50 protein-coding genes and 4 pseudogenes are annotated in these 46390 nt (G+C 71.6%); 37 read left to right on the top strand and 17 right to left on the bottom strand.

From position 1 onward, the window contains the following. Positions 1 to 180: 180 nt before the first annotated feature. Positions 181 to 309: pseudogene (locus tag ABZW03_RS04600) on the bottom strand (flavodoxin family protein); the annotation flags it as partial. Here ABZW03_RS04600 and ABZW03_RS04595 point away from each other — a divergent pair. Together ABZW03_RS04595 and ABZW03_RS04590 are read left to right on the top strand one after the other, a co-directional pair. Further along, on the top strand, positions 295 to 1125 hold the full coding sequence (locus ABZW03_RS04595) for an amidohydrolase family protein (RefSeq protein WP_355252134.1): 831 nt from the start codon (positions 295 to 297) through the stop codon (positions 1123 to 1125). The pseudogene ABZW03_RS04600 and the gene ABZW03_RS04595 overlap by 15 nt on opposite strands. A 238-nt stretch (positions 1126 to 1363) precedes the next feature. Further along, on the top strand, positions 1364 to 2311 hold the full coding sequence (locus tag ABZW03_RS04590) for a DUF5655 domain-containing protein (protein WP_355252131.1): 948 nt from the start codon (positions 1364 to 1366) through the stop codon (positions 2309 to 2311). A gap of 67 nt (positions 2312 to 2378) precedes the next feature. On the opposite strand, the gene ABZW03_RS04585 is transcribed toward ABZW03_RS04590, so the two are convergent. Next, positions 2379 to 3128, bottom strand: a complete 750-nt coding sequence (locus ABZW03_RS04585) for a site-specific DNA-methyltransferase (RefSeq protein WP_355252128.1) — start codon at positions 3126 to 3128, stop codon at positions 2379 to 2381. 574 nt (positions 3129 to 3702) lie between these two features. On the opposite strand from ABZW03_RS04585, the gene ABZW03_RS04580 reads away from it, so the two are divergent. The 7 genes from ABZW03_RS04580 (at position 3703) to ABZW03_RS04550 (ending at position 11123) form a co-directional block, all read left to right on the top strand. Next, the gene (locus ABZW03_RS04580) at positions 3703 to 4872 is read left to right on the top strand and encodes a C40 family peptidase (RefSeq protein WP_355252125.1); all 1170 of its coding nucleotides are present in this window, start codon (positions 3703 to 3705) and stop codon (positions 4870 to 4872) included. 71 nt (positions 4873 to 4943) lie between these two features. Beyond that, positions 4944 to 5252, top strand: coding sequence for a DUF6112 family protein (locus tag ABZW03_RS04575; protein WP_063346628.1), 309 nt, complete (start codon positions 4944 to 4946; stop codon positions 5250 to 5252). Between the two features lie 35 nt (positions 5253 to 5287). Beyond that, a complete protein-coding gene (locus tag ABZW03_RS04570) occupies positions 5288 to 5941 on the top strand; it encodes a hypothetical protein (protein ID WP_355252122.1) in 654 nt (217 codons plus the stop codon). A gap of 15 nt (positions 5942 to 5956) precedes the next feature. Further along, entirely contained in the window at positions 5957 to 7429 is a 1473-nt protein-coding gene (locus ABZW03_RS04565; protein WP_355252119.1) for an ATP-binding protein, read from the top strand. A gap of 146 nt (positions 7430 to 7575) precedes the next feature. Then, positions 7576 to 9048, top strand: a complete 1473-nt coding sequence (locus ABZW03_RS04560; protein ID WP_355252116.1) for an SCO6880 family protein — start codon at positions 7576 to 7578, stop codon at positions 9046 to 9048. 36 nt (positions 9049 to 9084) lie between these two features. Continuing rightward, positions 9085 to 9534, top strand: coding sequence for a DUF6238 family protein (locus ABZW03_RS04555; protein WP_355252113.1), 450 nt, complete (start codon positions 9085 to 9087; stop codon positions 9532 to 9534). A gap of 17 nt (positions 9535 to 9551) precedes the next feature. Beyond that, complete coding sequence (locus tag ABZW03_RS04550) at positions 9552 to 11123, top strand: ATP-binding protein (RefSeq protein WP_355252110.1); 1572 nt, start codon at positions 9552 to 9554, stop codon at positions 11121 to 11123. Here ABZW03_RS04550 and ABZW03_RS04545 read toward each other — a convergent pair. From ABZW03_RS04545 to ABZW03_RS04535, 3 genes are all read right to left on the bottom strand, one after another. Continuing rightward, positions 11079 to 12530 (bottom strand): hypothetical protein, encoded by a 1452-nt coding sequence (locus ABZW03_RS04545; RefSeq protein ID WP_355252107.1) that lies wholly within the window; start codon positions 12528 to 12530, stop codon positions 11079 to 11081. The genes ABZW03_RS04550 and ABZW03_RS04545 overlap by 45 nt on opposite strands. A gap of 353 nt (positions 12531 to 12883) precedes the next feature. Next, positions 12884 to 13210: a helix-turn-helix transcriptional regulator gene (locus ABZW03_RS04540; RefSeq protein WP_355252104.1), complete on the bottom strand. Its 327-nt coding sequence runs from the start codon at positions 13208 to 13210 to the stop codon at positions 12884 to 12886. Positions 13211 to 13214: 4 nt separating this feature from the next. Continuing rightward, a complete protein-coding gene (locus tag ABZW03_RS04535) occupies positions 13215 to 14291 on the bottom strand; it encodes a tyrosine-type recombinase/integrase (protein ID WP_355252101.1) in 1077 nt (358 codons plus the stop codon). A gap of 206 nt (positions 14292 to 14497) precedes the next feature. Between ABZW03_RS04535 and ABZW03_RS04530 the strand changes: the two genes are divergently transcribed. From ABZW03_RS04530 to ABZW03_RS04460, 15 genes and pseudogenes are all read left to right on the top strand, one after another. Further along, entirely contained in the window at positions 14498 to 15778 is a 1281-nt protein-coding gene (locus tag ABZW03_RS04530; RefSeq protein WP_355252098.1) for a hypothetical protein, read from the top strand. A gap of 225 nt (positions 15779 to 16003) precedes the next feature. Further along, a complete protein-coding gene (locus ABZW03_RS04525) occupies positions 16004 to 16753 on the top strand; it encodes a hypothetical protein (protein WP_355252095.1) in 750 nt (249 codons plus the stop codon). 37 nt (positions 16754 to 16790) lie between these two features. Continuing rightward, the gene (locus ABZW03_RS04520; protein ID WP_355252092.1) at positions 16791 to 17129 is read left to right on the top strand and encodes a hypothetical protein; all 339 of its coding nucleotides are present in this window, start codon (positions 16791 to 16793) and stop codon (positions 17127 to 17129) included. A 53-nt stretch (positions 17130 to 17182) separates the two neighbouring features. After that, positions 17183 to 17992, top strand: a complete 810-nt coding sequence (locus ABZW03_RS04515; protein WP_355252089.1) for a hypothetical protein — start codon at positions 17183 to 17185, stop codon at positions 17990 to 17992. Positions 17993 to 18102: 110 nt separating this feature from the next. Then, positions 18103 to 18600, top strand: a complete 498-nt coding sequence (locus ABZW03_RS04510) for a hypothetical protein (protein ID WP_355252086.1) — start codon at positions 18103 to 18105, stop codon at positions 18598 to 18600. A gap of 452 nt (positions 18601 to 19052) precedes the next feature. After that, complete coding sequence (locus tag ABZW03_RS04505; protein WP_355252083.1) at positions 19053 to 20099, top strand: hypothetical protein; 1047 nt, start codon at positions 19053 to 19055, stop codon at positions 20097 to 20099. Positions 20100 to 20118: 19 nt separating this feature from the next. Further along, positions 20119 to 20541, top strand: coding sequence for a hypothetical protein (locus ABZW03_RS04500; protein WP_355252080.1), 423 nt, complete (start codon positions 20119 to 20121; stop codon positions 20539 to 20541). Positions 20542 to 20643: 102 nt separating this feature from the next. Next, positions 20644 to 22425 (top strand): TraM recognition domain-containing protein, encoded by a 1782-nt coding sequence (locus ABZW03_RS04495; RefSeq protein WP_355252077.1) that lies wholly within the window; start codon positions 20644 to 20646, stop codon positions 22423 to 22425. Beyond that, positions 22422 to 22907, top strand: a complete 486-nt coding sequence (locus tag ABZW03_RS04490; RefSeq protein ID WP_355252074.1) for a hypothetical protein — start codon at positions 22422 to 22424, stop codon at positions 22905 to 22907. The genes ABZW03_RS04495 and ABZW03_RS04490 overlap by 4 nt, the downstream gene beginning before the upstream one ends. Positions 22908 to 22935: 28 nt before the next feature. After that, positions 22936 to 23166, top strand: coding sequence for a hypothetical protein (locus ABZW03_RS04485; protein WP_355252071.1), 231 nt, complete (start codon positions 22936 to 22938; stop codon positions 23164 to 23166). Beyond that, positions 23166 to 24344, top strand: a complete 1179-nt coding sequence (locus ABZW03_RS04480) for a DnaB-like helicase N-terminal domain-containing protein (protein ID WP_355252068.1) — start codon at positions 23166 to 23168, stop codon at positions 24342 to 24344. The genes ABZW03_RS04485 and ABZW03_RS04480 overlap by 1 nt, the downstream gene beginning before the upstream one ends. Then, complete coding sequence (locus ABZW03_RS04475) at positions 24341 to 24922, top strand: hypothetical protein (protein WP_355252065.1); 582 nt, start codon at positions 24341 to 24343, stop codon at positions 24920 to 24922. Before ABZW03_RS04480 ends, ABZW03_RS04475 begins: the two co-directional genes overlap by 4 nt. A gap of 31 nt (positions 24923 to 24953) precedes the next feature. After that, the gene (locus ABZW03_RS04470; protein WP_355252062.1) at positions 24954 to 25541 is read left to right on the top strand and encodes a hypothetical protein; all 588 of its coding nucleotides are present in this window, start codon (positions 24954 to 24956) and stop codon (positions 25539 to 25541) included. Further along, a pseudogene (locus tag ABZW03_RS04465) lies at positions 25538 to 25723 on the top strand (DNA methyltransferase); the annotation flags it as partial. The gene ABZW03_RS04470 and the pseudogene ABZW03_RS04465, both read left to right, overlap by 4 nt. Then, positions 25659 to 25865, top strand: a pseudogene (locus ABZW03_RS04460) (hypothetical protein); the annotation flags it as partial. The pseudogenes ABZW03_RS04465 and ABZW03_RS04460, both read left to right, overlap by 65 nt. Before the next feature lie 123 nt (positions 25866 to 25988). On the opposite strand, the gene ABZW03_RS04455 reads toward ABZW03_RS04460, so the two are convergent. The 4 genes from ABZW03_RS04455 to ABZW03_RS04440 are packed head-to-tail and all read right to left on the bottom strand — an operon-like array spanning position 25989 to position 31689. Continuing rightward, entirely contained in the window at positions 25989 to 27260 is a 1272-nt protein-coding gene (locus ABZW03_RS04455; protein ID WP_355252060.1) for a TniQ family protein, read from the bottom strand. Continuing rightward, positions 27253 to 28518 carry a hypothetical protein gene (locus ABZW03_RS04450; protein WP_355252058.1) on the bottom strand — a complete coding sequence of 422 codons (1266 nt, stop codon included), beginning with the start codon at positions 28516 to 28518 and terminating at the stop codon, positions 27253 to 27255. The genes ABZW03_RS04455 and ABZW03_RS04450 overlap by 8 nt, the downstream gene beginning before the upstream one ends. Further along, the gene (locus tag ABZW03_RS04445; RefSeq protein WP_355252055.1) at positions 28499 to 30757 is read right to left on the bottom strand and encodes a transposase; all 2259 of its coding nucleotides are present in this window, start codon (positions 30755 to 30757) and stop codon (positions 28499 to 28501) included. Before ABZW03_RS04445 ends, ABZW03_RS04450 begins: the two co-directional genes overlap by 20 nt. Beyond that, on the bottom strand, positions 30754 to 31689 hold the full coding sequence (locus ABZW03_RS04440; protein ID WP_355252052.1) for a TnsA-like heteromeric transposase endonuclease subunit: 936 nt from the start codon (positions 31687 to 31689) through the stop codon (positions 30754 to 30756). The genes ABZW03_RS04445 and ABZW03_RS04440 overlap by 4 nt, the downstream gene beginning before the upstream one ends. Before the next feature lie 119 nt (positions 31690 to 31808). Here ABZW03_RS04440 and ABZW03_RS04435 point away from each other — a divergent pair, with 119 nt between their 5' ends. The 11 genes from ABZW03_RS04435 (at position 31809) to ABZW03_RS04385 (ending at position 40292) form a co-directional block, all read left to right on the top strand. Then, positions 31809 to 32597 (top strand): DNA cytosine methyltransferase, encoded by a 789-nt coding sequence (locus ABZW03_RS04435; RefSeq protein WP_355252049.1) that lies wholly within the window; start codon positions 31809 to 31811, stop codon positions 32595 to 32597. Positions 32598 to 32753: 156 nt separating this feature from the next. Then, entirely contained in the window at positions 32754 to 33962 is a 1209-nt protein-coding gene (locus ABZW03_RS04430; RefSeq protein ID WP_355252046.1) for an MFS transporter, read from the top strand. A 27-nt stretch (positions 33963 to 33989) separates the two neighbouring features. Continuing rightward, positions 33990 to 34703 carry an HAD family hydrolase gene (locus ABZW03_RS04425; protein ID WP_355252044.1) on the top strand — a complete coding sequence of 238 codons (714 nt, stop codon included), beginning with the start codon at positions 33990 to 33992 and terminating at the stop codon, positions 34701 to 34703. Positions 34704 to 34841: 138 nt separating this feature from the next. Then, positions 34842 to 35426 (top strand): DUF4913 domain-containing protein, encoded by a 585-nt coding sequence (locus ABZW03_RS04420; RefSeq protein WP_355252042.1) that lies wholly within the window; start codon positions 34842 to 34844, stop codon positions 35424 to 35426. Then, positions 35423 to 36166 carry a glycosyl hydrolase gene (locus tag ABZW03_RS04415; RefSeq protein WP_355252040.1) on the top strand — a complete coding sequence of 248 codons (744 nt, stop codon included), beginning with the start codon at positions 35423 to 35425 and terminating at the stop codon, positions 36164 to 36166. The genes ABZW03_RS04420 and ABZW03_RS04415 overlap by 4 nt, the downstream gene beginning before the upstream one ends. Then, entirely contained in the window at positions 36163 to 36654 is a 492-nt protein-coding gene (locus ABZW03_RS04410) for a hypothetical protein (RefSeq protein WP_355252037.1), read from the top strand. Before ABZW03_RS04415 ends, ABZW03_RS04410 begins: the two co-directional genes overlap by 4 nt. Next, positions 36651 to 37304 (top strand): hypothetical protein, encoded by a 654-nt coding sequence (locus ABZW03_RS04405; protein ID WP_355252033.1) that lies wholly within the window; start codon positions 36651 to 36653, stop codon positions 37302 to 37304. The genes ABZW03_RS04410 and ABZW03_RS04405 overlap by 4 nt, the downstream gene beginning before the upstream one ends. Next, positions 37301 to 38128: a winged helix-turn-helix transcriptional regulator gene (locus ABZW03_RS04400; protein WP_355252030.1), complete on the top strand. Its 828-nt coding sequence runs from the start codon at positions 37301 to 37303 to the stop codon at positions 38126 to 38128. The genes ABZW03_RS04405 and ABZW03_RS04400 overlap by 4 nt, the downstream gene beginning before the upstream one ends. A 107-nt stretch (positions 38129 to 38235) precedes the next feature. Continuing rightward, a complete protein-coding gene (locus ABZW03_RS04395; RefSeq protein ID WP_355252027.1) occupies positions 38236 to 39033 on the top strand; it encodes a DUF317 domain-containing protein in 798 nt (265 codons plus the stop codon). A 14-nt stretch (positions 39034 to 39047) separates the two neighbouring features. Next, a complete protein-coding gene (locus tag ABZW03_RS04390) occupies positions 39048 to 39896 on the top strand; it encodes a DUF317 domain-containing protein (protein WP_355252024.1) in 849 nt (282 codons plus the stop codon). A gap of 24 nt (positions 39897 to 39920) precedes the next feature. Then, positions 39921 to 40292, top strand: a complete 372-nt coding sequence (locus ABZW03_RS04385) for a hypothetical protein (protein ID WP_355252021.1) — start codon at positions 39921 to 39923, stop codon at positions 40290 to 40292. 120 nt (positions 40293 to 40412) lie between these two features. Here the strand turns inward: ABZW03_RS04385 and ABZW03_RS04380 are convergent, their stop codons facing one another. Continuing rightward, a complete protein-coding gene (locus ABZW03_RS04380) occupies positions 40413 to 40676 on the bottom strand; it encodes a hypothetical protein (protein WP_355252018.1) in 264 nt (87 codons plus the stop codon). 196 nt (positions 40677 to 40872) lie between these two features. Here ABZW03_RS04380 and ABZW03_RS04375 point away from each other — a divergent pair, with 196 nt between their 5' ends. Further along, complete coding sequence (locus ABZW03_RS04375; protein ID WP_355252015.1) at positions 40873 to 41226, top strand: DUF317 domain-containing protein; 354 nt, start codon at positions 40873 to 40875, stop codon at positions 41224 to 41226. A 500-nt stretch (positions 41227 to 41726) separates the two neighbouring features. On the opposite strand, the gene ABZW03_RS04370 is transcribed toward ABZW03_RS04375, so the two are convergent. Further along, positions 41727 to 42107 carry a hypothetical protein gene (locus ABZW03_RS04370; RefSeq protein ID WP_355252012.1) on the bottom strand — a complete coding sequence of 127 codons (381 nt, stop codon included), beginning with the start codon at positions 42105 to 42107 and terminating at the stop codon, positions 41727 to 41729. A 38-nt stretch (positions 42108 to 42145) separates the two neighbouring features. Here ABZW03_RS04370 and ABZW03_RS04365 point away from each other — a divergent pair, with 38 nt between their 5' ends. Continuing rightward, the gene (locus tag ABZW03_RS04365) at positions 42146 to 42358 is read left to right on the top strand and encodes a hypothetical protein (protein WP_355252009.1); all 213 of its coding nucleotides are present in this window, start codon (positions 42146 to 42148) and stop codon (positions 42356 to 42358) included. A gap of 483 nt (positions 42359 to 42841) precedes the next feature. Here ABZW03_RS04365 and ABZW03_RS04360 read toward each other — a convergent pair whose 3' ends face one another. The 6 genes and pseudogenes from ABZW03_RS04360 to ABZW03_RS04335 form a co-directional block, all read right to left on the bottom strand. Next, on the bottom strand, positions 42842 to 43330 hold the full coding sequence (locus ABZW03_RS04360; protein WP_355252006.1) for a SitI3 family protein: 489 nt from the start codon (positions 43328 to 43330) through the stop codon (positions 42842 to 42844). A gap of 17 nt (positions 43331 to 43347) precedes the next feature. Beyond that, on the bottom strand, positions 43348 to 44568 hold the full coding sequence (locus tag ABZW03_RS04355; protein WP_355252003.1) for a putative T7SS-secreted protein: 1221 nt from the start codon (positions 44566 to 44568) through the stop codon (positions 43348 to 43350). 118 nt (positions 44569 to 44686) lie between these two features. Beyond that, on the bottom strand, positions 44687 to 45007 hold the full coding sequence (locus tag ABZW03_RS04350; protein WP_355252000.1) for a hypothetical protein: 321 nt from the start codon (positions 45005 to 45007) through the stop codon (positions 44687 to 44689). 368 nt (positions 45008 to 45375) lie between these two features. Next, a complete protein-coding gene (locus ABZW03_RS04345) occupies positions 45376 to 45774 on the bottom strand; it encodes a hypothetical protein (protein ID WP_355251997.1) in 399 nt (132 codons plus the stop codon). Between the two features lie 93 nt (positions 45775 to 45867). Continuing rightward, the gene (locus tag ABZW03_RS04340; protein WP_355252137.1) at positions 45868 to 46275 is read right to left on the bottom strand and encodes a hypothetical protein; all 408 of its coding nucleotides are present in this window, start codon (positions 46273 to 46275) and stop codon (positions 45868 to 45870) included. A gap of 23 nt (positions 46276 to 46298) precedes the next feature. Next, positions 46299 to 46390 (bottom strand): annotated as a pseudogene (locus ABZW03_RS04335) (hypothetical protein); the annotation flags it as partial.

Here is a 46390-nt window from a genome sequence, read left to right as displayed (position 1 = left end):
CTCGCACCCAGCCCGCCCATCCGGAAAAGCTCCCATCCGGTTCAGCTGTCGGCATCGAGTCAGCGTTGGTCCAACCGGAGTTCGCCCGCACAAGTCCGAACCCGAGAGCGATCTCGACTGTGAACGCCCACAAAAACGCACAGGTCAGGCCCCAGCTCCTGGCTCAACGGAGCCGGCGGTTCACCGATGCTCGGGGTTCTCGAAGTCGAAGCGGCAGTCGGCGTCCCACTCGGAGCGCTGGTTGCCGTGGGCCGGGACGCCGCCGGCGTCCTTGAGCATGCGGGCGCGGTAGAGCTGGTTCCAGGTCACGCCGCCCCAACCGCCCTGGGCGGGCCACCGGCCCGGACCGAACAGATCGGGTTCACCCGGGTGGCCGACGGACCGGAACGGGTGCTCGCCGCGGTGCGCGAACAGCTCAAGAAGGGCGCCACCCAGATCAAGCTGATGGCCGGCAGTGGCATCATCTCCGAGTTCGACCCGCTGGACGCCCTGCAGTTCACCACGGCAGAACTGCAGGCCGCCGTCGCCGCGGCCTCCGACTGGGGCACCTATGTGACGGTGCACGTCTACACGTCCGAAGGCGTCCGCCGCGCGGTGCGGGCCGGGGTGCGCTGCATCGAGCACGGGCACCTCCTCGACAAGGACACGATCCGCCACCTCGCGGAGAAAGGCGTGTGGCTGAGCACCCAGCCGTTCGCGGTCGACGACCACCACTACGCGTCCGCGGGCAGCAACCACAAGAACCGCGAGGTCTGCGAGGGCATCGCCCGCACCATCGGCTGGGCCGTGAAACACGGCGTGAAGCTGGCCTTCGGCACCGACCTGGTCCTCGACCCCGGGAAGGCCCACCGGCGGAACGAGATGCTCGTCCGGCTCGGTACGTATCTCAGCCCGGTCGAAGCCCTGCGTACGGCCACCTCAGGCAACGCCGAACTGTTCCGCCTGTCCGGCCGCCGAGATCCCTACCGCGCAGCGCCGCTCGGTGTCATCGCGCCGGGAGCCTGGGCCGACCTCCTGGTCGTCGACGGCGACCCGATCACCGACCTGTCCGTCCTCGCCGACCCCGAACGCAACCTGCGACTGTTCATCAAGGACGGCGTCGTCCACAAGAACGACCTCAGCTGATCCCTGGGCCGGTGGATCAGGCGTGTCGCAGGAAGCAGCCTCCCTGTTGGAAGCCCTCGCTGCCGTGGACGTCTCCGCGCCCCTCCGCCTAACAGCTCGCGTGCCGAGGCCGCGGAGCGTGCCCGCGACCGGCCTCGGGGCAACAGCACGAACACCAGCCAAGAAGTCGGAACCGGAGGGAATACCACGTTCCTCTTCTGGATTAGTGCCCGGGCGAGGTCGCGCAAAGGGGGCGGGGATGGCCGATCTGAAGGTGTTCCGACGGGGTGCCGATGGCCGGGATGTCGAGCTGCAGGGTTCGACGGTGGCGCGGGAGCAGGAACTGCAGCGGCGGGTCGAGGCGGCGCTGGAGCCGATGCTGGGGGTGCGGTTCCTGGCGACAGAGTACGCGACGGGACCGTGGCACCAGGGGCGGATCGACACGCTGGGGCTGGATGAGGACGACGTGCCGGTGATCATCGAGTTCAAGCGCCGGCGGGATGCCGGGGTGATCACCCAGGCGGTGTCCTACCTGGTCTGGCTGCTGGCGCACCGCCACGAGTTCGAGGCGCTGGTTCGCAGACGGCTGGGCGCCGATGCGGCTGAGGCGGTCGATTGGCGGCGGCCTCGGGTGATCTGTGTCGCGGGCGAGTTCTCCCGCCATGATCGGGCTGCCGTCTCGCTCTACCAGCGGGACTATCGTGTGGACCTGGTGCGCTACCGGGTGTTCGGGCCGGACCTGCTGACGCTGCAGCTGGTCGAGACCGTTCCGGGCTTCTCCGCCTCCGGGGCCTCGCCAATGCAAGCTGCTCCGGCCGACGAGGCGAGCGACGAACCGGAGGCGGTCGCGGTGCCGGCGGGGGTCTCGCAGATGGAGGTACCGGGGTGCCTGCGGGAGCTGTACAGCGAGCTGGACGAGGCGCTGACCTCGGCGGGCGACCTGGAGGTGGTGGTGCTCAAGCACTACATCGCCTACCGGCGGATACTGAACGTGGCGTCGGTGATCTTCCGGCCCTCCGTCTCTCACCGGGCGATCCTGGTGTACCTGCGGTTGGACCCGGACTCGGTGGAGCTGGAGGAGGGCTTCACCCGGGACGTACGGGGCATCGGGCACCTGGGGACGGGTGACCTTGAGGTGCGGATCACTTCGTCGGCGGACGTGGAGAAGGCGGTGCCGTTGATCCGACGGGCGGTCGAGGGATCCTGACGGGCGATGAGGGCGGCTGGAATCTGGTGCTCCAGCCGCCCTTCCGCGTCCTCTGATGGTTCTCACGTCACGCCTCCGGTCCGGCGAGGACGAAGTCGTCCTGGGTCAGCTCGGCGCGCAGCCGCTGTTCGGCGATGTCGGCGTAGTGCGGGCTGAGTTCGACGCCGACGAAGCGCCGGCCTTCGCGGAGGGCGGCGACGCCGGTGGAGCCGCTGCCGGTGAAGGGGTCGAGGACGGTGCCGTCCTCGGGGCAGATCCGGACGAGCTGCTGCATGATTTCCAGCGGCTTCTGGGTGATGTGGACGCGGTCCTTGCGGGGCTGGCTGGCGATGAAGTGGCCGGGCAGGTAGAGATCGCGGCTGTTGTCGAGGGTGCCCTTGACGCCCCAGGTGATGAACTCCGCGGACTGCTTGAAGCCGCCCTTCCTCGGGCGGCTGGCGGGCTTGATCCAGGGGATAGTGCCCTGCCAGGTCCAGCCGGCCATCTGGAGGGCGTCGCTGGTGGTGGGTTCCTGCCTCCAGTCGGAGAAGACCATCGCCACCGCGTGCTCGGTGCTCGCCCGGTAGGCCTCGGTGAGGAGTTCGGTGAGCCAGGCGCGGTAGGAGCGCTGGTCACGGTTCTCGCCGGGGAAGGTCCTGAGGTCGTGGGCGGAGCCGCTCGTCACGTACTTGGTGCGGGCGTCGCGGCTGGTGCGTTCGGAGCTGGTGCGGCCGCCGCTGTTGTACGGCGGGTCGGTGATGACCGCGTGGACGGATTCGGCGGGGAGGTTCTTGAGCACGGTGAGGGCGTCGCCTCGGTGGAGGGTGAAGTCGTTCACGGGGGCCTTCCTCGGGCAGGGGCGAGCCGGCCCCGAGCAGCATGCCGGGGCTGCCGCCGGGAGCAGTGGTGGAGGGGAAGGTAGTCGCGATCGGCAGCCGTGCCTAACGGGCGGTACGAGGGTGTCGGGGCTGGGCACGGGGTCGTTTGGTGCGGCCGGACTTCGCGTCTACTGTCTCGCCATGCCAACCCGGCGGCGGGCCAAGTGGGCCAGACCCGGGGCGTCTTGACCCGTGCTGTCTCGTCCAGGTGAGAGAGCCCGGCTCGGCGCGCGAATCCGCTCTATACCCGAAGGGGTGCCTCGTGTTCCGGCTGAGATTACGAGCGCGGCCGGCTGCCGCGCGTGACCCGAGACCGGCGTCCGGAAGCTACCAACTCCTCTGACGCGGGCCCGCTCTGTACCGGGGCGGTTTCACCACCGGCGCGGTGTCGACGACTTCTTCGCACGAGGGGTCGGCACCGCGCTCTCCTACGAACCCGCAAGGAGCCGCTGCGATGCAGCATGCCCTGGCACACCCATGCCATCATCCCCCGCCGCCGTCGGCCCTACCCCTGTTCGGTGATCGGCGTGCGCCGTGAGGAAGGCGTTCGGCGCGCTCGTCGGGGTCGTCGCCTGCGGGCCGCTGATGCTGGCCCTGCCGGTGGTGATCGCCGGCGCGGGCAACGCCTCGGCGACGTCCGCCTCGTGTCCGCCCGGCGGCGGTCCGCAGAGCGTGGACAGTGCGGCCGTCGCGGCGCAGGTCGAGGCGATCCTGAAAGGCTCCAGCCCGCTCAGCGCCCCGAGCGTGGCGGGGCTGAGCAAGCCCGACGAGCAGATTCCCAACGCGAATACCATCCAGGCCACCGGCGTCGCGATGCACATCCCCGTCCGCGGGCAGGTCGTCGCCCTGGCAACAGCCATGCAGGAGAGCGAACTTCGCAACATCCGCTACGGCGACCGGGACTCGCTGGGGTTGTTCCAGCAGCGGCCGTCGCAGGGCTGGGGCACGCCGGATCAGATCATGCAGCCGGTGTACGCCTCGACGAAGTTCTACGAGGCGCTGCAGAAGGTCAGCGGCTGGGAGTCGATGACCGTCACGCAGGCCGCCCAGGCGGTGCAGCGCTCCGGCTTTCCCGACGCCTACGCCAAGTGGCAGCCCCTGGCGGAGGCGCTGCAGAAGGCCATCGCCCCGTTGCTCTCCCCCGTTACCGGCACCTCGCCCACCCCGGCGCCGACGCCAACCGCCGGAAGCACCGCGAGCCCGACGCCCGGCAGCAGTGGCTGCGGGACGCCTACGGCGGGTGGTGACGGCACCGACTTCGGCACGATTCCGCCCGGTGCGCTGCCGGCCGGGTACACCATCCCGGCGGATGCACCGCAGCCGGTGCAGACCGCGATCCGCTGGGCGCTCGGGCAGTTGGGCACCCCGTACCAGTGGGGCGGCACCTGCGCGAACTCGCACGGTGCGGACCCGATGGGCAGGTGCGACTGCTCGTCCCTGATGCAGGTGGCCTACCGGGCCGGCGGGGTCTCGCTGGAACGGACCACCTACGACCAGGTCAAGCAGGGCAGCGCCGTCTCAGCGGACGCGCTGAAGCCCGGTGACCTGCTGTTCACCCGGGGCACCGCGGCCGTGCCGGAGCACGTCGGGATGTTCATCGGCTCGGGGCTGATCGTACACGCCCCGAAGACCGGCGACGTGGTCAAGATCTCGACTCTCGCCTCGTGGCGGCCGGAGATTCTCGCGGTCCGCCGGGTTGCCTGACCCGCCCTCCTCTCCCCTCCCCCTCCTCTCCGGGCTGCTCTGGCATGCCCTGAACCGAACTGGAGCTCCTCATGTATCTCGCGGACGCCGTCGTGCAGCTCGCCTACGACCCCGGCATCACCCCCAACGAGGGCGGCCTGCCCGGCCTTTCGGTCCTCAAGCAGGTGATGGGCTCGCTGAACCTGTTCGGCATCATCGCGGTCGTCGGCGCCCTGGCCGTGAGCGCCGGTGTGTGGGCCTGGGGCCACCACAGCGGCGGTCACCAGGCCGAGGCCAACGGCAAGAAGGGCGTGCTCGTCAGCGCCGGCGCCGCCCTCCTGCTGGGCGCCGCGAACGGAGTGGTGAGCTTCTTCTCCACCCTCGGAAGCCAGGTCAAGTAATGCAGAAACGTTCCTTCCCTCTGGCTCGCAGCAGGATGCCCGGCAGCGCGCTGGTGCGCCGCCGGGTGCTGTTGGGCGTAGCCGTCCTGGTGATGCTCGTCATCTGCTCCGGGGTGCTGGCCTACATCACCCGGGACGGCCGGAGCTCCGCCGATCACCCTGCTGCTGCGGCCAGTTCGCCCGCGCCGGGTCCGTCGACGCCGTCTTCGCCGGGCGCGCGCTCGTCGGCGCTTCCTGGTCCGCCGTCGACGCACGATCCGATCGCGTTCGCGAAGGCGGCGGCGGTGGCGCTGTGGTCGTACGACACCCGCTCGTCCTCCCAGCCGGAGCTGGTGGCCTCCCTTCACCGGTGGCTGACCGTCGAGGGACAGTACGCCGACGCGGACTCGGTCGACCGGCTGGTTCCCTCGCCCCTGTTGTGGGGGCGGATGGCCGACAGCGGGCAGTTCGCCACGGCGACCGCGGCGGAGGCGCACTTCCCGGAGTCGTTCACCCGGGCGCTGCAGGCGGATCCGGGGGCGATCTCGCAGGCGTACGTCTACGCCGTGACCGTCTCCGGGAAGCAGTCGATCTCGTGGGACGGTGCCCCGGCCGGTGGTGCCGAGGACCGTTCGGCCACCCTCGCCGTGCAGTGCCGTCCCGACCGTCCGTGTGCTCTGGCCGGTGTGCTGCCGGCTGTGGCGCCCTGAGCCCGGGAGGTACTTGTGGACATCTGCAACCTCCCGATGATCGCCCAGGTCTGCACCGTCGTCGACGGCATGAACTTCGTCAGCGACCCGGGCAAGAGCATCACCGATGGCATCGGCGCGTGGATCGCCAAGTCGATGGGTGAGCTGGCGGCCAGCGCCGTCGACCTGTGCGCGAAGGCGGTCGACGAGACCACCGCGATCGACCTGTCGGCGCCGTGGTTCAGGGACAACTACCAGTTGATCCTGCCGATCGGGCTGATCCTGACCGTGGGCACGTTCTGCGCGCAGCTGATCCTGGCCGCCTGGCGGCGGGACGAGCGGGCGCTGGCGAAGGCGGCGTGGGGCACGATGACCGGTGTCCTGTTCGCCTTCGGGGCGATCAGCTTCACCGCGGTGGCGGTGACGACGGTGGACGCCTTGTCGGCCGGGTTGTTCCAAGCGGCGCACACCAGCGTGGCCGACGCGGTCAGGCGGATGATCAAGGTCAGCCAGTTCGGTGCCATGTTCCCGCTCGGCTGGGCGATCCCGGCCCTGGTCGCGGTCGGCAGCGCGATCGGGGCGTTCCTCTACTGGTGTGTGATGGTCGCCCGTAAGGTCGGCGTCCTGGTGCTGGTGGCGCTCGCGGCGTTCGCGGGTGCCGGCGGCGGCTGGGAGGTCGCCAAGCGCTGGCGGCGCGGCTGGATCGAGGCCACCGCCACCCTGATCGTCAGCAAGCTGCTGATGACGGTGGTCTTCCTCGTCGGTGTCTCCGCGCTCGGCAAGACGGACGCTAAGGACGGGATCGCCGCGCTGTCCGACGCCCTGGCCGGTGTCGTGATCATGGTCATGGTGCTGCTGTGCCCGTACGCGGTCTACAGGTTCGTCCACTGGGCGACGGACGGCGGTGGCCACGACGACGTGCACCGCACCGGCATGGCCGGGATGGCGACCGTCGCCGGGGCGGCGAAGACCGCCGGTTCCCTGGCCATGCAGTCCGGCATGGGAATGCCGGCGCCTCAGGGACCGCCCCAGGTCCCCGGGGTCAGCGGTGGCGGCGGCGCGGCCTCCGGCATCGACCCCACCGGCCGGATCAGCAAGGAGGGGATCGACGCCGGTCCCGCACAGCAGCCGACGAAGTTTCGCTTCGGCGAGAACCCGAGCGCTGGCGGCGACCGCGGCCGCGCCCTGGTCACCCGGCCCGGCATCCCGGCCCTGATCACCCGGGCCTCCCCCGGCAGCGGCAGCGGCCAGCCGGCATCCGCCGGCGCCCAAGACGGCGTTGCGGCTCAGCCCTCCGCACCGTCCGTACCGGGCGTCTCGACGACCCCGGCCGCTCCCGCGCCCTCGGTACCCGGCCCCGCCCCAGCCCCGACCCCAGGCGTTCCCGCTTCCTCGGCACCGGCCGGCCCCCCGGTACCCCTTCCCCCGGCCACCGGTAGTCCGGGCCTGGCTGGAGGACCGGATCCGCTCCGATTCGTCTATCCGAACCGAAGCGGATCCGGGTCCTGACCAGCCCCTGCCCCGGGGTGGGCGGCAGCCCGCCGTCCACCCCGGGCCCACCACCCGATCCCGAGCTTCCGAAGGACCCCCGCGATGACGTCCAGAAGAGCGCCGCGCCCCCGCCCGCCGCCCGCCCGCTCCTCCCTGGAACCCCGATGTCCTCCACCCCGAAGTCCGACGCCGCCCCCGCGTCCGTCAAGTTCCCCCACCGCTCCAAGCGCGGCATCCTGCTCGGCCTCAGCGCCCCGCAGCTGGTCGCCTCCGCCACCACCGGCCTGCTGCTGCTCGCCGTCCTCACCACCCGCGGCGTCACCGGTGCCCTCCAGCTCATACCCGTCTGGGCCACGGTCGCCGCCGTCGTCTTCATCCGCTACCGGGGCCGCACCCTCGCCGACTGGGCGCCGGTCGCCGCCCGCTACGCGCTGCGCCGTCTCCGCGGCCAGCTGCTCTGGCTCGCCCGCCCTTCCTCCCGGCCGGTGCGCGAGGGCCTGCTGCACCTGCCCGGCAGCGCCGCCAGCCTTCGCGTGGTCACCGCCCCGGACCGCCGCTACGGCGCCGTCCACGACCCGCACGCCGGCACCCTCACCGCGATCGTCAAGGTCTCCTCCCGCGCCTACGCCCTGCTCGACCCCGGCACCCAGAACGCCAACGTCAACGGCTGGGGCCGCGCGCTCGCAGCGCTCGCCCGCACCGGCCAGGTCGCCCGCATCCAGGTCATCGAGCGCACCGTCCCCGACTCCGGCGACGCGCTGCGCCGCTACTGGGAGGAGCACGGCCGCCCCGACGCCCCGCTGGCCGGCGCCCTCTACGGCGAGCTGATCCAGAACGCCGGTCCGGCCGCCGCCCCGCACGAGGCCTACGTGGCCATCGCCCTCGACTTCAAGGGCGCCCGGCGGCTGATCTCCCAGGCCGGCGGCGGCCTCACCGGCGCCTTCGCCGTCCTCGCCCAGCTGACGAGCTCGTTCGAGCAGTCCGCCCGCACCATCGGCCTCAACCCGACCGGCTGGCTGTCGGCCGCCGAGATCGCCGCCGTCGCCCGCACCGCCTACGACCCCAAGTCCCGTGCCGCCCTGGACCGCTGGTCCGAGGACGGGCGCCCCGGCGCAGCTCCGGCCGCCGCCGGACCGGTGGTCGTGGTGGAGAAGGCCGACCACATCTCGACCGACTCCGCCCACCACGCCACCTACTGGGTGGAGAACTGGCCGCGCACCGAGGTCAACCCCGGTTTCCTGCACCAGGTGCTGTTCGCCTCCGGGGTGCGCCGCACCATCTCCCTCTCGTACGAGCCGCAGGACCTCGACTCGGCGATGCGCGATGTACGCCGCAAGAAGGCCTCCGTCATCGCCGACTCCGCCGAGCGCGCCCGCAAGGGCCAGGTCTCCAGCGAGGCCGACTCCGTGGAGTACCAGGACATCCAGAACCGCGAGCGCCAGCTGATCGCCGGGCACGCCGACGTCGCCCTCACCGGCCTGCTGACCGTCTCCGCCGACACCGAGGACGAATTGCGCTCCGCCTACGCCGTGGTGGAGACCGCCGCCGTGGGCGCCCAGCTCGACCTGCGCCCGCTCACCTGGCAGCAGGCCGAGGCGTTCGCCGCCGCCGCACTGCCGTTCGCCCTCGCCGCCTGATGCCGGCCCTCCCGCCTTCCGAAAGAACAGCCCCTGATGCCGGCCACCACCCCCGTCGCGCAGGACTTCGTCCCGTACGCGACCGCCGCGATCGACTTCCACCGCGCGCTCAACATCCCCACCGGCCCGCTGGTCGCCTCCCGCGCCGAACTCGACTCCCTGCACGAGCACCTGGTCTCGCTGCACGCCCTCCTCGACGCGCACACCCAGCGCACCAGCCCGCTACTGCCCGGGGAGGGCGACCACCTCAAGGCCGCCCGCACCCGCCTGTGGCAGGCCGCCGACCACCTCCACGCCGCCTACCACAGCGCGCCCCGGCCCGGCACCGGCGAAGTCCCCGCTCCCGAGGCGTGTCGCGCCCGCCGGCCCGAGGGCGCGCCCGAGCTGACCATCTGCCGCCGCCACCAGCAGACCGCCCACCTGGTGCGCCACCGCGCCACCCCCGCCGAGCTGCACTCCCCGTTCACCGGCCTCGTCCGCCACTGACCCCGGAACCCGTGATCATGTCCAGGAACCGCGCCTCCGCCTCCCCGCTCTTCGTCCCGCGCAAGACCACCCGCGCCCAACAGCGCGCCGCCCGCGCCGAGTTCGCCGAAGCCCGCACCAAGGCTCGCTCCGCCCAGGCCCCCACCCGGCGCCGCGAACACGAGGGGCCCGACCCCGACCTCCGGCCCACCTACCCCGCCTCCGGGCGCCCGGGTCCGGCCTCCGCCCGCGGCGGCAAGCTCCGCCTGCCCAAGCACCGCCTGACCACCGCCGTCGCCAGCGGCGCCTACCCCTTCCTGGCCGAGGCCGGCCTCGGCGCCGAGGGCGCCTTCGTCGGCCGCGACCTCCACGCCGAAGGCTCCTTCTGCTTCGACCCCTTCACCCTCTACAACTCCGGTCGAATAGAGGGGTTCACGAACCCGAACGCGATCCTGTGCGGCGTCATCGGCATGGGCAAGAGCGCGCTCGCCAAGTCCATCGCCACCCGCTCCGTCGCCCACGGCTACAAGATCTACGTACCGAGCGATCCGAAGGGCGAGTGGACCGGCCTGGCCCAAGCCCTCGGCGGGCAGACCATCGCCCTCGGCCCCGGCCTCCCCGGACGGTTGAACCCGCTGGACGCACCGCAGCGACCCGCCGAGGTGAGCGAGGAGGACTGGCGCACCGAGGTCCGCAAGCGCCGCCTGCTCCTGCTCGCCAGCCTCGCGGCCACCGTGCTCAAGCGCGACCTGCTGCCGATGGAGCACACCGGCCTCGACGTCGCCCTGGACCTGGTCGTCGCGGACGCCGACGCTGCCGGCACGGTGCCGCTGCTCGGCGACATCGCCCACATCCTCGGCCGTCCCGAGCGCCTCGACGCCGCCCTCAGCAGCCAGGCCGGAAGCCTCGGCCACGCGGCCGACGACCTCGCCCACGCCCTGCGCCGCCTGGTCCACGGCGACCTGAGCGGCATGTTCGACGCCCCGTCCACCGTCACGTTCGACCCGGACGCGCCGATGCTCTCCATCGACCTGTCCCGCCTGGGCAGCAGCGGCGACGACACCGCCCTCGTCCTGGCGATGACCTGCGCGAGCGCCTGGATGGAGGCCGCCCTCGCCGACCCCGCCGGCGGTCGCCGGTGGGTGATCTACGACGAGGCGTGGCGGATCATGCGGCACGTCGGCCTGCTGGAGCGGATGCAGCAGCAGTGGAAGCTCTCCCGCGGGCTGGGCATCGCCAACCTGCTGATCCTGCACCGCCTGTCCGACCTGCTGTCCGCGGGCGACGCCGGCTCGCGAGGACGCGTCCTGGCCGAAGGCCTGCTCGCCGACTGCTCGACCCGGATCATCTACCGCCAGGAACCCGACCAGATCCCCGCCGCCATGGCCCTGCTCGGCCTCACCGGCGTCGAAGCCCAGGCCATCGCCGCCCTCACCCGCGGCCGGGGCCTGTGGAAGGTCGCCGCGCTCTCCTTCATCGTCCAGCACCTCCTCCACCCCAGGGAGAAGCAGCTGTACGACACCGACTTCCGAATGGCCGCCAAGTCCCGTGAGTTCGAGAGTACTTCACCCCTGATTGCCCTGAACCCACGGATGGAGGGTCGGAAGTGAGGCTACCCCCAACCCGTGGGTTCCCGAGCCCTTCTTCACTCCTTCGGTGGAGGCGGGGCGCTCCAGCGTCGCCGCGTATCGGTGGGCAGCCTCCATCGAGAGGCCGAAGAGGTCGCAGATTCGGCGGATGTCCCCGCCGGTGGCGTGGATCTCCTGCAGGATGCGGTCCTCGCGAAGTGCCTGTGGCTTCAACTCGGCTTTCTTCCAAGGGAAGTTGCGACTCGGCGGCGTGAGGCGAGGCGCCGTCTTGCGGTTGATGAACAGGTGCGGATTGGCGCTGGCCGGCCAGGTCCGCGCTCGATGGTCGAGGTAGGCGGCAAGCCGCGTCAGCACTGGTCCGGCCAGGGGGAGGCTTCGTTCGCCAATCGTGAGGCGGCCGTCCTGGACGTCGAGGAGGTGGAGGCCTGCCACCTGCTGCCCGGAGAGGGCGTGGAAGGCGACCAGGGCGATGGCGAGCGCGATGGCGGGGTCAGGCGAGTTCAGCGCGCTTCGGATGGCCGCAGTGTCGAGGGGAACGGGGACGGTGGATCCAACCGGTGTGACGGGCATGCCGCGCGTGGGGTTGATGAAGACCATCTTCCGGGCCTTGAGGACTGTGAAGAGCGAGCGGAAGCCCTGCTCGGCGAAGTTCCGGTGTGCTCCGCGAGCGGGCAACGCGTCGGCGACATCCCGGCGGCTGACCTCGGCCAGGGAGTCTTTGCCGGTGTCAGCCCAGGCCTTCAGGATCGGGGCCATGCCGAGGATGTGCAGGTGGGCTGTCTGCGGATGGCGTGCCCGACGTCGGGGCGCCTGTCGGCTGCCTTCGACCATGACGTCAAGCCAGACCTGGAGCTGTTCCAGCATCTTGGGCGGGAGACCTGCGGTGTGCCGGGCGAAGTAGTGCCGGACGGCCAGAGTTCGGTCGTCAACGAGCAGGTCGGCCGCGGCAAGGATCTCAAGGGTGGATACGGCCGTGCCGCCGATCTTGGGCAGCTCCAGCACCTCGCTGGCGTGGATTTTCGCGTCGGGGGTGTCCTGCATCGCCCGGAGGAGCTTGAGCGAGCGCTTGACCTCGTTGGTGAGCTTCTTGCTCCACCCATGCCTGGCGGCGTGGTCTCGCAGGACACGGTCGCAGTGGGCCAGCATCTGACTGTCGGGCCCTGCGGTGGCTCGCTTGAGCGCCACCTTGTCAGGCTTGGGCATTCGGAAGAGCGGCGGCTGGCGCCAACGGACTGGCGTGAAGGTGTAGTTGGCCCCGGAGTCGACCGCCGGCATGTCCTGTCGGCCGGGCTGGGCCGCACGACGGGCGACGACGCTCTGTGGCGCGTAGGTCTTGTGAAGGTTGGCGAGGTAGAGCTGCTGCCCGTTGCGCGCGACGGCGCCGAAGTCGATGGGTCGCCCCGGCTCTTTGAGTCTCTGTCCTTCCACCAGGCAGAGACGACAGGCGCCGGAGTCGCCGATGGGTGTGGTGCGTCCGCAGTACATGCACTCACCAGTCGGGTAGTGGCCCTGCCACCAACGACAGCTCCAGCAGTGCCAGTTGTGGGTGCGACGCACGCCCCAGGCGAGGCAGCCTCGGCACGAGCCGGGGTGGAGTGCGCCGCCGGGGTGGCAACTTGGGCAGAGGCCCTGACTGAAGTAGTCCGACGATCCGCACCGGAGGCACGCGGGTGCGGGGAACGGGCCTCCCGGCAGACAGTCGTAGCAGAAGTCGACGCGGGGCTTCGTCCAGGCGACCCGGCTGGTCTGGCACTTGAAGCAGCGAGGCGGCGGCGGTGTGGTCACAGTGGCGGCTCCGTCCTGCGGTTCCCGAAGCGGGGCGTGACGATCACCGGGGCATCCGAGGCTGCCGACGCGGCCTGCTCTTGCCGGGGCCGGCGGGCTGCCACCTTGTCGGGCTCACGGATCAAGAGCGCGGTGGGGTCGCAGTCCAGGACCTCGCAGATCACGTCCAGGTCGTCCAAGCGGATCGTGGTGGGGTTCCCCGTCCACAGGGCCGACATCTTCCCGGCGCTGATCTCCAGACCTGCTTCCAGGAGCTGGCGTCGCATTTCCGCGGACTTCCAGATGCCGCGTTCGGCCGCCTTCATCCGCAGGTTCCACCGCACGCCCTCACACCCCCATCCCGAACCGGGACGCCAGCCGCGAGTTGGCCTGGGTCCAGGCCTGCTCGATGTGCTCACTGTGGACGTGGATGTACCGGCTCGTAGTGGATAGCCATTCGTGTCCCAACAAATCCTGCAGCGCCTTGAGATCCATGCCGTCGACATACAGCGAGGAGGCACAGAAGTGCCGAAGCACGTGCGGCGTGAGCCGCCCGGCCCACGCCGGCAGCCACAGCTCGGTCTGCTTCTTGAGCGCGGTGCGCAACGCGTCGTCCCCGACGCGCTCGCAGCGGCCCAGGACCCTGTCGTGCCGCTCGCTCGGCAGTATGGGGGCGTCCGGATCGGACCAGTCGGGCCCGAACCGGTGCCGCACATCGGCAAGCCACCAGTCGATGAGTCGGTCGGCACCGTTGATCGCTGGCACCAGGCGGGTCTTCGGGCCGCGACCCCGGGAGCCCTTGCCGTAGCGGATGTGGAGCTTGCCGAACTCCCCCAGGTCGGGGCGCCAGTCGCGGATGTCCAGCCTGATCGACTCGTTGATCCGCAGGCCCAGCCGACGCCACAGCGACGCCGCGAAGTAGTTCCGCGCCGCAGGCAGGTACTTGCGCGAGTCCACGATCGACGAGCGCCAGTTGCCGAAGAGGTGATCGACCTCGGCGCTCGAGGGCGGAACGCGGATCACGCCCGACTTGCCGGATGGGCGGTTGAACTCGTCGATGGGTTGCTCGACGACGTAGCCGGTCAGGGCGTGGATGTCGCCCTGGTAGCGGCTGATCACGAAGTCGTAGAACTGGGCGATCATGCCCGCCTTGCCGGCGCGGGTGCTGTGGCTTCGGCCCTCGCGCCTCAGCCCCGCGAGGAACCGGTCAGCGTCGTCGCACGACGCGGTCCAGATCGGCTGGCTCATGGAGCGCGCGAAGTCGATGATCGCCGTTCGCGCGTTGCCTACGTGCCCATCGGTGAGCCCGGCCGCCGCCATCGCAAGGGCGTACTGATCGACGATCTCCTGCTCGAAGTCTTCGACGTCTTGTTGCGTCCGCAACGCGCGGGCGGACGAGATGTTCCGCACAACGGCGAGGGTCATCGGCAGCTCGGTTCAGAGATCTGGCGCACACGTCAGAGATACAGGCAAACCTTCAGGATTCCCGACGGAACGTCATGTTCTTCATCCCCACGGGTGAACCGCCGACTACCAGCTCATACAGGTCATCGCGGGGTCACCAACCACGACGAACCCACGGCAATAGAGACATGACCGCCGCCCCGGTCCTTCGAGAATCCTGAACTCGCTTGCCCAGCAACGACGCCGAGTCCTACCTCGACCACACCCACCTCACGGCGGCCGACTTCACGGCGTTCGAGCACCTGCTCGCCGCCCAACGCGACCGCCGCCCGTTCACCGACTCCGACTGGCGCCTCGTGCTCAGCTCCAGCGCCCACGGCGGCGACGGGCGGTGGGAATCCACCTACGCGCTGTTCCGCCCCGACGGTGCCTTCAGCAACCCGTCGCCCGACGACGAGACGTACGTGCGGGTGTACTTCGACAAAAACGGCCGGGCCCTGCCCGACCGACCACACGCCCCCGGGCCCCTCCCGCCGTTCGCCGCCGAGCTGGCCGAGCACCTGCCCGGCTGGACCGTCCAGGCCAGCCCGCTCGCCCCCGGCCGGGATCTCGCCGAGCTCCGCAGCCAGGCCTGGGGCTGGGGACGGCTGCCCTGGAACACCGCCTCCGCCCCGCACACCGCCCTCACTCTCACCGGCCCGGACGGCGAACGCCTCCTGGCCGTACGGACCGACGAGGACGCCCCGCTCCTCCTCGGCGCCGCGAAGCCCGACGACCTACCCGACTACGACCCTCAGGCGGTGCACCCGCCCGCGCTCGTCGTCCTCCCCGCCGATGTCCCGCCGGCCACGGTGGCGACCGAGGTCACCACCGCCCTGGGGCCGCGCTGCCGACAGGCCGCCTGGCTGGCCCGCACCAGCGCCGCCACCCACGCGATCAACGCCATCCGCCGCCTTGGCACCGCCTACATCCCGGCTCCCGGCGACCTCTGGGGCCGTGGCGAGATCGGCTCCTTCGACTCCCTGGAGGCCCGCAACCGCGCCGCCTGGCCGTACGCCGAGACACTCGTCAGTCAGGGCCCGTACCTCGTAGCCGACATCCGTTCCGCGGCGACGATCGAGGACCACCTCAACCCCGCCATCGGCCTCGACCTTCGGCGCCTCCACGTCAGCGAGACCGCGCTCAACCGGCTCCGGGAGGTCCGGGACAGCTGGTGGGATGCCACGGCCGGCACCACCGGCTTCCATCCCGAAGCCGATCAGATCCGGCAGCATGCCGAGGACCTGCGCAACGCGGAGGCGTGGACCGAGTCCTCGCGGATCGCGGACGGCCCGATCACCGCGCTGGCCACGCACGTCACCCGGAGGATCGGTCTCCCCGCGCCGGACCGCGAGGAGCAGGTCAAGGCGGCCGTCGCCCGCTCCGGCCACCTTCCGGGCCAGAGCGCCCCGGTCCCGGTGCCAGCGCCGACGCCGCTCCGGCCGGATGCACGGCACCCGGCCCGGTGACCAGTCGCCCTACCACCGGATTCCGGCCGGACCAAACCGCCGGATCCCCGCACCATCTGCACCGCGGCCCGCTACCCGAGGGCAATCGCCGCAGCTCTCCGGCCGGACCGCGTCCCTGCCCCTGCCCCTGCCCCTGCCCCTGAAGGAAGCCTGCTGTGCCTCGTCCGAACAGACCGCGCTCCGCCCACCGGTCCCACCGTCCGACCACCGAAGCGGAGCCCCACCGTGCCTGCCGCCGAACCCACCCAGCTTCCCGACGTCGCCATCGGGCACCACCCGAACCACGGCATCGTCGCCTCCCTGCCCACCCACTCCCCGGCCGCCCAGTGGATGCTGGAGCGCCTCGACTTCCAGCGCCTCCCCGGCCACCCCACCCTCTACACGCTCACCGACCAGCACCGCGAAGCCCCCGAACGCGCCGCCTGGGCCGCCAAGCTCCTCACCGGCGCCGGCTACCGCGTCGACACCGACATGGCCCTGGCCCCCGTGAACACCGGCAGGCAGGAACGGACACAGGCGCGAGCGGCCGCACCGGAGCCGACGCCCAGCCACCAGCCGGACACCGGTCCGGACGTCGCCATCGCCGAGCACCCGGCCCTGGGCATCGTCGCCGCCGTCGACAGCGACCATCCCTTCAGCCCCGGCATCTTCCTGGAGACCGACGGCTGGCGCCACCACCGGGACCTGGACGTCTACTTCCCGCCGGCCGGAACTCGGGCGGAGTCGCTCGACGTCGTGGCGCACACCGTCAGGGGACTGCGGCGCGGCAACTTCCAGGTCGGCTTGGAGCCCGGGCTCGCCGCGGAGGTCGCCGCTCACCGCGCTGAAGTCCGGCAGGCGTTCACCACGCACAAGTTCCGCGTCGACGAGGCCGCGCTCAAGGCTCCCACCCCCCAGCCCGCTCCTGCCGCCGCGCTCGGCGCCAGGCCGCCCTCAGCGGTCGACCCGCGCATCGCTTTCGCCCGCGCTCGCTGACAAACCCGCACGACCCACACCGCCTTGAGGAAGCCCCATGTCCGTTGCCGTCGCCCCCTCCGACGCCACCCCGGTCCTCCACTGCCCGCTCCCGCAGCTCGCCCAAGAGCCGGACGTGGCCTTCGCCGTCCACCCCGAACTGGGCATCGTCGCCGCCCTCCGCGATCACCTGCCACGCGAGCCGGCCGAACTCCTCACCGCAGCGGGATGGTGCCACCTGACGGACCTCGACATCTACCGCGCGCCCGCCGACGGCCTCGACGCCGTCGCCGAAACGACCATCCGCCTCCGGCAGGACCGGTACACCGTCGCGGTCGAACCCACCCTCGCGGACACCGTCCTCACCTGCGCCACCACCGGTGACCGCCGCCGCTGACCGTCCACCCCCCGCCGCCACCACCCGGGGGGCGTCCATCCCAGGAGCACCGCATGCAGCCCGTCGTCCAGTTCTCCGAGGACAACCTCGGCGTCACCGCCCTCACCCGTCTGCCGCTTCCGACCGGCCGGTTCGCAGCCATCACCGTTCCCCTGGCGAAGCGAGAGGTCGAGTTCACCATCGACTTCGAAACCGGCCAACACATCGAGGCGCGACTCCCGGACGGCAGCTTCCTGGTCGCCGGCCCCACGTTCGACGACACCGACCAGGATTTCGATCCGCCCGGACCGCAGAACGGCTGGTTCGTGGGCTGGCTCGACCCCCGCGTCGGCAAGGTCGAGGTCGAGCCCTTGTACGACAGCCAGTTCGGGGAACGCGACCAGCAGCACGGAACCGATGTCGCGCCGATGCACGCCGCCCTCGACGCGCACCTCGATCGCCGCGGTGTTCCGACCGAGCAGGACGTACAGGACCAGCGGAAACGAGCCGAGTCACTGCTTCACCGAGCCGGATTCGTCCCGGTCACCACCGGCTCTCAGCAGACCCACCACCGGCTTCCCTCCGCCATGACCGACCTGGCAGAGCGCCGGGTGGCAGTGACCCGGGCGATCGACTACCTGCGCGCCGAGGGCTTCGCGTACGACTGCCCAGCCGACCTGTTCGGCCAAACGGCCGCTCCCGCCGACCGACACGTTCCGCACCCGGGCCTCGCCGACCCGGCGGTGAGGCCCGCCACCGACCCCCGCGTCAGCGCCGCCCTCGCCACCTCTACGGCGGTCACGCGCACCCATACCGGGCAGCCGGTGCAGACACCGACTGGGCCCGCGCCGCCGAGCGCCGGTCGCCCCGGCCTGCGCCCCTGACTCGGACTGACGCGAACCGGCCCGCCACCGGCGCCCCAGTCCGCCGTCAGCGGCCACCGGACCCGTGCGCCGGCCTGATGCCTACTCCCCGATCACCAAGGAACAGATAGATGGCTGTGAAGAAGGTCTGGACGATCATCCACGCGTGCGGGCACGAGGCCGAACGCGACCTCGGCGCTCGCCCGGCCGACCGGCGAGCCGGCTTCGCCGACTGGCTCGCGAAGCAGGACTGCACCGACTGCTGGCGCGCCGCTCAGGACGGCGACGAGACGGGCAAGGCGGAGTGGCTGGCGGCCAAGCGCGCTGCCGAGCAGGCCGAGTCGGAAGCCTGGTCCCAGCAGTACCGGATGCCGCCGCTGGAGGGCACCGAGCGCGGCATCGCCTGGGGCATCCGGTGCCGCCACCAGGTCCTCGCCGCCGCCTACACCGCCCTCGTCCTCAACACCGGCATGCCGGAGCCGCTGTGGGAGCAGATCGAGGACCAGGCCCGCACGATCACCCGCGCCGGCTGGTGGATCGACCAGCGCGCCTCCGAGGCCGCCGACCTGCCCGAGCTACTCGACGCGGCCTTGGACACCGACCGGCCGACCGAGAACCCCTTCGTGTAGCCCCCGATGCCCTGCCCCCTCGGGCAGGGCACCGGATCAACTTCCCTTCCTCAGCCCCCGACTCGAAAGCACCACGACAGCCCGCCCCTGCGCCACAGCGTCCGGCGCACCGAGGGCACCACCGGTCCGCTCACCGCTCCTCGCTGACACTCGCGAAACGCCCGACCGGGCCTAGCCGACTCCTATCACCGAACTCCAGCCCGGCCAAACCGCCGAAAACGCGGATCCTCGCTCTGCCAGCCCGCCCGCCGGGCCCCACCGCCCGTCCGAGAGGGGACGCCCTGATAGCCCACCTGCAGCGCGCCACCACCACGGCCGCGCTGATCCCCGCCCTCTACGGCCTGGACGACCCGCGCGGCCGGCTGCGTCCCCGGCTGATCAGCGCCGACTATCGCGGCGCCGACAAGCAGCTGCCCTTCTTCGGCGACCCACAGGAGGTCCTCGGCGGCGGCGTGCTCGACACCCCCGCCCTGCGGATCGGCGCCCGGGCACCCGAGCACCCGGTGTGGATGTGCTCGGTGCGCTCCGACCCCCGACACCCGGACCTGAGCGACGCCCAGTGGGCCGACGTCGCCCGGCGCCTGGTCACCGCCACCGGGCTCGCCCCCGCCGACGACCCGAACGGCTGCCGGTGGGCCGCAATCCGCAACGGCGACCGGTCGGTGCACGTCGTCGCCACCGTCGTACGAGAGGACGGCAGCCTCCACGGCACCTACCGGGACCCCTTCCACGTGCAGGCCGAGTGCACCCGCATCGCCGCCGAACTCGGCCACCTCACCCGCACCGTCACCACCACCGCCAAGGACCACAGGATGCCCGCCATCACCATCAGCGCCGGACCCAGCGGCAGCGTCGTCGCCACCGGCACCAGCGACGACCTGTCGGCCACCCTGCTCCGTCACGCCGGGTTCAAGCAGATCGACGACTGGCACGGCCGCCGCCACCGGCTGCCCACCACCACGCCCAACCACGAGGCAGCCGCCTGCGCCACCCACGCCGCCGAGATGCTGCGCGCCGCCCGCTACAAGGTCGACCTCGACCCCCGACTCGACGTCGAGCCGCTCACCACCGTCGGCCAGCAGATCCTCGATCTCACCGATGAGCTGCGTGGCAGCACCGACTTCGCCGAACTCGCCGGGGTGCTCGACCAGCTGCTCGACCCGGACAACGGGATGCTCGTGCGCCTCCAGGAGGCCCTGGAGACCACCTCCGAGCAGATCACTGATCTCGACCCCGACCAGGTCGAACTCTCCGACCGGTTCGGCTTCGCGTCCGACCAACTCGTCGAGTTCCAGGCCGACCTGGCCGAGGCCGTGGAGGAGGTCCAGCGCGCCGGGTCCTCCGCACCGGGCGCCACCGCCGTCCGGGCCGCCGACGATCTGCGGACCCGCGCAGCCCTCGCCCGCAGCACCAGCCCGGGCGCTCCTGCCGCAGCCGCCCCCACCCGGCTGCCTCCCGTACCGGCCGCATCGGTCGGGCCCACCGGCCGCACCCGCTGACCCCCGGAAGGACATCGCCTTGGGTAACCTCGCCGACGCCTACGGCACCGACGTCGAGATCTACCGCTGGGTCGACGGCCTGGTCCGGGCCGACTGCCGTACCGACGCCCCCGACCAGGTCCACCACGTCCTGCGCCGGTGCGGCTTCACCGTTCCGCCCGAACCGGGCGACCCTGCCTCCTACAGCATCGCCCCGGACCTGCCGTTCGACGATCAACGGACCGCCGCTTCCGCAGCCGCCGGCATGCTGGACGACGCCGGGTACCGCGTCGCGATCGCCCCGCACCTGGTGGTCGGCTACATCGGCCACAACTGCACTGTCCGGCCCGACGAACAACGGCTCGCCGCCGCCCGCCGGACCTCCTGCGCAGTGGCCAACGCTGCCGCGCCACCCGGTGCCCCCGCCCCGGCAAGCCGCCGGTCCACCACCCGCACCCGCTGAAACATTCCGCCAGCCCCGTTACCGCAGAGAACAGTTCCGTGACCCGCACCAGAACCGAGCGCGCCCCGCCCACCACCCGCTCGGACCTCCCAGGACCCCCTCTTGCCTGCCCCGCGCACGAGCGCGCCGTCGACCACCACCGGCACGGACGCGCTGCTCTACCTCCTGTTCGGCGTCCTCGCCGCCGCCTTGGCCTTCGGCTCCCTCGCCTGGCTGACCGGCAACCTCACCAACGCCCTCACCGGCTCCGGCCCGTGGGCACCGTTCCACGTCACCGACGCCCTGCTGCACCCCGACCGGCTGTGGCCCCATCTCGACTCGGCCGCCGTCCTGGTCGGCGCCCGCCTCGTCCCCGGCGCGCTCACCCTCGCCCTCACCGTCACCGCGATCGTCCTGTGGCTGCGTCACCGCGCCGGGACGAAGAGCGGCCTGGCCCGGGCGGCGGACATCGCACTGCTGCTGGACAAGGAGGTCACGGAGAAGGCCCGCAGCCTGCGGCCGAGCCTGAAGGACCAGAAGGAGGTCGCGCCGGCCGACCGCGGCATCCCCATCGGCACCCTCTCCCCCGGCAGGGCTCAGGTCCGTGCCTCGTGGGAGGACGTGATGGTCGCGATCATGGCACCGCGCTCCGGCAAGACGAGCGGCATCGCGATCCCGGCGATCCTGGCCGCCCCCGGGCCGGTGCTGTTGACCTCGAACAAGGCCGCCAACGACGCCTACACCGCGTGCGTCGACGCCCGCGCGAAGGTCGGCAAGGTCTGGACCCTGGACCCGCAGCAGATCGCGCACCACCCACGCGAGATGTGGTGGGACATCCTCGCCGACGCCCGCGACCTCGCCGGCGCCAAACGCCTGGCCGGGCACTTCGTCACGGCGAGCGTGGACGAGTCCAGCGGATCCGACTTCTGGTCCACCGCGGCGAGCAACACGCTGGGGGCGCTGTTCCTGGCCGCCGCGAGCCACCGCCGCCCGATCACCGACGTGCTGGCCTGGCTCGCCTCCCCGGCCGACCGTACGCCGGTCGACCTGCTCGGCGACGCCGACCACCACGCGGTCGCCGCCCAGCTCCAGGGCACCGTCACCGGGGCCACCGAGACCCGTGACGGGATCTACGAGACCGCGCGGCAGTACGCCAGTTGCCTGCTGGACCCGGAGATCGCCGCCTGGGTCACCCCTACCAAGGGCGTACCGGAGTTCAAGCCGTTCGACTTCGCCTCCTCCCGCGACACGCTCTTCCTGCTCAGCAAGGACGGCGGCGGCTCCGCCAGCGCGATCATCGCCGCCGCGGCCGACGCGGTGATGCGCGCGGCCGTCATCGTCGCCGAACGCAACGGCGGCCGACTCGACCCACCCGCCCTGTGCGTCCTCGACGAGGCCGCCAACGTCTGCAAGATCAGCGACTTGCCGGACCTCTACTCCCACCTCGGCAGCCGGGGCGTCATCCCGATCACGATCCTGCAGTCCTACCGCCAGGGCCAGCGCTGCTGGGGCGAGGCCGGCATGGACGCCCTGTGGTCCGCAGCCACCGTCAAGGTGATCGGGTCGGGGATCGACGACGCCGACTTCGCGGACAAGCTGTCGCGGCAGATCGGCGAGCACGACGTGCAGACCGTCTCGGTCTCCAACTCCGACAGCGGCAAGTCGACGTCGGTCTCGATGCGCACCGAACGCATCCTTCCGCCGGACGAGATTCGCGCGCTCCCCAAGGGCAAGATCCTACTCTTCGCCACCGGCATGCGGGTCGCGATGCTCGACCTCAAGCCCTGGTACAAGGAGCGCTCCGCCAAGGAGATCGGCCCGGCCTCCTCCCGCGCTACCAAGGCCATCACCGAACGGGCCCTTGCCAAGTCCCATCACCACGACGGCTTCGGGCTGGCAGCATGACCATCTCGAACGCCTCCGTCCTCAAGCAGACGGGCTCCACGCCACAACTCGCATTGCCAGAACCGACGTTCTCCGGGCCCGGCTGGCGCCAGCCGCGCAGCGGCACCTGGGTCTACCAGGAAACCCCCGGTGGCGCCCATGTTCAGGCGGTCCTGCTGGACGACGGGAACTGGTTCCTCGACCTGTGGTCGCCGCAGTCCCGGTTGCTCGCCTCCGGCTCGGCTCCCGCCGACGAGGTCGCCGCCCTCGCGCCGGCACTCACCGCCAATGCCGCCCGGTGGACGCCGCCGTCCGGCCTGGACGCCTCCCGGCGCCGCTTCACCGCGACCGCCGAGGCCGTACGCGCCCACGCTCGCCCTGTACCGGACGAGGCCAGGGTCCGTGCTGCCACCTCCTCCTCGCCCGCCCGGCCCCAAGCCCTTCCGGCCGGGACGCCGGCGACCCCATCAGCCGCTGCGGCCCCAACGCGCCGTCACCGCTGAATTCGACCAACTCCCCGAGGATCTCTCCATGTCCGACAACTCTCCGATCCAGCCGGGCCGTTCGAAGCCGCTGGCCGGGGCGCCGGTCGTACGCCGGGGCGACCAGCGGCGGATGATCACCGGCGACGGCTCGGTCCTGACGACCGACTCGATGTTCACCGGTGAGCTGGACCGCTTCGCCGACGCAAGGGCTGCCGCCGACCGCATGGTCGCCCGACTCCGCGCCGACCGTGCCGACCGGCACCGCCGGAGCCGGTGATGGACCCGCTGCTGACCGGCGAGCAGGCCGCACTCGGAGCGGTCCTGCTCGATCCCCGCCAGCTCGACGGCCTCGACTGGCTGGAGCCGCGCGACTTCTACCGGCCAGGCCACCAGGCGCTGTTCGCCGCACTGCGCAAGCTCCGCGCCGAGGGCCACCCCGCTCTCGGCACGGAGGAAGTGGCATCCCTGGCCTGGCTCACCGACACGCTCGCCGAGGCCAGCCAGCACGTGCGCGGTCTTACTGCCTCCTACCTGCACGCCCTCGCCGCCGTCTGCCCGCGCCCCGCTCACGCGCCGCTCTACGGGCGGATGGTGTTGGAGGGGTCGATCCGCCGCACCGTCACCGAGCACGCCGATCGTCTGCTCGCCGTCGCCCGGGAGGACGCCGGGCAGCACGAGGTCCACGGCACCGCTACCCAGGCCGACGTCCTCGCGGGCGTCCTGAACGACCTCGCGACGCGCTGGGGAACTCACTCCCGGGCCACCGCCCTGAGGACGCCTACTCTCCCTACGGCCGTCGAGCCTCCCGCGGCGGCGCAGGTGGGCAACGAGCAGTTCCTGCTGTCCCTGCTCGTCCACCAGAACGGCGCGATCGAGGAGGTCTTCGACTGGCTTCGCCCACAGGACTTCGCCCATCCCGGCCACGGCCAGCTCTACCGCTGCCTCGGCGCACTCCACCACCGGGGCGAACCCATCGACCCGGTCACCACGCTGTGGGAGGTCCAGCGGCGCGGCCTGCTCGCCGAAGGCACGCTCACCGAGGAGCAGCTCGCGCCGGTACTGCGCGACGGGGCGGCGGGTTCGGCGGAGTGGCTGGGCGAGCAGCTCCTGCGCTCATCCCTCACCCGTGCCGCCGCCGGCGCCGCGCTGCAGATCGCCGCCCACGCCGACGAACGGCGCCTTGCCCCCGGACAGCTGATCGGCCACGCGCTGCACGCCCTCGGCCCGCTGGAGGAGCTACGGGCGCGCTGGCGCACCGCCACCTCCCCTCCCACACCACCACCCCGGCCGGACCCCGGCCAAGCGGCCCGCGTCCAGGCCGCGCTCGCCCGAAGCCCCACCCGGCCGGGCACCCGCGCGAACCCGACACCGAGCCACGTACCGCCACCTGCCCCCGGCCCGCAGCGGGTCCATGGGCACACCAGTCCCCGCCACTTCCACCGGAGCTCCATGTGACCACCCCCGTCAGTGAATCCCTCGCCCTGCAGTCCCTGGCCGCTCGCCTGGAAGGGCAACAGGCGCGCCTTCCCTCCTCGACCCGACTGCCGAACCGGCTCGCGGACGCCGCCTCGGTGAGCCAGAGCGTCACCGAACTCGGCCTACTGATCGCGGAGATGGGCCAGGCCATCCACACCCGGATTGCCCTCGAACCCGCCCCCGAGCACATGCTGCGAACGGCCTGGACCTACGGCGAGGTCGTCGACCGGATAGGTCAGGCGGCCTCGGCTCTCGGAGCGGTCACCGACCAGTTGGCCACAATCACCCACATCGCGCCTCTACGCGGCCGACCCGATGCCGATCAGGCACTGGCGACCGCGAACCAGGTCATCGAGGAAGCGGTCGCGACCGCCCACAGCGAGTTCGCGGAAGCCCGGCGGTCCATCCGGACGGCCGTCTCGATCATCGATGCACAGCAGGCTCGGGTCGAAGCCGCCCGAGCCCGCTCGACCGGCGACCTCCCCAGGGCCGCGCCGTACACACAGGCTGCCGCCGTGGCCACGCCTGTGTCGCCGTCCCTTGTGCGCTCGCACTGAACCGCCCTTGTGCGACCTCCAGGAACCACCCGTGAACGCACCCATCGACGAACCGCTCGCCCTCCGCACCCGGGCAAGCGCCCTGCAGCAGCAGGAAGCACTGCTGCCTTCCATCATCGGCCCCGCCAACGCGCCGGACGCCGTGCAGGTCGGCCGGCGGATCGCCGCGCTCGGCGCGCTCATCCGGGAGCTGGGGGACGAGTTCTCCGCCCGGGCCGCCAACCAGCCCGCACACGGCGATTCGATCCGCGCCGCCATGGCGTACGCCGAAGCCGTCAGCAATCTCGGCGAAGCTGCCGCCGCTCTCGGAACGGTCGCCCAGCAGCTCGGCTTCCTCGGCAAGACCGCCGAAGCCCGTCATCTCCCCTGGGCCAGGGAGGCCCGCAAGGACGCCGTCCGGGTGATCGAGTACGCCGTCGAAACCGCCCGCGACGAACTTCGCCACGGCGCCCAGAGCCTGACCCAGACCGCCTCGCACCTGTCCGACCCGTTCGACGGCCTCCGCCGGCAAGCCGCGCTGGGCCGATCGGCAACCACCCCACCTGCTCCGGCGGACCTGGGCGCCCCGGCGCCAGCGCCAACCGCGCCTGCTGCTCTCACCGTCCGGAGCCGACGGTGACGCCGCCGATCGCCGACCGCGGCCCGCTGGTCGGGAGCCTGTGCTCCGGGTACGGCGGTCTCGACCTCGGGGTCCTGGCCGCGTTCGGCGGCCGGGTCGCCTGGCACGCCGAAGTCGATACGGGCGCCTCCCGGATCCTGGCCCGCCACTGGCCGCACGTGCCGAACCTGGGCGACATCACCAAGATCGACTGGTCCCACGTTCCGCGGGTGTGCGTCCTCACGGCCGGATTCCCCTGTCAAAGACGTCTCGGTCGCCGGCCGCCGAGCCGGTCTCAACTCAGCTACCCGATCGGGCCTTTGGCTGCACGTGGCACGCGCGGTCGAAGCCCTCCGCCCACATCTCCTGGTGGTCGAGAATGTACGAGGACTCCTCACCTCCCCCGCTGCCGTCGCCTCCGCTGGCGTGTGCCGGGACACGTTAGGTGTCACCTGGACAGGATTGTTGTCACTGCGGGGCTCGAGACAGGCTGTCGCTGTGGCGTTCGATGACCTCTTCCTGGGTGGCCTGGCCGAGTGCTTGGCGGTGGCCCCCGAGGACCACTTGGAGGGGGAAGGAGGTGCCGACTTGTCGGCGGAGGGGGTAGCTGACGGCGTGGTTGATGGCTGCGGCTTCGTCGACGAGCGGCCGGAGGTAGGTTGCGGCTTCGACTTCGTCTCGGGCCTGGAGGAACTTGTCCGCGATGGTGAGGATGGCGGCCGTGGTCAGGGAGTCGTCCGGCGGGGTGGTGAAGATCCGGGCTCGGCTTCGCGGGGCCTCTCGAAGTTCTAGGAACTGCTCATGACGGTGGCCGGCCTCCAGGTCGATGACCTTGGCGAGGGCCTGGCTCGGTGCGTGCGGGCGTGCTTCCGGCCAGGACATCAAGATCATCGCGGCGACAGCCTTCAGGTCCATGAAGTACTGAGCGGTGGGGACGAGCCAGCCGACGCTTCCGACCTGCTCGGGTCCTTCGGGCGCGAGGAGGGAGAGAAATCGCTCTTGCAGGCTGATCAGCGCATTTCGTGATCGGGAATCGGCCGGCAGCGCGTCGAGGCCCGGCGCGACCTTGGTGAGGTCGGCGCCGCAGGCCGGCCGGTTGCCGCGGAGGTTGACGACGGGGCCGGAGCCGCGGCATTGGGTGGGGTGCAGTGTCTCGTCACGGGGCCGGGCCAGCAGCGTCTGCCAGTTCGCCGCGTGCGGCAGTTCTCCGCAGACGTGGCATTGGCGACGCAGAAGCCGCTGGTGCTGAAGGCAGAGGAAGATCGGGGGTAGGTGCCAGTTCCGGAGCCAGGGACCGCCGTAGAGGTCCTGGATCTGGGAACCGTCGCCGGCCAGGCACTGCGGGCAGTACTGGACTCGGTCGGTCAGGACCCACGGGTTGTTGTAGCGCAGTCGGCCGGGGATGGTCCTGATCAGATAGCGCGGACTCAGCGGGCCGTAGCGGTGTTGAAGCGAGACCAGCAGCAGACCGTCGACCTCCTCCAGGCTCAGGCGGGTGGTGTGCGCGAAGACTTCGCGGCGGCCGTTGTCGAGGGCGAAGGCCCGGCTTCCGGGGATGCGCCAGGTGAACTTCCCGTTCGGCTGGCGCTCGGAGAGGCCGGTTCGCACGACGACTTGGCTCGGCTGCAGGCCCAGCCGGAAGCCCAGCCGGCGGAGGTAGCCGGACAGGGCCTCGCCTTCCAGCGGGTCCAGGCTCTTCGGCAGCGGACGCAGATCCGCCGGGTCGGGCAGTTCAGGCATCGGCAGCTGGCCTCTCACCGCGGTCGTCGAAGACCGTGTTGCGGCCCTTGCGGCGGGGCCTCGGCGCCGGGGCGGGGACGGCGATGTCCTCGGGGATCTCGGGGATCTCGCCGGCGGTGGGGTCGCGGTCGGCGAGGTTGCCGAGCCGGATCGGGATCCCGGCCAGTAGGTCGACGGTCAGCTCCTCAGCCTGGGAGTCGATCGCTTCGGTGCAACCGTCCTCGATCAGTCGCCGCAGCAGTCCGACGATGCCGCCGGTGCGGCGGAACAGGTACTCGGGCATCGCGCCCTCGGTCAGCATGCCGGGCCGGGCCTGCAGCAGCCGCAGTCGGTCCTCGATCCCGGCCAGGTGATCGAGCCATGCCTTGATGCCCTTCGGGCTGTCGTAGTCGAACGGGTCGAGGTCGACCAGGTCGAAGCGCCGTTCGGTCTGCGTGGCGGCGCCCGGGTTGAAGGTCTGGCCCGGCTTGACCGGCGGCAGGATCCACTGTCCGGTGCGCGGGTCGGGCCGCCCGCCCCGCAGCAGGCCGGAGTTGGGGATGTCGACACCGATCAGCACCAGGGTGACGTTCAGGTCCATCAGCTCCCGGATGAGGTCGAGAGTGTCCTGGTCGTCCTCGCGGTGGAGCCTGAGCCGGGTCACGTCGTCCAGCAGCAGCGCGGTGGTGTGATGGACCCGGATCGAGTCGGCGACCTGGCGGACCATGCCGTGAAGGGTCTTGGGGTGCGGCGCCGCGTAAAAGTCCAGGATCGCCGCGCACAATCCCTTCGGGGTCGCCCGGACCGGGGTGCGGCAGTAGGCGACCGGGACGAACAGGTCGCGGGTGCCGGGGATCGGTCCGGGCAGCAGCTGGCGGTGCAGGTCCCGCCAGAGCGCCTCGAACGTGGCCGCCGCGTCGCAGGCCGTCTCGGTCTTCCCCAGGTAGCCGCCCCCGCTGACCATCAACCCGTCGCGGGTGCCGGGCTCGAAGTTCAGCGCGTTGTTCCGCAGGCGCCCGCGCATCAGCTTGGTGACCTTCGCGCTCATCGGCGTCTCCAGCAGGCCCAGGTTGACGTGGGTCGCGGTGCGGTGCAGATCGTGCAGGGCCCGGCGGCGCGGGCTCAGCGCCGCGTACTCCTCGAGCGAGAGCCTCGGGGCGGGGATGAACTTGTCCCGTTGGTCCTGCCATCGCTTCCAGCCCTCGTGCCGGGTTCGGTCCGGCGGCGGGCCCGCGCGGAGGAAGGGGACGATGCCGCTCTCATCCGGCACTGTGATCATCGGCCTGCCCTTCGTCGTCCTCCGGCAGGAGGAACAGGTCTCGTGTGCGGAACGCCTCGCCGAGCGGCGGTGGCGGCTTCGGCCGGCCCTCGACCGCGCCTTCGCGGCGGTGCCGCCGTTCGCCGTCGAGGCTCTCCTGGGCCTGGCGGACGCGTTCGGGCCAGCGCATCGGCGTGACCACACCCCCACCGGCTGCGGACCGGGACTCGCCGTCACCACGTCGGGGCCGGTCGCCGGCTGCGGCCTTCGCCCGGGTGACCTCGCGGGCGTGCTCCCTGCGCTGCGACTTCGTCAGGCGGGTCTTCCACTGGCTGACCGGTGCCCGTGCGCCGATCAGCTCCAGGAGGACCGGCAGCAGCTCATGGTCGGTCTTCGGCCGCAGCCCGGATGCCTCGGCCTTCTTCAGCACCTCGCGCACTCGCGCGTCGCCGAACGCGGGCGCCTGTCCCTGGGGCGGCAGCCCGGTCCAGGCCAGCGCGTGCCACTCGTGGGTGATCGGATCCTGGAAGAACACCTGGCGCCGGTCTCGCGGATCGCGCCGGATCATCCATTTGCCCTTGTGCTTCCCGCCCCGGGTCGACCGCTCGCCCCGGTAGTCGCGCAGGACGCTCTCGTCGTCGTACCAAAGTCCGCGGATCTTCACTCCGCGGCGTGCGTCGATCTCGACGAAGTGCGCGGGCAGCAGTTCGTAGAACAGCTCGGGCGAGGGGATGTGCATGGCGAAGCCGGCCTGCGCGAACGACGCCGCGAACAGCGAGTTCGGGCTGTGGTCCCCACCCGGGTCCCAGCTCGGCGCGTGCTCCCCCAGGCGCCGCCGTTGCCAGACGGACACGATCCAGGTCGCGACCAGGTGCTCCATCTCGTCGACGGTCAGCACCGCGTCGCCCTCCGGATCGGCTCCGCGGTCGGCGGCGTCGATGCCGGTGTAGCCGGGCAGCTGCTCGAACAGCAGGGACCGGACGGAGCCGAAGGCCCGCTCGACGGCGTGCTTGTCGGTCGGCCGCAGGACCCGGGCCGGCAGCACGTTGCAGCCGAGCACCCGCTGGACCTCCACCAGGTGGTGGTTGCGATAGACGGATCCGTGGTCGGTGGTCACCGTCTCCGGCGCGAAGAACGGCAGCCCGGCGACCTGGTGCCCGGCGAACTCGGCGACCACCGCCGCCGGCAGCCCGGGGTAGGGCCACTGGAGTTCCTCGCCCCAGTCGGCGCGCATCGGCAGGGGCAGCATCACGTCCCTGAGCAACATCGCGACGTCCACCGACGTGTCGGACACCAGCGTCAGGCAGAACGCGCAGAGCGAGTGCGTGTGCACGTCCATCGCCAGGGTCAGGTGGACCTTCACCGGATCGCCGAACACGCCGTCGCGGACCATCACGGGCAACACCGTGGTGTCCAGCGCGACCACCTGGCCGGGCCGGTGGACGACGACGTGCCCGTTCTTCACCGGGAGTTCGGCGGAGCGGGCATAGCGCTGGCGCGCTCCACCCGCGCCGAACCACTCCCGCCAAACCCGGCAGAGCGTGCGGTAGGTCGGGACCTCGGTCGCGGGGTCGAGCTTCAGCTCTTCCCGTACGTATTGGTGGATCATGCGCTCGCGGGTGCGCATGGTCACCTTCGCGCGGTGCAGGGTCTCCGCCCGGACCGCGAGGATCGCCTCCCGGACGGCCTCGGTGATGCTCGGGTGGCCGCCGCTCTCCCGCAGCCAGCGGTCGTCAGCGCAGCCGATCAGTCCGAACCGCTGCCGTTCCTGTTCCCAGCGGATCAGCGTGCGATAGCCGACCCGGCTCAGCCCGAGCAGTTCCGCCTCGCGGCGGTCCATGGCCGCAAGCTCGGCCACCTTCGCCCGCCGTCGGCCTGTCAACGTCGTGGCGTCCGGGTCGTACTCAGGTTTCGGTTCGCCCGGCCCCGGCCGCAGCCGATCGCCACTGCGGAAGCCGGTGGCGACTTCGAGCAGGTGAGCCAGCCTCAGCACGGCGAGCTGCCGCTTGCCCGGCTTCAAGTCGTCCACGGTCTTCGCCTGGCGCCCGCGGTCGGCTCCCGCGGACGCGGTGCGCGAAGATCGCTTGCAGTCAGGGTGGTTGGCGAGGAAGCGGAAGGTCACTCGCTGCCGAGTGCCGCTCTGGTCCACCAGCTGAACCCGGCCGAGTTCCGGTTCGCGCCGCTCGACCGTCCACTCGGTGCCGTCCAGCACCAGGCCGGCGCCCGGCGACAGGTCCAAGATCCTCACTGCGGCGGTCATGATTCCCGCTCCTCGCCGGTGACGACCATGGACCGGTCGGCCAGCGGCTGGCTCAGGTCGGTGCCCAGCCGCCGGTGCCAGAGCAGATGAAGGAGCTGGGCCCGAGCGATGGGCGGGAACGGCGTGGTCTCAGCGAGCTCACCGAACGTCAGGCCTTGGCGTGCCGATGCGAGCAGAGCCGGCCGCAAGCCCAGCGGGTCGGACAGCGGGCGGCGCTGGGAGGAGAAGGCGTCCAGAGCGGCCGGAGCGTGCTCCCGCCAACGGGCTGCGACCGTGTAGTGCCATCCGCAGGCGAGGGCGACCTCGGCCGCCGCGGCGAACGACTCCCGATCTCCGTCCTTGATCAGCCGCTCAGGGCGGACGTCGATCAGCCAAACGCCGGAGCGGGTCACCGCGAGGTAGTCCGGGATGTGGCTCCGGCGTTTGCCCGACGCGCCGAACCGGAGCTTGATCGGCTGCGACACGATGTCGAGCAGGCCGGCCGCGAAGTCGAGAGCAAGCAGCACCCGGGCCTCCTCCAGGCTCTCGGTGCCGTGGTGGCGGCCTGTGCTCACCAGGAACTGCAGGCCGGGACGGTGCCGTTGGGAGCGCTGCCAGGAGAACCAGCGCATCGGGTCACTGTCGACGACCGGAAGCCGGGCGAGGTCCTGCACCGTGCTTGAGGTCTCGTTGCCTCCCGCCCGCCAACTGGCCGTCCAACGCCGAGTCCAGCCCTCCTCCAGGTCCAGACCCTCACGCCCGGACGCCACCGACACCGGAACCAGAAGGTCCTCCCACCCGCAGTCGTGGGACCACAAAGGCGGCCCGACCTGAGTCAGGCCGAGCCGCGTACGCCCGCACGCGAGCCGTCTCTCGTCCATAGCCACCAGGGAACCGACCGCCGACACGTCTCGGGGCAGATCTTCGAAACCGGTGACAACAAGACCGACCATGCACCGCGGGTGACAACAACGATGGCCAAACGGTGCCAACCAGCCCGTCCCAACCCGAGCAAACACGCAGGCCCCGGTCTACGACCAGTGACAACTAGCGTGTCTCGGCACATGGCGACGTGGAACAGTGTCCGTGGTGTGTGGGAGACGACCCAACCCAGCCTGATCTGCGGGCACTTGGCGCCGTACTCGGCACCCTGGCCGAGCTCCGGTACGACGCGCGATGGCTCGTGCTTCGCGCCTCCGACGTCGGCGCACCCCACCACCGGGCCAGGGTCTTCCTCACCGCCTGGCCAGCCGACGGCGGCGCTGCTCAAGACCCCCACGTCCAACATCGCGACGAACGGCGGCTCGCAGCATCCGCAGAAGAGGAAGCGCGGGGGCCATGGTCCGATTTTGGCGGACGAGGTGGAGTGGCTGCTGCCCACGCCGAAGGCGTCGGACGGGATCAAGGGCTCGCCGAACCAGCGGCACGGCGGCGGGGACCTGACTCTGCCCTCGGCGGCAGCCTCGCTCCGCCCCTCCTCGTCCCGGAACCCAGCCTCGCGCTCCCGCAGGCGGTCGGCCCGGCCCGCGCCGGAAGCGATGGCACTGCCGCTGTGGGCGGAGGCCGTGCCGCAATCCGACTCGACCCCGGACGATGGGGACCGTACGCCGGCGCCGTCGCCCGATGGGAGACGCTCACCCGCCCGGCGCCGCCTCCCATCGACGAAGGCGGGCGGCTTCGCGCGGAGTTCGTCGAGTGGATGCAGGGGCTTGATCCGGGCTGGGTGACCGCCACCCCGGGGCTCGGGCGCCCGGCCCAGCTCACCGCCCTCGGCAACGGCGTCGTGCCTCAACAGGCTCGCCGGGCAGTGGAGTTGCTGGCGCCACCCTTCCCTCCATGCCCGCGCTGCCGTACCGGATGAGGGGCTTCTACCCCTTCTTCCCGGCCGTACCAAGTCCCGGAATCCGCGGACTCTTCTCTCCGCAGCCGCACCGAGCCGAGGGGGCTGTCATGCCTGCGCATGCCCCGGTCCGGCGCGCCCGCGCGCCGCCGGCCGTACGACCGAAGGACCTTCTCCTTGAGCACCACCACCGCCTGCGGCCCGGCCCAGGACAGCACCTACCGCGCCGTCCTGGGCTCGCCGCACGTCGCCCGCCTGCTGGGCGGCACCCTGGTCGGCCGCCTGCCCACCGGCATGGCGCCGATCGCGATCCTGCTGCTGGTACGCGCCGAGCACGGCCCGCTGGCCCTGGCCGGAGCCCTCGGCGCCCTGTACGGGCTCGCCTCCGCGCTCGGGCAGCCGCTGCTCGGGCGCCTGGTCGACCGCCACGGCCAGACCCACATCCTGGTCGCCGCCACGGCCACGGCGAGCACGGCGTTCCTGCTGCTGCCGTGCACCGGTCCGGCGCGCCACCCGGTGCTCGCGGCCTTCACCGCGCTGGTGGCGGGGCTGGCGACGCCGCCGCTTGAGGCCGGCCTTCGGGCGCTGTGGCCGGTGCTGCTGCCCGACGCCGGGCGCCAGCGCACCGCGCTCTCGCTGGACAGCAGCACCCAGGGCCTGGTGTTCGTCGCGGGTCCGCTGCTGGCCACCGGCTTCGCGGCCGGCGCCGGAGCGGCCACCGCGCTGGTGGCGACCGCGGCGCTCGGCCTGCTCGGCACCGGCCTGGTCGTGACCGCCCGCCCCTCCCGCGCCTGGACGCCGGCCGAGTTCACGGAGGCGGTGCACTGGACGGGGCCGCTGCGGGTGCCGGGCCTTCGGGTGCTGTTCGCCGCGCTGATCGGCACCGGTGTCGCGCTCGGCGCCGTCAACGTCCTGGCGATCGGCGCGGCCGAGCGCCACCACGCCGGCTGGCTGGTCGGGGTGATGCCGGCCGCGCTGTCCCTGGGCAGCATGCTCGGCGGCCTCGCCTACGGCCGCCACGCCTGGCCCGGCGCCCCGACGAAGCACCTGGTCGCAGCCTCGGTCGGCTTCGCCGCCGGATGGTTGCCGCTGCTGCCCGACCCCGCCCCCGCCGTCGCCGTCCTAGGCGCCGTGCTGCCCGGCACCTTCCTCGCGCCGCTGCTGACCGCGAGCTTCCTGACCGTCGACCGCCTCGCTCCCGAAGGCGAGAGCACGGAGGCGTTCGCCTGGCTGATCGCCTGCATCGGCGGCGGCCAGGCCGCCGGCACCGCCCTCGCCTCTCTCGTCGCCGCCATCGGCCCGCAGTTGCTCGCGCTCGTCCCGCTTGCCGGAGCCGGTGCCGCGCTGTGGCTGTTGCACCGCTTCAACGACCTCCTCTCCTCCTGACCTCCAAGCAACCCGAAGGACACCGCCGTGAACACCGCCCTCTTCGCCGCCACAACTCCCCCCACCCGCATGCACGTTGTGTGGGACTGGAACGGGACGGTCAAGGACGACCTCGACGACCATGTCGCCGCACTGAACGCGACCCTGCCCGCCCTCGGCGGCGCTCCGGTCGACCGGGAGACCTACCGGGCCAAGCACACCGTGCCGATCCCGGACTTCTACGCCCGCCTGCTCGGCCGCACCATCACCGAACAGGAGTGGATCGCCAGCGACAACGCCTTCCTCGCCCACCTGCGCGCCCAGCCGGTGCGCGTGCGCGAGGGCGCCGTCGAACTGATGACCGCCCTGCGCGAGGCCGGCCACACCCAGTCACTGCTGTCCCTGTGCCCGCACGACACCCTGGTCCGCGAAGTAGAGCAGGCCGGCATCGAGCGCTTCTTCACCCGGTACGAGGGCCGCATCGGCCCCTCCGGCGGCACCAAGGCCGCCCCGCTCGCCGCCCACCTGCACGCCCTCGGCCTCACCGACCGGGCGCACCGCGTGCTGCTGGTCGGCGATGCCGTAGACGACGCAGATGCCGCCCACGCCAACGGCGCGTACGCGGTGCTGCACACCGGCGGACTGCACCACCCCGCCAAGCTCGCCGCCTCCGGCCACCCGCTCACCGACACCCTCGCCGACGCCGTCGCCCTCGGCCTGAGCCTCGTCCAGAAGCACGACGCCCAACTGGCCTGTGCCTAACAGCAGACGGCGGCCGGGCCGCACCGCCGATCCCGCACACCATCTCCCTCGACGACCGCTGCACGAGAACTCCGCCGTGACCCGAAGAAGACCTTCCGCCCCTGCTCGCCCCGTCCGTCCGAACCCTCTGGATCTGCCATGTCCGACCCGATGCCGGGCACCCCCGAGCCCGAGCCGATCCGCATCCCCGACGAAGACCTGGACGACCTCGTCAGCGCCCTGACCCGCACCATGGCCGAGGTCCGCCAGCACGGCGTCATCCTCGACCGCCTCGGTTCCGAAGCCGACGACGCACCGGGGTCCGGCTCCACCGAGCCGGACCCCGAGTCCGCAGACGAACTCGAAGGCGCCCCTCCCCTGTTCATCCTCGCCATGGGCGGCGCGCAGTACGCCGCCGAGCTGGCCGAGCTGTCCTTCTGGGTCACCCACATCCTGCTGCCGGTCTACGGCCGGGAGATCGGCTCCACCCGCCCCTGGTGCGCGAAGTGGCACGAGCACCCGGAGGCCGTCGCCCGCCTCCACGGGCTGTGGCTCGCCTGGCAGCAGCTCACCGCCGCCGAGGCCGGACACAGCGGGCCCTCCACATGGCATCGAGACCACCTCGACCACACGCTGCTCCAACTGCGGGCGCCCGACGGCCCATTCGCCGCCTGCACCACCAGCCCGTCCCGGCCCGCCCACCGTGTCCTGTCCACCCCCGATCAGCTGGGACTCGCCGCATGACCCCCACGCTCGACCTTCAGGTCGACGGCCTGACCCCCGCCGACGAGGAGACGGCCGATCTCTACGACGGAATGCACGAGGACGAATTCAAGGTCCTCGCCCAGCACGATGCCGGCGAACGCTCCCTCGTGCTGGCCTTCGACACCACGGCGACTTGGGGCGCGCTCCACGGCGAGCCGAACGTGGCCGCCTTCGATGTCGTCCGCCACCGTGACCAGGGGTCGTTCAGCCTGCGCACGTCGCAGCACGCGAACCTCGCGTTCGCTCGCAAGTGGCTGATCGAGCGGGGGTGCCCGTCCGACGCCCTCCAGCTGGCCTGGAGGCGGCCCGGGGACGAGCTGACGGCGCGCGTCGAGGAGCGGATTCACCGCGCTGGCGACCGCTACGAGGTCGTCGACCAGCTGGCCATGGACGGCGAGGCCACCGAGGCGTGGACGATCGCTGTCGACCGGACCGCCGCCGAGCTGCCGGCGCGGTTGTTCCTCGAAGAGTTCCAGCCCGACCGCGGCACCTACACGCTTCGCGAGGGCGCCTTTCCTGATGTGGAAACCGCTTGGCGATGGACCCGCACGGATCTCGGCCCGCTGCCCCTCGTACCCGAGGACCGCGATCCGGAGTTCAACCGTACCCGCGCCACCCTCGCCCGCAGCGCAGCCCCGTCCATCAGCGCCGCCGCCGTCATGGCCTCCGCACCCGCGGCAGCCGCCGTTGCGCAGCCCGATCGGAGGCGGTCGCTGTGAGCCGCGCGAAGTTCGCCTTCTCCGCCCACCCCGACGCGATCGCCGACCTGCGCCAACTCCCCGACGCCATCCGCGACCAGGCCCTGCTCCATCTGCAGGACCTCGTGCACGGCGAGCGCGTCGCCAAGCGCCTCGACGGCCGGCTGGAGGGCTGCCACAAGATCTACCTCGGCGTCGGCGACCAGTTCGCCAGCCACCGTCTGGTCGTGCAGTTCCGCGACGCCCCGCCGGCCTCGAAGCACGCACGCGAGGTCCATCTCGTCGCCGCCGGCCCGCGGCTGGACTACGCGGTCTACCGCTCCGCCCAGAACCGCCTGGGCCGCACCGGGCTCAACCTTCCCGCCGGTCTCAGCCCCGCCGAGGAGGCCCGGGTGCGCGCCGCCCGCGCCCGCTCGACGCGCCCGGCACCAGCGGCTGCCCCCGGCGCCGCGTACACCACAGCCTCTCCCGGCTACGCCCCCAACTCCGCTGCTCGAAAGGCCCGATGATGACCACCGCCCCCACCCACGCCGAACTCGCCACCTGGCTCGTCGAGGCCGCCGAAGCCGTCTCCGGCATCGTCACCACCCAGCACTCCACCCCGCTCTCCCGCTCCTACCTCCACCCCGTCCTCGGCCCGCTCGCCGTCGGGCCCGAGGTGCTCACGGCCCTGGCGAACCGCATGGAGGACCTGCTCGACGAGGAGCTGCCGACCGCACCGGCCACCCTGTTCACCCTGGCCTCCTACGCCTCCGCCCTGGGCTGGCTCACCGAGTCGCTCTCCGAACTGACGCAGACCGTCGATGTCTTGGCCACCATGGCCGGCCTTCCGCCGCGCCCTGGTGCCGCGCCCACCGTCCCCGGCGAGTTGGAGGGCTTCGACCTCTCCGGCTACGCCCCGCGCGACCAGGAGACGGTCACCACCCTGGCGGCCGAAGCCGCGCTCCCGCCCGGCCTCTACCTCCAGGTCCTGGGCCGATCCCTGCTCGCCGCCTCGGACTTCACCGACGCGTGCCTGGAGATCGTCGGCGCCCTGACCGAGGACGCCCACGACCTCCTCAAGGAGTCGGTCAGCTTCATACGCCTGGGCGGCAACGGCCCCGACAGCCTGCCCACCCTGGTCCGCTCCCTCATCGCCCGGATGGAGACGACCGAGTGAACCCGCACGACCAGCTGGCGGAGCCGACCCCTGCCATGACCACCGCCGACGCGGCACGCGTGGAGAACGCCCTGCGCCAGCTGGCCCCGAAGTGGACCACGCACTTCGTCCACACCATCGCCAAGTACGGCCCGGAGCTGCGCGTGCGCGACGTCGCCCACCACCATCCGGCGATCAACCAGCCGTACGTCAGCAAGCGCCTCGCCGCCATGGCGGACGCCAGGCTGGTGAACCGCGACGCCACTTTCGACCGCTGGGCGCCGTACCGGCTCAGCTCCGGGGCGCGGACGCTCGGCCCGCTCTACCGCGCGGTGGCCCAGTGGTCCTCCGAGCACCTCGACCGCCCACCGCAGGGACGGTCCGACCGGATCGAGGACGCCCTGCGCCGTCTGCACCTGGTGGACACCACCGAGGTGGTCCGGCTGCTCTCGGAACACGGGAGCATGCGGGTGGGCCACCTCGGGGAGCGCATCGGCGTCTCCGAGCAGCTCATCGCCACCCGGCTCAACCACATGCAGGCCGACGGCCTGGTCGCCCGCACCGGCTCCCGGCACGGCGCCCCCTACATCCTGACCGACGCCGGGCGCGCCCTCGCCCCCGTGTACGCCGCCGTGCAGCAGTGGGACCACCGGCACTCGGCCGCCCCGGCCGTTCGGATGCCAGCCGCCGCCCGCACTCTGGCTACCGGAGCTGACACCGCACGAACCGCGGCGGCGCTGCGGCGAAGCCCCGCCCCCACGGGCCTGTTCAGCCACGCCCCGGCCACTCAGCCACGTGTCCCCGCAGCGGTGACGGCGGCGTCCCGCCCTTCCCACGGGCGGTGATCACCACGAACAGACGCCCAGAACCCCTCCCCCTCTCCGGCTCCCCCGCGCCCGCCCGCCACCGACGGCGTGCGGGCCCGCTCCCCACCGCGTTCAGGATCCTCCCGGTGCTCTCCACCTCCCCCTTGCTCGTCCACCCGCTCCGTCTCGCCGGCCCCGGTGACCACCAGCTCATCACCGACACACTCGACACCGCCCCCGGCTGGAGCCGCGACCGCTCGCCCGACGGAGCGATCCGCTACACCAGCCCCTGCCGAACCGCCCTCATCACCGGCGGTCCCGCGACCAGCCGCCCTGGCGCCTGGACCGTCCACGGCTACCGCCCGCCCGGCTCCACCCCACTGTGGCGTGCGTCGTTCGCGCCCGGAACGCCCGCCGAGATCACCGCCGCCTTCACGACCACCCTCGTCCACGGCCTGCGCAGCGGGCACCGCGACTACCTGCGCGGCGGCCCCCACCACCTCCCGACCACCCCCGCCTCCGTCCTCGCCAACCGCGGCTGGCGGCCCGACCAGAGCCCCCCGGGCTTCCACGACCAGGTCGCACCCGACCTCACCGCCGTCTACCGGCACCGCATCGGCCACCAGCCGCCCGACGCCGAAGCCGCCGGCCGGACCCCGCCAGCCTGGAGCATGCTCGCCGGCAACCTGCGAAACCCCTCCTGGCGTGCGGACTTCACCACCGGCGTGCCCTTCTACCCCCTCGTCCGCGCCACCCTCGCCTTCAGCTCGCCCGCGCCCGTGGAACGGCGCCGCTGCGACATCCCCGCCCACCACCTCCCTCACCTCACCGCCCGGGCGCCCTCCGAAGCCGCCGACGCCCGCCCGGCACCCCGCAGTCGGCCGGCCTCACCCGTCACCCCGACCGCCACCCGGCCCGCGCCCACTACGGCGCGCCGCCGCTGACCATGGACGATCCGATGCCGTACGCCCCCGAGAAGCCCCGCGAGTACCGGATCACCCCCCGCTACCTCGCCAACGGGGACGCCAACGGCTCCCCGGCCATCCAGCGCCTCCTGGACGCCGGCTGGGCCCTCAGCAGGGACGAGCTGGCGAACACCTTCGTCACCTCGCCGGACCTGCGGGCCCGCCTGGCGTACCTGCCCGAGGGCGAGGACTCGACGCTGTGGAAGATCAGCGCGGGGCCGGACGCCTTCGCCCCGCCCCAGTGGCTGGTCACCTTCGACGACCGCACCCCGCCCGAGGTCGTCGACGACTTCACCGCCGCGCTCGCCGACGCCTACGCACACGGTCCCGAGGCCTACCTGGGCGGCGGCGGCCGAACCTCCGGAGCCGACACCGCCGTCCGGCTCCTGGCCGACGGCTGGCGCCTGGACCCCGCCACCCCGTTCGTGAGCTACCAGTCGCCCGACCGCCTCATCCAGCTCCACCGACGGGACAACCCGCTGCGGCACGAAGCCGAGATGGCCGGCGACACCGAGCGCTGGCTTTTCGAGGTCGGCCCGCCCCGCGGCGTCTGGTACGCCACCGCCTCCTCGCGCCTGCCCGAGCACCTGCTCCAGACCCTCACCACCGCCGTCACCGACCGGACACCGGTCAACCGGTACATGCGGCGCGTCGACCTGGAGCACCTGCCCGCCGTCGCCACCGCGACGCCGACGGCGCCCAGCCCCCTGGAGGTCGCGCGCGTCCGCGCGGCCACCTCCCGCTCGCTCTCCTTTCCCCGCACCGCGCCGTCCGCGCTCGCCTACAGCACCACCACCCGCCCTCCGGCGCTCCCGGCCGCCTCTGCCGGACGCTCCCGCTGACCACCCGCGCCCCAAAGGAATCCCGTGCCCGACGCCACCGCCCTGGAGCACGCCGACGCGATGATCGAGAAGGCCTGGGGCCGGCCGATCACCGAACTGGAGAAGACCGCGACCCGCCACCCCGTCGAGGACCCGCTGCTGCGCGCGGCCATGCACAGCCGCGGCTACCTCACCGTGGTCTCCAACTCCGTTGCCGTGCACCAAGAACGGCTGCACGCCCTCACCCGTCCCGGGTACGTCCCCGCCTTCTACGACCTCGACCGGATCACGGCATCGGCGAGTGCCCTGCGGACCGCCCACGCCGAGAGCAACACCGCCTTGCAGGCGATCCGCCACGTCGTCGACGCCCGCGAACTCGCCCTGCAACCCAAAACAGCCCCGGCGCCGACCGCGTGAAGGCCGCCACCGCGCGCAGCACGCACGCTCCGCGCCCGCCGGGTCTTCCCCCGGAGCGGCCCGCCCCGCCGACCGCAGCCGCTCCAGCTGCCTCGGCCGCGAACCGGCGGTAGCGGAGGGTCAGTTCACGTCCTGGTCGTGGTGGGTGCCCGGGTCGGCGGCGCCCACCACGCGGGCCAGTTCCTCCAGCGTCAGCTCCACGCGTCGGCCGTCTGCCAGCCTGGCCTCGGCCGTCTCGGCCTGCGCCCACCCGGCACGGCTCGTCGCCTTCACGGCCCACTGGCCGTCGGCGATCATGGCGATGTCGCCCCTCGTCCACGCCCGACCCGCGCTGCGGATCTTGCGCTCCAGCGCCGCCATGTCTCGGCCTCTGCTCGGCTCCAACGCCATCTCCCCCTTCAGACCTGCGTACGGCCCCATGCCGTAACCCCTCTTCAGCACCGGGCCCCGCCGATCCATTCCCGGGCCGGTTCGCCCACGGCAGACCGGTAGCCACCGGAAACGACTACGCGCTTCGGTACATCGCATGTCAACGTACTCATGTCACCGAAACCGCAGGTCAACGAAGGGACCCGGCCCCATGAGCACGTCCACCAACCTCCCGCCCGCCCCCGTCCGCCCCGCCGGCCAGGAGCGCGGCTGGCTCTCCCCCGACCACGGTACAGAGCCGGCCCTCTCCCTGCTCGACGGCCTCGGCTGGACCATCGTGGACACCCCCGAGGCCAATCTCCACTGCGCCAGCCCGGACGGACGGGTCTACGTCGGCTGGCTGCCCGAGGACCCGGGCGCGTGGCAGCGCGGCATCGTCTGGCGCGTCCACGTCCGGCCCGCCGATGCCGCCGCCTGGAGCCAGGAGTTCGGCATCCACACCCCTTCCGATTCCGAAGCCGTCGCCGGGTTCCTCGCCGCGCTCGCCGCCAACCCGTCCCGATAGACCAACACCACCGATCAGAGCACTACTTGGCCACACCCCGACTGGACCACACCGTCGCCCACGGCACACCCCGTACCGGCCTCGGGCTCGCGCTCGACGACCCGCACATCGTCTGTGCCGACGGCTTCTGCGTCTCAGTGCTCGCCCTCGCCCTCGCCCCGCCGAGACGTACCTGCTGCCCGCCCGGACGCTCGAAGTCGGCTTCCCGACTCGGCGGCCGGAGCCCTGGAGCCGCTGGCGGTCCTACCTCGAACCGGCCGCCGACGAGGACGGCCCCACCGAGTCCGTGTACCTGTACGTCCCCGTCGCCCTGGTCCGGGACCTGATCGAAGCTCACGGCGGCGAGGCCCGGCTCCTTCCCCGCCAGCGCTCCTGACGCCGTATCCGTCCCGGCCGGGTCGGTCACCTGCGCGCTCGGCCGCCTGGCCACCGACGGCCGGGTGGTGCTCGAAGCCGAGGGCGAGCCGCTGGCTCTGCGGTCCTACCGCCTCGCCGACTGATCACCCGCCCCCGAAGGAGACAGCACGAACACCCATCACGTCGACTTCCACCCGGTCGTCGTCACCGCCACCACCGAGCACCACGCGAGCCGCCGCATCCTCGCCAACCCCCATCTGCGGATCGTACGCGCCGACCAGGTCCTCCCCGGCGACCTGATCGTCTCCGCCTTTCAGCCCGCCGGTCCCCACCGCTTCCGCCGCACCGACTACTTCGCCTCCGGCCCCTACCCGGCCAGCCCCGGGGTCTACCACCCGGACTGCGGCTGCGGTGTCTGCTGTCTCCCCGACGTCCAAGGCCAGGACGGCACCGTCGTCCTCACCACCGGCCGACCGTGGGACACCTGCGACCCGTGGCCCGCCAACGACCTCGTCCTCATCCACCCCAACTCCCCGCAAGCCATCTCGCCGAGGAAGCGCCCGTGCCCCAGAACCTGACCGTCGCCCACCTGATCGCCCAGCTCCAGGGCCTCGACCCGGGTCTGACCGTCCGGCTCGCAGTGAACCCGGACTGGCCGTTCTCGCACCTGCCGGCCGCCGCCGCCGTCGTGCACAACGACGTCGTCTACCTGCCCGAGGACGGCCAGGAGGGCTACCTGCCCACCGCCGTCCGCGAAGAACTCGCCTGGGCCTGAACCACCGCCCGTACGAAGGAGACCTGTATCCCGACCACCCGCCGCCTCGCCCGACCGCAGTCGCTCGACCGCGTCGCGCTGCACCCCGTACCGCCGTGGGCGAGCGGAGCGCTCGTCCGCCGCATCCCCACCAACCCCGGCCAACCGATCGAGATCCTCTGGTTCCCGGCCACCGCGCCCAGACTCCCCTTCGGTCGCATCCTGCTGCGGTGGGAGAAGGCCCCCGGGTCCGGCTGGGACGTCACCGCCCACCTCGGCCTCGCCACCACCGACGTCCACCTCGCCACCTGGCCCGCCGCCCCCGACGACTGGCCCCGCCTGGTGCGTCCCACCCTGGACGAGGTCACCGGCCTGTGCTCAGCCCTCGCCGCCGCCACCGCCGCCCTCGAACTCGCCAGCCGCCTCGCCGACTCCTGAACACGATCGCACAAGGCCGCCCCGCACCGATCAGGCCGGGGCGGCCACTCGTTCTGAAGCGATCAGTTAGTCCTGGACGGAGTATTCGTAGGTCTCTCGGCGGTACGGCCCCGAGATGCCAGACAGGCGGTTGGACGGCCAGATATCGCTGTGCTCGCTCAGGCTCAGCTCGCCGTTCAGGCGTACGAGCCAGACCGCCTCCGACTCGTAGTGCAGGACCGCGTCGCCGGGGACCCGGGCGAGCAGCTCCACGGCGAGACGGGCCATGTCGTCCTGCTGGCCGACGATGTCACCTTCTTTCCCAAGATCGAAGGACACCATGACAGTAGGCGAGAAGGCGTGCTCGCCGATTTGCGGAGAACCCCAGGGCAGCGGCGTCATCGGGGTTACATAGACCAAGGTGCCATATACGGTTTCCGCGCCGTCACCGACGAGCGTCTCCGCGACCACTGCGGGGCTGAGAAGTCGCAGCGACTGGGCGGCCTCGTTGAGCTTTCGCGCGACGTCGGCTACCGAAAGTGGGGTCGCCAACTCAAGGCTGTAGGAAAGAGACACGTTCGTCCTTCTGGTTGTCAGGGGTAAAGGTGAACCACGTTGCCGGACTTGTCGATCACCTTGACCTCTTTGAGGCCGTTGACCGGCTTGTCCTTCAGCGCTTGCAGAATGTCCGCCTGCGACAGGGGACTGTCCTGCATGTTCAGGACGATACGGTCCGCCTGCCCCTTGTTGATCTTCTTCTGCATTTCCGACGTGACATTGATAGGTCGATCTGTGGCGGGTGACATGCAGTCCATGATCTCGCCCTCCACACGATAGTCCGGATTCTTGGCACCCGGGACATTCGGATTCTGCTCGACCTTGTAGCCGTTCTTCGCCAGAATCTCGGCCGACTCGTTCTCCCGGCTGAGCGATCGTACCGTCGTGGCGTCAGCGTTCTTCGGAATGTTGGTGACGCGCCCACCAGGCTTTGCCGCTGGGTCGGGTGTCCCCGATGGGCGAGTCCCTGTGGGTCCGCTGTTTCCGCCGCCACCACCGCCGTTGCCTTCCATGTGGACCCGGTCGGGTCCGGCCGCATCCTCCATGATCTGGCTCATGCCGGCGCCGGCGAGGGAGAGTCCACCAACGATGGCGCCAGCGGAAACAACGTTGACGGGAACGCCGATCGCTGCACCCACACCAGTGAGGTCGAGGCCCACGCCCAGTACCTCGCCACCGGCCCCGAGCGTCGCGAGTCCCAGGCCAGCTGCGACCTCGGCCATCGCGCCGGGATCGTGGATCATGGCATTGCCTATCGAGGCCAGGTCTTCGACAGCAGTCTTGCCCATGTCCAGAAGAAAGTCGCCCGCGTCGGAGAAGAACTCGCCGATGTCGTCGAGCCAGCCCGGCTCCTCCGGCGCCTTGTCGCGAGCCTTGGCAATCTTGTTCGCCGCGTTGTCGCCGGCCGTCTTAAGCTGAGTGCGTGCGTTGTCGAGTGTGTGCCGTGCGGCTGCCCGCTTGCTCTCGCCGGGGTCGTTGAACTGCACCGAGTGGCCGGCGTTCTTCTCTGCTTCCGCATGTTCGGTCTTTGCTTTGCTTGTTGCCGCCTCGGCCTCGTTCCACTGCTTGATTGCGTCCGATGCCTGTCCCTGGGCCCAGGTCAGAGCATGCTGGTAGGACGTCAATGCGTTGGCAGCATCATGAAAGCAGTCACCGGCCTCCAGCCACTTTCCGGGCTCCCCCTTGAACGCGTTCCGGAATGCCTCACCAGCCGGCCCCGACCAGCCCTCACTGGTGTCGATTCGCTTCAGGCCCATCCCTGTCGAGTGAGGGTGTCGCCATAGCCCGTAAGCCAGGCGCAGGTCGATTCGAGCGCGCCCGGGTCCCCCGGAACGAGCTGGAGAGGGTCCGTCGTCTGACCCAGTTCCTTCGCCACTACTTCGCCCCCGGGTCCTCACCGCTGCTGCTACCGAGCATGCCGTCCACGATCGTGGCTTCGACACCTTGGTAGGCCTTCACCGATGCATCCAGCCGTGCCGAGATAGCCTGGGCATCCTTTGCGAGGTTCTCCACACCGATCTCCCATCGAGTGCAGAAGTTCTCAAGGACATCAGCCAGGTGACTGTGCCCGACATCGCTCTTCTTCGAGTCAATGTCGCTGACCTTCTTGACTTTCAGCTTCACCAGGGTGTCGGTGATCCCCGACGAGGCTGTTTTAAGAGCCTCCAGATCGACCTTGAAACCTTCCGCCGCCATGAACTCTCCCCGTGCACTGATGGCGTCGAGCCAACTACCAATCGTATCTGATGGGGCGGCCTGATGTGACCGGACGGCGACAGGTAGGCCCTGACCTGTCGTCAGCCTGACTGTCCGGGTGGATGGTTATCCTGAAGGGCCTGTCGAGCCTGACCGACGACTCCCGGCCGCAGCCTGCAGTCACGGCCACAGTGCCCGGTCCGACCGTCACGATGACGGGCCCCACGCAACATCGTTGCATCGGTTACGTCCGGCCCGCCAGGAACGCCAACCGGGGGGACCGGCCTCAGCCGATCCCCCCGGTAAGGTCGCAGCTCACGACCATGCGCAGCACATACCGGTTGTTGCATCCGATGCAATACCGCTCGTCAGTCCAGGTAGATGCCGGCGAAGGTCCCATCGAAGCCCAGGGCCACCCGCGCGGTGTCGGTGTCGGCGTGGTGGGTCCAGGTCGGATTGGCGATCATCGCGTCGAAGTCCTTGCGGGTGATCTCCGGCTCCAGCCACTCGTTCCCGCAGCGGCACCGCACCCACACGTTGCGGCGGTGGTTGAGCAGCAGCCAGTCCCGGCGGGCCCGGCAGGCGGAGCAGGTTACCGGCATGCCGCGCAGCGCGAGTTCGGCCGGGTGATGCAGACCCCGGACGGCCTCCGGGCCGCTGGGGGTCTGGGTCTCGCACTCCACCTGTAGGAGCAGGTCGGAGGAGACCGGGCCCGGGGTGGTAATCGGGGCCGGGGCGGTGGTGGTGTACTCGGTGGTTCTGGTCACGGGCTCTCCGTTCGTGGTGTTCGGGTACTTGCGTAACACCTGGTGGAAGCAGGTGTCGAGGGGTCCGGGAATGCCGCTCGGCGGGTTGCCGGTTCAGCGGCGTGGTGCCGGGCGGTGCGGGTCAGTAGCCGACTGGGCCGGCGCCGGCTGCACGGTACGTGCCCGTGCTGGCCCCGTCCGTGTCTGGTTACCGGGGGCCGTGCGGGTGAGGGGGTGTTCGGGGTGGGCGGGAAGGTCGGCGAGGCGGCGGATGCGCCAGACGATTACGTCGGTGGTGTTGCGGGCGGTTTCCAGCTCCCGCCGGTCGACAGCCTTCTCCAGGAGGGCTTTGGGGTCGTGGCCGGCCTTCTCGGCTTCCGTGAGGACGGCGGCCAGGGCGTCGTGCTCGCGGGCCGGACTCTTCGGGGCGTCCGTGTCGCCGAGGACAGTGCGGATGGTGGTGTCGTGGCGGCGGCGCTCGGCCGCGGGTAGCGCGCGGCCCGCCTCGAGCATCGTGCGCATGGGGGTGGCGGCAGCCAGCTGGTCAGCACGTAGTTCAGGTACTCGGCCGTCGGCCGGCCGGCCCGGATGCCCGGGATGAACCCACCATACTTCTTCATGTTGTCGGCAACTTCTT

Source organism: Kitasatospora sp. NPDC004799 (assembly GCF_040609095.1).
Lineage (GTDB): Bacteria > Actinomycetota > Actinomycetes > Streptomycetales > Streptomycetaceae > Kitasatospora.
Note: the sequence above shows the minus strand (reverse complement) of the source record. Positions and strands in the feature narration are given on the sequence as shown.

Coding starts and splice junctions, on each gene's coding strand:
- ABZW03_RS04510 (WP_355252086.1), top strand. CDS start 18,103: ATGGCTGTGAAGAAGGTCTGGACGATCATCCACGCGTGCGGGCACGAG.
- ABZW03_RS04575 (WP_063346628.1), top strand. CDS start 4,944: ATGTATCTCGCGGACGCCGTCGTGCAGCTCGCCTACGACCCCGGCATC.
- ABZW03_RS04455 (WP_355252060.1), bottom strand. CDS start 27,260: ATGCCTGAACTGCCCGACCCGGCGGATCTGCGTCCGCTGCCGAAGAGC.
- ABZW03_RS04355 (WP_355252003.1), bottom strand. CDS start 44,568: ATGGGCCTGAAGCGAATCGACACCAGTGAGGGCTGGTCGGGGCCGGCT.
- ABZW03_RS04560 (WP_355252116.1), top strand. CDS start 7,576: ATGTCCTCCACCCCGAAGTCCGACGCCGCCCCCGCGTCCGTCAAGTTC.
- ABZW03_RS04490 (WP_355252074.1), top strand. CDS start 22,422: ATGACCATCTCGAACGCCTCCGTCCTCAAGCAGACGGGCTCCACGCCA.
- ABZW03_RS04515 (WP_355252089.1), top strand. CDS start 17,183: ATGCAGCCCGTCGTCCAGTTCTCCGAGGACAACCTCGGCGTCACCGCC.
- ABZW03_RS04590 (WP_355252131.1), top strand. CDS start 1,364: ATGGCCGATCTGAAGGTGTTCCGACGGGGTGCCGATGGCCGGGATGTC.
- ABZW03_RS04350 (WP_355252000.1), bottom strand. CDS start 45,007: ATGGCGGCGGAAGGTTTCAAGGTCGATCTGGAGGCTCTTAAAACAGCC.
- ABZW03_RS04440 (WP_355252052.1), bottom strand. CDS start 31,689: ATGGTCGGTCTTGTTGTCACCGGTTTCGAAGATCTGCCCCGAGACGTG.
- ABZW03_RS04420 (WP_355252042.1), top strand. CDS start 34,842: ATGTCCGACCCGATGCCGGGCACCCCCGAGCCCGAGCCGATCCGCATC.
- ABZW03_RS04390 (WP_355252024.1), top strand. CDS start 39,048: ATGCCGTACGCCCCCGAGAAGCCCCGCGAGTACCGGATCACCCCCCGC.
- ABZW03_RS04555 (WP_355252113.1), top strand. CDS start 9,085: ATGCCGGCCACCACCCCCGTCGCGCAGGACTTCGTCCCGTACGCGACC.
- ABZW03_RS04520 (WP_355252092.1), top strand. CDS start 16,791: ATGTCCGTTGCCGTCGCCCCCTCCGACGCCACCCCGGTCCTCCACTGC.
- ABZW03_RS04480 (WP_355252068.1), top strand. CDS start 23,166: ATGGACCCGCTGCTGACCGGCGAGCAGGCCGCACTCGGAGCGGTCCTG.
- ABZW03_RS04340 (WP_355252137.1), bottom strand. CDS start 46,275: ATGCGCACGATGCTCGAGGCGGGCCGCGCGCTACCCGCGGCCGAGCGC.
- ABZW03_RS04485 (WP_355252071.1), top strand. CDS start 22,936: ATGTCCGACAACTCTCCGATCCAGCCGGGCCGTTCGAAGCCGCTGGCC.
- ABZW03_RS04450 (WP_355252058.1), bottom strand. CDS start 28,518: ATGATCACAGTGCCGGATGAGAGCGGCATCGTCCCCTTCCTCCGCGCG.
- ABZW03_RS04535 (WP_355252101.1), bottom strand. CDS start 14,291: ATGACCCTCGCCGTTGTGCGGAACATCTCGTCCGCCCGCGCGTTGCGG.
- ABZW03_RS04445 (WP_355252055.1), bottom strand. CDS start 30,757: ATGACCGCCGCAGTGAGGATCTTGGACCTGTCGCCGGGCGCCGGCCTG.
- ABZW03_RS04550 (WP_355252110.1), top strand. CDS start 9,552: ATGTCCAGGAACCGCGCCTCCGCCTCCCCGCTCTTCGTCCCGCGCAAG.
- ABZW03_RS04415 (WP_355252040.1), top strand. CDS start 35,423: ATGACCCCCACGCTCGACCTTCAGGTCGACGGCCTGACCCCCGCCGAC.
- ABZW03_RS04405 (WP_355252033.1), top strand. CDS start 36,651: ATGATGACCACCGCCCCCACCCACGCCGAACTCGCCACCTGGCTCGTC.
- ABZW03_RS04570 (WP_355252122.1), top strand. CDS start 5,288: ATGCCCGGCAGCGCGCTGGTGCGCCGCCGGGTGCTGTTGGGCGTAGCC.
- ABZW03_RS04375 (WP_355252015.1), top strand. CDS start 40,873: ATGAGCACGTCCACCAACCTCCCGCCCGCCCCCGTCCGCCCCGCCGGC.